52 protein-coding genes (2 of these 52 running past the window's edge) are annotated in these 57,671 nt (G+C 58.0%); 28 read left to right on the top strand and 24 right to left on the bottom strand.

Annotated features, from left to right (window positions below; translation table 11 throughout):
* Positions 1–607, top strand: partial view of a LysR family transcriptional regulator gene (locus tag UB90_RS01090; RefSeq protein WP_065324654.1) — the 3' portion only. It extends 299 nt beyond the left edge of the window; the window shows 607 of its 906 coding nt (coding positions 300–906); its start codon lies beyond the left edge, outside the window; the stop codon is at positions 605–607.
* A 23-nt stretch (positions 608–630) separates the two neighbouring features.
* Here the strand turns inward: UB90_RS01090 and UB90_RS01095 are convergent, their stop codons facing one another.
* The 11 genes from UB90_RS01095 to UB90_RS01150 form a co-directional block, all read right to left on the bottom strand.
* The gene (locus UB90_RS01095) at positions 631–2,052 is read right to left on the bottom strand and encodes a 3'-5' exonuclease (protein WP_065324655.1); all 1,422 of its coding nucleotides are present in this window, start codon (positions 2,050–2,052) and stop codon (positions 631–633) included.
* 5 nt (positions 2,053–2,057) lie between these two features.
* Entirely contained in the window at positions 2,058–2,576 is a 519-nt protein-coding gene (locus UB90_RS01100) for a hypothetical protein (RefSeq protein WP_005637063.1), read from the bottom strand.
* 4 nt (positions 2,577–2,580) lie between these two features.
* Positions 2,581–4,401 carry a DUF294 nucleotidyltransferase-like domain-containing protein gene (locus UB90_RS01105; protein WP_065324656.1) on the bottom strand — a complete coding sequence of 607 codons (1,821 nt, stop codon included), beginning with the start codon at positions 4,399–4,401 and terminating at the stop codon, positions 2,581–2,583.
* 94 nt (positions 4,402–4,495) lie between these two features.
* Complete coding sequence (locus tag UB90_RS01110; protein WP_005637067.1) at positions 4,496–6,280, bottom strand: sodium:solute symporter family protein; 1,785 nt, start codon at positions 6,278–6,280, stop codon at positions 4,496–4,498.
* A gap of 5 nt (positions 6,281–6,285) precedes the next feature.
* Entirely contained in the window at positions 6,286–6,546 is a 261-nt protein-coding gene (locus UB90_RS01115; protein ID WP_005637070.1) for a DUF4212 domain-containing protein, read from the bottom strand.
* A 654-nt stretch (positions 6,547–7,200) separates the two neighbouring features.
* Complete coding sequence (locus UB90_RS01125) at positions 7,201–7,809, bottom strand: acyltransferase (protein ID WP_207517329.1); 609 nt, start codon at positions 7,807–7,809, stop codon at positions 7,201–7,203.
* 120 nt (positions 7,810–7,929) lie between these two features.
* Positions 7,930–9,156 (bottom strand): DegT/DnrJ/EryC1/StrS family aminotransferase, encoded by a 1,227-nt coding sequence (locus UB90_RS01130; protein ID WP_065324658.1) that lies wholly within the window; start codon positions 9,154–9,156, stop codon positions 7,930–7,932.
* Between the two features lie 105 nt (positions 9,157–9,261).
* Positions 9,262–10,323 carry a TDP-N-acetylfucosamine:lipid II N-acetylfucosaminyltransferase family protein gene (locus UB90_RS01135; RefSeq protein WP_009175812.1) on the bottom strand — a complete coding sequence of 354 codons (1,062 nt, stop codon included), beginning with the start codon at positions 10,321–10,323 and terminating at the stop codon, positions 9,262–9,264.
* 122 nt (positions 10,324–10,445) lie between these two features.
* Complete coding sequence (locus UB90_RS01140) at positions 10,446–12,020, bottom strand: tripartite tricarboxylate transporter permease (protein ID WP_065324659.1); 1,575 nt, start codon at positions 12,018–12,020, stop codon at positions 10,446–10,448.
* Complete coding sequence (locus UB90_RS01145) at positions 12,017–12,568, bottom strand: hypothetical protein (protein ID WP_227512041.1); 552 nt, start codon at positions 12,566–12,568, stop codon at positions 12,017–12,019. The genes UB90_RS01140 and UB90_RS01145 overlap by 4 nt, the downstream gene beginning before the upstream one ends.
* Before the next feature lie 22 nt (positions 12,569–12,590).
* The gene (locus tag UB90_RS01150; protein ID WP_065324661.1) at positions 12,591–13,544 is read right to left on the bottom strand and encodes a tripartite tricarboxylate transporter substrate-binding protein; all 954 of its coding nucleotides are present in this window, start codon (positions 13,542–13,544) and stop codon (positions 12,591–12,593) included.
* Positions 13,545–13,652: 108 nt separating this feature from the next.
* Here UB90_RS01150 and UB90_RS01155 point away from each other — a divergent pair, with 108 nt between their 5' ends.
* Positions 13,653–14,147 carry a MarR family winged helix-turn-helix transcriptional regulator gene (locus tag UB90_RS01155; protein WP_065324662.1) on the top strand — a complete coding sequence of 165 codons (495 nt, stop codon included), beginning with the start codon at positions 13,653–13,655 and terminating at the stop codon, positions 14,145–14,147.
* The gene (locus UB90_RS01160; protein WP_065324663.1) at positions 14,144–15,574 is read left to right on the top strand and encodes a sulfatase-like hydrolase/transferase; all 1,431 of its coding nucleotides are present in this window, start codon (positions 14,144–14,146) and stop codon (positions 15,572–15,574) included. Before UB90_RS01155 ends, UB90_RS01160 begins: the two co-directional genes overlap by 4 nt.
* Positions 15,575–15,595: 21 nt before the next feature.
* On the opposite strand, the gene UB90_RS01165 is transcribed toward UB90_RS01160, so the two are convergent.
* Positions 15,596–16,483, bottom strand: coding sequence for a LysR substrate-binding domain-containing protein (locus tag UB90_RS01165; protein ID WP_046002555.1), 888 nt, complete (start codon positions 16,481–16,483; stop codon positions 15,596–15,598).
* 129 nt (positions 16,484–16,612) lie between these two features.
* On the opposite strand from UB90_RS01165, the gene UB90_RS01170 reads away from it, so the two are divergent.
* The 12 genes from UB90_RS01170 to UB90_RS01225 all read left to right on the top strand — a co-directional run bounded on the left by UB90_RS01170 (position 16,613) and on the right by UB90_RS01225 (position 30,348).
* A complete protein-coding gene (locus UB90_RS01170) occupies positions 16,613–17,761 on the top strand; it encodes an ABC transporter ATP-binding protein (protein ID WP_065324664.1) in 1,149 nt (382 codons plus the stop codon).
* Positions 17,758–18,777: a carbohydrate ABC transporter permease gene (locus UB90_RS01175; protein WP_065324665.1), complete on the top strand. Its 1,020-nt coding sequence runs from the start codon at positions 17,758–17,760 to the stop codon at positions 18,775–18,777. Before UB90_RS01170 ends, UB90_RS01175 begins: the two co-directional genes overlap by 4 nt.
* Positions 18,774–19,748, top strand: a complete 975-nt coding sequence (locus UB90_RS01180; RefSeq protein WP_065324666.1) for a carbohydrate ABC transporter permease — start codon at positions 18,774–18,776, stop codon at positions 19,746–19,748. The genes UB90_RS01175 and UB90_RS01180 overlap by 4 nt, the downstream gene beginning before the upstream one ends.
* Positions 19,749–19,880: 132 nt before the next feature.
* Positions 19,881–21,134: an ABC transporter substrate-binding protein gene (locus UB90_RS01185; RefSeq protein WP_065324667.1), complete on the top strand. Its 1,254-nt coding sequence runs from the start codon at positions 19,881–19,883 to the stop codon at positions 21,132–21,134.
* Between the two features lie 82 nt (positions 21,135–21,216).
* Positions 21,217–22,071: a phosphodiesterase gene (locus tag UB90_RS01190; protein WP_065324668.1), complete on the top strand. Its 855-nt coding sequence runs from the start codon at positions 21,217–21,219 to the stop codon at positions 22,069–22,071.
* A complete protein-coding gene (locus UB90_RS01195; protein ID WP_065324669.1) occupies positions 22,068–22,883 on the top strand; it encodes an HAD-IIA family hydrolase in 816 nt (271 codons plus the stop codon). Before UB90_RS01190 ends, UB90_RS01195 begins: the two co-directional genes overlap by 4 nt.
* Before the next feature lie 144 nt (positions 22,884–23,027).
* On the top strand, positions 23,028–24,173 hold the full coding sequence (locus tag UB90_RS01200; protein ID WP_065324670.1) for an efflux RND transporter periplasmic adaptor subunit: 1,146 nt from the start codon (positions 23,028–23,030) through the stop codon (positions 24,171–24,173).
* Positions 24,174–24,184: 11 nt separating this feature from the next.
* Positions 24,185–27,313: an efflux RND transporter permease subunit gene (locus UB90_RS01205; protein WP_074712587.1), complete on the top strand. Its 3,129-nt coding sequence runs from the start codon at positions 24,185–24,187 to the stop codon at positions 27,311–27,313.
* Between the two features lie 176 nt (positions 27,314–27,489).
* Positions 27,490–28,020 (top strand): hypothetical protein, encoded by a 531-nt coding sequence (locus UB90_RS01210; protein ID WP_039982397.1) that lies wholly within the window; start codon positions 27,490–27,492, stop codon positions 28,018–28,020.
* A gap of 78 nt (positions 28,021–28,098) precedes the next feature.
* Positions 28,099–28,839, top strand: a complete 741-nt coding sequence (locus tag UB90_RS01215; protein ID WP_065324672.1) for a methionine ABC transporter ATP-binding protein — start codon at positions 28,099–28,101, stop codon at positions 28,837–28,839.
* Positions 28,832–29,524 (top strand): methionine ABC transporter permease, encoded by a 693-nt coding sequence (locus UB90_RS01220; RefSeq protein ID WP_065324673.1) that lies wholly within the window; start codon positions 28,832–28,834, stop codon positions 29,522–29,524. The genes UB90_RS01215 and UB90_RS01220 overlap by 8 nt, the downstream gene beginning before the upstream one ends.
* Complete coding sequence (locus UB90_RS01225; RefSeq protein WP_065324674.1) at positions 29,521–30,348, top strand: MetQ/NlpA family ABC transporter substrate-binding protein; 828 nt, start codon at positions 29,521–29,523, stop codon at positions 30,346–30,348. Before UB90_RS01220 ends, UB90_RS01225 begins: the two co-directional genes overlap by 4 nt.
* 52 nt (positions 30,349–30,400) lie before the next feature.
* On the opposite strand, the gene UB90_RS01230 is transcribed toward UB90_RS01225, so the two are convergent.
* The 10 genes from UB90_RS01230 to UB90_RS01275 all read right to left on the bottom strand — a co-directional run bounded on the left by UB90_RS01230 (position 30,401) and on the right by UB90_RS01275 (position 40,623).
* On the bottom strand, positions 30,401–31,450 hold the full coding sequence (locus UB90_RS01230) for a lipoyl protein ligase domain-containing protein (RefSeq protein ID WP_065324675.1): 1,050 nt from the start codon (positions 31,448–31,450) through the stop codon (positions 30,401–30,403).
* 127 nt (positions 31,451–31,577) lie between these two features.
* Positions 31,578–32,303, bottom strand: coding sequence for an SDR family oxidoreductase (locus tag UB90_RS01235; RefSeq protein WP_065324676.1), 726 nt, complete (start codon positions 32,301–32,303; stop codon positions 31,578–31,580).
* A 53-nt stretch (positions 32,304–32,356) separates the two neighbouring features.
* Positions 32,357–33,088, bottom strand: coding sequence for an SDR family oxidoreductase (locus UB90_RS01240; RefSeq protein WP_065324677.1), 732 nt, complete (start codon positions 33,086–33,088; stop codon positions 32,357–32,359).
* Between the two features lie 80 nt (positions 33,089–33,168).
* Positions 33,169–34,146, bottom strand: coding sequence for an ABC transporter permease (locus UB90_RS01245; RefSeq protein WP_065324678.1), 978 nt, complete (start codon positions 34,144–34,146; stop codon positions 33,169–33,171).
* A complete protein-coding gene (locus UB90_RS01250) occupies positions 34,136–35,638 on the bottom strand; it encodes a sugar ABC transporter ATP-binding protein (RefSeq protein ID WP_065324679.1) in 1,503 nt (500 codons plus the stop codon). Before UB90_RS01250 ends, UB90_RS01245 begins: the two co-directional genes overlap by 11 nt.
* 68 nt (positions 35,639–35,706) lie before the next feature.
* Positions 35,707–36,618: an ABC transporter substrate-binding protein gene (locus UB90_RS01255; protein ID WP_009176094.1), complete on the bottom strand. Its 912-nt coding sequence runs from the start codon at positions 36,616–36,618 to the stop codon at positions 35,707–35,709.
* A gap of 95 nt (positions 36,619–36,713) precedes the next feature.
* Positions 36,714–37,598: an AraC family transcriptional regulator gene (locus UB90_RS01260; protein WP_005610349.1), complete on the bottom strand. Its 885-nt coding sequence runs from the start codon at positions 37,596–37,598 to the stop codon at positions 36,714–36,716.
* Between the two features lie 340 nt (positions 37,599–37,938).
* The gene (locus tag UB90_RS01265) at positions 37,939–38,976 is read right to left on the bottom strand and encodes an NAD(P)-dependent alcohol dehydrogenase (protein WP_065324680.1); all 1,038 of its coding nucleotides are present in this window, start codon (positions 38,974–38,976) and stop codon (positions 37,939–37,941) included.
* A gap of 335 nt (positions 38,977–39,311) precedes the next feature.
* Positions 39,312–39,551, bottom strand: a complete 240-nt coding sequence (gene nqrM / locus UB90_RS01270) for a (Na+)-NQR maturation NqrM (protein WP_005610347.1) — start codon at positions 39,549–39,551, stop codon at positions 39,312–39,314.
* A 40-nt stretch (positions 39,552–39,591) separates the two neighbouring features.
* On the bottom strand, positions 39,592–40,623 hold the full coding sequence (locus UB90_RS01275) for an FAD:protein FMN transferase (protein ID WP_065324681.1): 1,032 nt from the start codon (positions 40,621–40,623) through the stop codon (positions 39,592–39,594).
* A gap of 168 nt (positions 40,624–40,791) precedes the next feature.
* On the opposite strand from UB90_RS01275, the gene UB90_RS01280 reads away from it, so the two are divergent.
* The 6 genes from UB90_RS01280 to nqrF are packed head-to-tail and all read left to right on the top strand — an operon-like array spanning position 40,792 to position 46,642.
* Positions 40,792–42,135, top strand: coding sequence for a Na(+)-translocating NADH-quinone reductase subunit A (locus tag UB90_RS01280; RefSeq protein WP_065324713.1), 1,344 nt, complete (start codon positions 40,792–40,794; stop codon positions 42,133–42,135).
* A gap of 4 nt (positions 42,136–42,139) precedes the next feature.
* Complete coding sequence (locus UB90_RS01285; RefSeq protein ID WP_065324682.1) at positions 42,140–43,339, top strand: NADH:ubiquinone reductase (Na(+)-transporting) subunit B; 1,200 nt, start codon at positions 42,140–42,142, stop codon at positions 43,337–43,339.
* Positions 43,332–44,144 carry a Na(+)-translocating NADH-quinone reductase subunit C gene (locus UB90_RS01290; RefSeq protein ID WP_065324683.1) on the top strand — a complete coding sequence of 271 codons (813 nt, stop codon included), beginning with the start codon at positions 43,332–43,334 and terminating at the stop codon, positions 44,142–44,144. The genes UB90_RS01285 and UB90_RS01290 overlap by 8 nt, the downstream gene beginning before the upstream one ends.
* Positions 44,144–44,797 carry an NADH:ubiquinone reductase (Na(+)-transporting) subunit D gene (locus tag UB90_RS01295; protein ID WP_005610332.1) on the top strand — a complete coding sequence of 218 codons (654 nt, stop codon included), beginning with the start codon at positions 44,144–44,146 and terminating at the stop codon, positions 44,795–44,797. The genes UB90_RS01290 and UB90_RS01295 overlap by 1 nt, the downstream gene beginning before the upstream one ends.
* Entirely contained in the window at positions 44,797–45,405 is a 609-nt protein-coding gene (nqrE, locus tag UB90_RS01300) for an NADH:ubiquinone reductase (Na(+)-transporting) subunit E (protein WP_005610330.1), read from the top strand. The genes UB90_RS01295 and nqrE overlap by 1 nt, the downstream gene beginning before the upstream one ends.
* A gap of 13 nt (positions 45,406–45,418) precedes the next feature.
* A complete protein-coding gene (gene nqrF, locus UB90_RS01305; protein WP_065324684.1) occupies positions 45,419–46,642 on the top strand; it encodes an NADH:ubiquinone reductase (Na(+)-transporting) subunit F in 1,224 nt (407 codons plus the stop codon).
* Between the two features lie 76 nt (positions 46,643–46,718).
* Here the strand turns inward: nqrF and UB90_RS01310 are convergent, their stop codons facing one another.
* Positions 46,719–47,375, bottom strand: a complete 657-nt coding sequence (locus UB90_RS01310) for a GntR family transcriptional regulator (protein ID WP_065324685.1) — start codon at positions 47,373–47,375, stop codon at positions 46,719–46,721.
* Between the two features lie 135 nt (positions 47,376–47,510).
* On the opposite strand from UB90_RS01310, the gene dctP reads away from it, so the two are divergent.
* The 5 genes from dctP (at position 47,511) to UB90_RS01335 (ending at position 53,220) form a co-directional block, all read left to right on the top strand.
* Positions 47,511–48,497, top strand: a complete 987-nt coding sequence (gene dctP, locus UB90_RS01315) for a TRAP transporter substrate-binding protein DctP (RefSeq protein WP_065324686.1) — start codon at positions 47,511–47,513, stop codon at positions 48,495–48,497.
* Between the two features lie 85 nt (positions 48,498–48,582).
* Positions 48,583–49,131 carry a TRAP transporter small permease gene (locus UB90_RS01320; protein WP_005610322.1) on the top strand — a complete coding sequence of 183 codons (549 nt, stop codon included), beginning with the start codon at positions 48,583–48,585 and terminating at the stop codon, positions 49,129–49,131.
* On the top strand, positions 49,131–50,447 hold the full coding sequence (locus tag UB90_RS01325) for a TRAP transporter large permease (RefSeq protein ID WP_065323328.1): 1,317 nt from the start codon (positions 49,131–49,133) through the stop codon (positions 50,445–50,447). The genes UB90_RS01320 and UB90_RS01325 overlap by 1 nt, the downstream gene beginning before the upstream one ends.
* Positions 50,444–51,691 carry a malonyl-CoA decarboxylase gene (locus tag UB90_RS01330; protein WP_065324687.1) on the top strand — a complete coding sequence of 416 codons (1,248 nt, stop codon included), beginning with the start codon at positions 50,444–50,446 and terminating at the stop codon, positions 51,689–51,691. The genes UB90_RS01325 and UB90_RS01330 overlap by 4 nt, the downstream gene beginning before the upstream one ends.
* A gap of 14 nt (positions 51,692–51,705) precedes the next feature.
* The gene (locus UB90_RS01335; RefSeq protein WP_065324688.1) at positions 51,706–53,220 is read left to right on the top strand and encodes a malonate--CoA ligase; all 1,515 of its coding nucleotides are present in this window, start codon (positions 51,706–51,708) and stop codon (positions 53,218–53,220) included.
* A gap of 66 nt (positions 53,221–53,286) precedes the next feature.
* On the opposite strand, the gene UB90_RS01340 is transcribed toward UB90_RS01335, so the two are convergent.
* Entirely contained in the window at positions 53,287–54,579 is a 1,293-nt protein-coding gene (locus UB90_RS01340; protein WP_009175904.1) for a replication initiation protein, read from the bottom strand.
* 682 nt (positions 54,580–55,261) lie between these two features.
* Here UB90_RS01340 and UB90_RS01345 point away from each other — a divergent pair.
* Both UB90_RS01345 and UB90_RS01350 read left to right on the top strand, forming a co-directional pair.
* Entirely contained in the window at positions 55,262–56,632 is a 1,371-nt protein-coding gene (locus UB90_RS01345; protein ID WP_005610307.1) for an AAA family ATPase, read from the top strand.
* Between the two features lies 1 nt (position 56,633).
* A protein-coding gene (locus UB90_RS01350) for a ParB/RepB/Spo0J family partition protein (protein WP_065324689.1) crosses the window boundary here: on the top strand, positions 56,634–57,671 show its 5' portion. Its footprint extends 54 nt past the window's final position; the window shows 1,038 of its 1,092 coding nt (coding positions 1–1,038); it begins with the start codon at positions 56,634–56,636; the stop codon falls past the right edge of the window.

Raw genomic sequence — 57,671 nt, forward strand, 5'->3', positions numbered from 1 at the left:
GCCGTCGATGCTGTTTCGAAACCTGCCCCATACGCTGCGAAATTTTGAGGAATCTTATCCGTCAACCGGGCTGGACCTGCATGAGATGAACACCACGCGCCAGATCGAGGCCTTGCAGCAGGGCGAGGCCGATGTCGGATTTATCCACGCCGTCCCCCTGCCCCCGGAGCTGGTGTCGCACCGGATCGAGACCGAACGCCTGGTGTGCTGCGTGCCGCGTCGTCACCGGCTGGCCGGACGCAGCCGGATTTCGATTTCGGAAATGGCGGGGGAAAAGGTGCTGGTGTTCGCCCGCGAATTTGCCGCCCATTACCACGACCGCATCGTGGCCCTGTTGCGCGCCGCCGATGTGGAGCCCTACACGCCCTATCGCGTGCAGCACTGGTTTACGGTGGTGGCGTTGATCGCGCAGGGCATGGGCATCTCGCTGGTGCCCTACTCGCTGTCGCGCTCCTCTATGGCGGATGTGACCTATATCGAGATCGAAGAAGCCCACGCCGAACACGAAGTCCATATGATCTGGAACAAGGATCTGAGCAGCGAGCTGACCGGTGTTTTTACCCGTTTTGTGCAATTGCACGGGTTGGAGCGTGTCCCGTCTGCCTGACGGCGGCGCTGAAATGCATCGCGTTAGGTCAGCTGCACCACGCGCTTGGGCTGCTTTGGGTTCATATCCTTCAGCAACCGGCCATGTTTGCGGGTTTCCTGCACCAGCGCGCCGAAGGTCTCAATGCCTTTGCCCTGCAACAGCGGCAGCAGCTTTACCAATGCCTCGGCTGTCGCTTTGGCATCGCCAAGGGCCGTGTGGCGGTGCTGGGCGGGGATCTCAATCGCGAGACGTTGGCACAGGGCATCCAGAGAGTGCTCTTGTGAAATGCCAAACACCACCGCCGACAACAGCACCGTGTCCAGAACCGGATGGTCCCATTTGATCCCCGTTGCCCGCTCTTGCTGGCGCAACAGTCCAATATCAAAGGGCGCGTTATGCGCCACAAGAACCGCGTCTTTGGCAAAGTGATGAAAGGCCGGGATCACCTGTTCAATGGTGGGCGCATCCGCAACATCCGCGTCGCGCACCCCGTGAATTTTGGTGGAGGCTGGCGGAATTGCCCGGCCCGGATTGACGTAGGCGTCGAACACCTCGCCCTCGACCAGACGCCCGTTCATCACCCGCTGGGCCGCAACTTGAACAATGGCGTCGGTTTCCACCGAAAGCCCCGTGGTTTCCGTGTCAAAGACGACGAAACACAGATCAGACAGTTTTGTCTCTTTGGCGTGAGCGGTCATCTCGCGCTCCAGAAGGTCGAAATCAAAGACCAATGGGCGGGTCTCGCCCTCATTCAGGAGCGAGGTGTCATAGTCGATAAAGATAATATCACCTTCCTCGCCCAGCGCTTTTATGCGGGTATTGAAGGTGCGGTGGTGGCCAATGTCAGACAGTTGGAAAGCCCCGTTCAAAGATGTGCCACTGGCGCGCAATTGCGACAGCGCGGTCAGGTCGAAATAATCCGCAAGCGGTGCCCCAAGACGCGGGGGCGCGATGGTGGCCAAAATGGCGGCGGCCTGCGCATCATAAAGCACGATCTCTCTGGCAGCGTTTACGAGGATGGTGCCAATCGGGATTTCGCTCAGCAGGGCGGTCAGGCGCTCTCGTTCCTTGATCAGGCGGCGGGTGTGCTCTGTGCTCTCGGCCGGTGGCTGGCTGGCCTTGGACAGGGCCTGGGCGGCGGGTGCCAGATCACCGAGATATTGCGCCGCCTGCATGCTGAGACCCGCATCAACACCGGAATGCGCGCGCAGGCGCAGATTGGTGGAAAGCGTCTCAATCGGGCGGGCGACATGTTCGTCGAACAAGAGCCAGATCCCGAGGATCAACCCTGTGTTCAGAAAGGAAAAAATGACGCAGGCGGTGATCAGTTGGGAGAGGCTGACCCCCTGATCCGCACGCGCCCAGACAAAGGCCATTGCCGCCACCGCCAACACCACCGCGCCCACTGCCAAGAGACAGAAGAACAAGAAGATGCGCAGGCGTAGGGACAGACGCTTTGCCATCGTTCTTACCCCTTGCAAGCCAGTGCTAGGATCGGATCGTCGGCCCCCATCGCCTGCCAATCCGCGTTCGACACGGTGCCATCAGCGGCAAAATCCGCGCCATCGATCAAAAGCGCCGCGCGCCCGCCTGCACAGTCAAAGAGCATCGGTGCCTGATTGACCGGGGACCAGCGCCCAAAGAAATAAAGATCCGCCAGCTTTTGGTCGGGCAAATCCTGATGCGCGCGCGCGGTGGCAACGTCCAGCGCCACAAACCGCTTGGTATAGGGCCAAAGCTGTGTCCACGGGCGCAGCCAGCCCTGTTCGTCGACGGTCATCGCGACCTCAAGCCCCTCTGGCAGGCGCTCGGCGGTGCGCGCATACCATGTGTACTCGTTGGAAATCGTCATGCCGATCATGCCCAGACCTGCAGCCACGGGCATCATCCATTTTGGCAGGCGGCGGCCAGTCGAGATGTTCAACAGCATCACGAGGCCGGCGCAGGCAATGCCCGCCACGATGGTTGCGATCAATTCTACGAACATGGTGTCATCCTAAAGTTCCTGTGCCCGATCCCACCGCCGATTGCATGGTTTTCACCACCACGAAGGCATTGCGCAGGTGGCTGCGTTCGAAATCGGACAGGTTGGACGGGTCGAGATAGTTTTCCGGCGCGTGTCCGGCCTTGATCTGATTGGTCTGTAACTCCAATCGCGTCGAGGCGATGAGGTCATAGGCGTCCAACAGATCAGCGCCGCCAGAGGCCGACAAAAGCCCGGTTTTTATCGCCGCCTCAAGACGGGCGCGGGTGTTCACCGGGCGCAGGCGCCCTTGCAGCGTATAAATGCGCCCCAGATCGACAACGGGCACAACGCCATTGTGTTTGAGGTCCAGCTGATTGCGGTGATCGCCGGAGCGGATCGTCGCAAGCCCGCGCAAAAGCCCGAGTGGCGGCTGGTGTTTCAGCGAATTTGAAATCATATGCGCCGTAAAGATCGAGTTCTTGGAGGCGGCCTGCAATGTATCGCTCTGCAGGGTTTCAAACAGGCTGCTGTCACCGCCGATGGGGCGCAAATCAAACATCACCGAAGCCAGCATCTGGGCCTCAGGGTCGGGTTTGGCAATCCATGTCTGGAAATATTCACGCCAGACCCGCAGCGGCTGACACCAGCGCGGATTGGTCGCCATCATGTCGCCCGGACAATAACAATACCCACAGGCATTCAGCCCGTCGCAAACAAACTGCGCAAGCTTTGCAAAATAAGGCATCTGCGCCTCTGTGACCGCGTCAGACAGGATCAGGCAGTTGTCCTGATCTGAGACGCCCGTCTGCTCCTGTCGCCCCTGAGAGCCGCAGGCGAGCCACAGATAGGGCACGGGGGGCGGGCCGAACCGGGCCTCTGCCAGCGCCAGCAAACGCCGGGTCGCCGTGTCGGCAATGTCGGTGATCAGGCGGGTGATGACCTCGTGCCGGTTTCCGGCCTCGACAAGTTGCAACAACACCTGCGGGATCTGGGAGGTGGCGCGGGCCATCTCTTCGGCGTCGGCAGCCTGTGCGACGCGACCAACCAGATCGGCAGAGGACATCGCCTGCGCGCGGGTCAGATCGGTCTGGGTGACGATCCCCAACAGCCCTGCCCCATCCACAATCGGGACATGGTGGATGTTGCGCTCCACCATCAGGTGCAACACATCCGTGACCAGCGCCTCTGGTGCCAAGGTCAGCACATCCTGCGTCATGATGGTGGCAATGAGCGCGAGGGGATCGGCGCCGCCAACGACCACCTTGCTGTTCATATCGCGCAAGGTGACGATGCCGTGAAACCCGTTTTGGTCACAGACGCAAATCGACGAGATATGATGGTGATACATCTGCTCAGCGGCGGTGCGAATGGAAGTCTCCGGCGCGCACGTGACCGGATCGCGGCTCATGAGCTGCGCGACCGTTATTGTGGCAAGGCCGGACCCGTTGGGCGGTGGCGGGCGGCGGCGGTCAAAGAAACGGGCGACCGATGCCTGTTGATTGATCAGCTCAAAAAAGGCGGCAGAAGGTAGCGCGATGATCTGGCTTGGGGCGTTTACAGTTGCCGTGCGGCTGGCGGTCTCGCCGCGCAACAGCGCGCGTTCCCCGAAGGAATTGCGCGGCCCAAGGATCGAGAGCTGAACCCCGGTCTCATCGGTGATTTCAACCTCGCCGGTGACGATGATGTAAAGATATGCGACCTCCTCCCCGAGCGAAAAGATCGTTGCACCTGCGTCGACAGTCTGAAGCGCGCACCGCTGCGCGAGCGTCGTTAGCACCGTATCCGGCAGGCTGTCATAGGGGTGCACAGAGGCAAGGAATTGGGTCAGGGCCACCGGGAGGGGCATGTCTCAAGCCTTTGAAAGATGCCCTGCCCACGATGGCGTGGACAGGACATTGTGTAAACATAAGACAACGCCGCGGGGGCGTTGCCTATGGGTCTTAGTGACCGTCGACCGCCTGACCTGCACCGCGCGGCACACGCACGCTCTCAACAAGGTCCTTGATGTGCTGCGGGGTCTCTTTGGTCATATTGGTGACCACATAAGCCACGGCAAAGTTGACCAGAGCGCCAATCGCACCGAAGGAGGTGGACTTGACCGGGCCGAGCAGCGGGTCGGCATCCGTGAACGAATTGGTGTCCGGGATGAAGAACCAGCCCTTATGCAGGAAGATATAGAGCAAGGTCACAACCAGACCTGCCAGCATGCCCGCAACCGCACCGCTGTTGTTGATGCGCGTCGAGAAGATGCCCATCATCAGCGCCGGGAAGATCGAGGCCGCCGCCAGACCAAAGGCCAGCGCCACCGTCTGCGCCGCAAAACCCGGCGGGTTGAGGCCCAGAAGCACCGCCACCACAATTGCTGCTGCCATGGAGATCCGCGCTGCCAGAAGCTCGGATTTTTCCGACATGTTCGGGGTCAGCTGACCTTTGAGGAGGTCGTGGCTCACGGCTGACGAAATCGCCAGCAAGAGACCCGCTGCGGTCGAGAGCGCGGCTGCGAGACCACCTGCCGCAACCAGACCGATGACCCAACCCGGAAGCGATGCAATCTCGGGGTTTGCAAGCACAAGGATGTCGCGGTTGAAGTTGGTCAGCTCGTTGCCTTTCCAACCGTTGGCTTCGGCTTTGGCTTGCAGATCGGCATTGGCGTCATTATAATATTGAATGCGCCCGTCGCCGTTCTTGTCTTCCCAACCCAAAAGGCCGGTTTTCTGCCAAGTGGCCATCCACGCGTATTCCGGATCGGTTTCGATCTGTTCAACGCTGACCGCCTCGGCATTTGTGCCGTTGGGCCACATCAGGTCAGAGATATTGAGACGCGCCATCGCCCCCACAGCCGGAGCTGTCAGATACAAAAGCGCAATGAACACAAGGGTCCAACCCGCCGACCAGCGCGCATCAGACACACGCGGCACCGTAAAGAAGCGCATGATGACGTGCGGCAGACCTGCGGTACCGATCATCAGAGACAAGGTGAAGAGCACCATGTTGATGGTGGAGCCATGCGCAGCGGTATATTCCGCAAAGCCAAGGTCGGTGACGATCTGGTTGAGCTTTGCCAGCAGCGGCTCGCCACTCTCGGTGGAGCCAAACAGACCCAAAGCCGGGATCGGGTTTCCTGTGAGTTGCAGCGAAATAAACACCGCCGGGATCGTGTAGGCGGTAATCAACACGCAGTATTGCGCAACCTGCGTGTAGGTCACGCCCTTCATGCCGCCAAACACCGCATAGGCAAAGACCACACAGGCACCGATCAACAGACCCCAGAAGGCGTCGATTTCAAGGAAACGCCCAAAGGCGATGCCCACACCCTGCATCTGTCCGATCACATAGGTGATTGAGGCCACCAGCAGACAGATCACAGCCACCAGACGCGCGGTCGGGCTGTAGAAACGGTCGCCGATGAATTCAGAGACGGTGAATTTGCCGAACTTGCGCAGGTAAGGCGCAAGCAGCAGCGCCAGCAGCACGTAACCCCCGGTCCAGCCCATCAGGAAGGAAGAGTTGTCATAGCCGGTAAAGGCAATCAGACCCGCCATGGAGATAAAGGAGGCCGCCGACATCCAGTCCGCTGCGGTCGCCATACCGTTGGTGACCGGGTGGACGCCGCGCCCAGCGGCATAGAATTCCGAGGTTGATCCGGCCCGTGCCCAGATCGCGATCCCGATGTAGAGCGCAAAGGACGCGCCCACAAAGAGAAGGTTGAGGGTAAACTGATCCATGCTGATTACTCCTCGTCCACGCCGTGTTCTTTATCGAGTTGGTTCATGCGCCAGGCGTAAAAGAAGATCAGCGCCAGAAAAACGAGGATCGAGCCTTGTTGGGCGAACCAGAACCCAAGATCGGTGCCGCCGACAGAAATGCCGGAGAGCAAGGGGCGCAGGATGATCCCGAACCCAAATGAGACCAGTGCCCAGATAACCAGACTGATCAGAATGAGCCGCACATTGGCGGACCAATATGCGTTACTATCTTCGTTTGCACTCATGGTGCTTCCTCCACTTTTATCTTGTTCAGCAGGTGGTTGGCGGCGGGATGAATGTCTGCGCGCGAGCTTTCGCGCGCTGTGATCCGCCGCGAAACCGACCCAACACCTGCATGCGCCCGCAGACGCTCGCCTCCCTGTGTTGATCCGGTTCCAACCCCATCTCGTTGGCCAGAAAGAGAAACAGCAGTGGCATTGCGGCCTGTGGGCTGAACCACCCACGGCGCAGACACATGTGTTAGCCCTGCGTTTGCCACCTCAACTCCTCCCAGCGTTGCGTGATTCCCTCCGCGTTGCACGCCAGAAGGAATTTTGCTCACACTGTAAACGCGGCGGTCGGTCATTGCGCGCTTTAGGCACGTATCAGCAAAAATTCTGTAAATTACCCATCATGTTTGCGGAACCGTGGAGTAAATTAGTTTTCTCCTCGCGTTTTTCAATCAGATCTCTTGCACCTGCCTAGGCGGATCTGGCCAGTCAGAGCGGTTTCCTGCGCAACCATAAGAAGTGCCCGCAGGAAATGCGGCGCATAACATTTTGCGAAGGTGATGTGTTCAGGGCACCGGGCGGAAGGCGTCAGAAGTTGCGTCCCACCCTCGACCTTGGGGGGGCTATTTTGGTCTTCCGTTTTTTAAATGGCGAAAAGCTCGGCGGTCTCTACAAAACCGGCAGTGCGCGCCCTCTTGTTTCCAGTAGCTCTGCTTCCTGTTGCAGCAAGGCCTTGCTACGTGTTTTCAACCTGCGTGCAGGTGCACCGCAATAAACTCCCCAAGATTCCAAGGGCTTGTTGACCAAAGACAGCGCGCCAACGGATGCGCCGTCGCCGATCGATGCACCGGGCAGCACGACGCTTCCTGAGCCGATGATAACATGTTTGCCGATGTCGACAGCTGCTGTTGTGACATTCAGGAATGCACGTGGAACCGTTGGGTTGGTGAGGCAGTCTCCGGAGTAGTCGTCACTCACAGAATAGATGCGCACGCCCTGAGACAACCCGCTGAAGTCGCCCAACCTGATCCCGCCGGAGCACGTAAGGTGGCAGTATCCTCCGATGTGGATGTAACTGCCGATGATGAGATCGCCGGTTGCGCAAGCCAGAGTGCTCCCCCCATCTATGCGCACGTTGTCGCCAATAGAGATGTTTTCCAAACCAAGGATCGTGCAGTTCTTGGCGATCTGCACATCCTGACCAACATATTTGAACCCCATCCCTTGGAGTTCACTGGAAGAGTAGTATCCGGGGTTAAATGGGTTGGTCTTTGTCACAGCACTTCATCCTGCCAATCTAAACCAGCGCGGCATTTTTAAGGTGTATCGCCACGGTTTTATTATCGAGTGCGGTGCGCTTGGGCCACCCAACCATTGCTTTGGTACCACCGGTTGCGGTTACGAAACGTTCCGCAATCGCAGCTTATTGTCGCTCAAAGCCGTCCCTGCAGCGCGGCGGGACAGCAATTGACAGACATCACCGACCACGTTGATCGCTTCTTCTGGCAGGTTGGGGCCTGTCGGCAGTACGACGATCCGTTCCGCCAGTTCCTCTGTGACCGGGAGTTTCCGGCCTGCGTTGGGCTGCAAGGAGCGGTAAGGTTCCATCCGGTGACATCCGGGCCAGAAGTATTTTCGCGCCAGGATATTCTCAGCCGTCAGTGTCTCCAGAAGCTCATCACGAGAGTACGGAAAGGCCGCATCCACTTCGAGCACGACATATTGGTGGTTGCGTTCCTCCTCGGCCTTTACCGGCATCAAATGAAGGCCAGGAATACCGTCTAATGCTGCTGCGTAGGCAGCGTGACGGGCTTTATTCACGTCCATAACGCTGCTGATCGCGTCCAGATTGGCAAGCCCCATCGCGGCATTGATTTCAGTCATTTTGCCGTTGGTGCCGGGGTGGCTCACGGTATCTGGCCCCGAGAACCCAAAGTTGCGCATCAGTCGCATCTGCTCTGCCAAGGCATCATCATTTGTCGTGACAGCACCACCTTCAATGCTATTGAAGAACTTGGTGGCGTGGAAGCTGAAGACTTCGGCATCGCCAAAGCCCCCGACGCGTTGCCCATTGTGTGAACATCCAAAGGCATGGGCCGCATCAAACACCAGTTTGAGGTTATTCTCCCTTGCGATGTCCCGCAACGCCTCTACGTCGCATGTCCCGCCCCACAGATGCGTGCCAACAATCCCTGTCGTGCGGGGGGTGATGGCCCGGCGCACGGCTTCGGGATCAATACAGTGATCTTGGGCGCTGACATCGACAAAAACGGGACGCAATCCTTGCCATGACACCGCATGCGCGGTCGCGATGAACGTATAAGATGGCACGATCACCTCGCCCGACATACCAACGGCGCGAATGGCGATTTCCAGCGCGATGGTGCCATTACACATAGCAACGCAGTGTTTTACGCCAAGATAATCCGCGATCCGACGCTCCAACTCGCAGACCATCGGCCCGTTATTGGTCAGCCAGTTGCGGTCGAGAATATCGTCAACAAGCCACATGAATTTGTCGCGATCCGCTACATTCGGGCGCCCGACGTGCACGGGGAAATCCAGTGCTGGGGGCGCACCGTTTATGGCAAGGTCAGCATCGGTGCGGATCGGTTTCTGGGTCATCTCGGGGTTCTCACATTCTAGAGGAACTCGGCACGTGCGCAGGTTTTGGCGCGATGGTGCTGTTCCAACTGTGAAGAAGCTTAGTTAAAAATGGCTGAAGGCAGCTCAGGATTGCGCCGCGCGACCGTAGCAAATGTGTTTCACGCGCTGAAACACCGCCGCGCGGTTCTCTGTCGACTGCATGTGCACATCCGTCACTTGGTTTTGCACAAAGGGGCTCAGCTCGACCGCTTGACGGAAGTCTTCGTTCTCCAGGCTGCAGATGTCTTCCACGTCCGGGTAGCCAAAGTTCATCATCTGCAAATAGCCAGGATTGGCCATCGTCTGACCGCTTGGGGTCGTGATCACCCGCCGCATAAAGACACGGGTGTTGTTCAGATAAGCACTGGCCAGAGACCCCAGCGCCTGTTGGCGGTTGTGCGCTGCAAAATATAGCTCTGCACGGGCGATGATGCTGTTGTACTCTTCCAGCGGCAGCATACCTTCTTGTAGCGTCGTCTTTTCCCACACACCTAGGTCACGGGCTTTGTCAATCAGGCGGGCCCGATAGTCCGGTGTCCCATTGTAAGCGAATGGGATGTGGTAGCGGTGGTCTTTGAAGCGGCTTGCAAGCTCAAGCATATAAAGGTGGTCGTTGGACGGATCGCCGGAATTTCCGAGAATGATCAGCTTTTCCTTGTCGAGATCACTGGATTGGGTTGACGCATCCACCTTGTGACAGGAGCCGGGGATCTCTGGCAGGGTAATCTGCGGATAGCGCACCAGTTCACCGCAAAACGAAATTGCACAGGAAAAACCATTCAGGAAGTCAAAGCCCGCTGGCGCCTGAGCGACCATATGAAGATCGCCGCCCCACATGCACCAGACAACATGGGCGCGACGCTGGATCAGCTGCTTTGAAATCTCGAAGGAATGCTGCAGGAACAGGCTGTGAACGATCACGATGTCTTCTGGCGCAAAGGCCAGATTTCCCGTGAAGGTCGCCGTCGAAGGCCAAATGTCCTGCGCCTTCACCACAAAGGATTTCTGATGAGAGTTGGATGGCAGCACTACGATTTCATGAGCGTCATCGCTTTTGATATCGGCTAGGTTTTTTGCCAAGCTGACCAGATGGTTGCTGTCCGGTATCAGGTGGATGAACTTCATTTCCGTATTGCCCTTTCTCATTCAACCGCCTGCTAAGCCGGTGCGGTGACATCACGGAATCTCTAGTCTGCATTCTTTAAAAACACGTTTAGAATTTTCATAAACACCGCGCTTACCTCCCAAGGAGCACAGCTATAGAGGGCCTACCTCTCACGCCCGAGGAACATCAGCGCGGCCAGTGCCAGCAGCAGCAGGATCACCGAGGTCGGGCTGGAAAACAAAAACCAAGGGTCCGCCCCGGATGCGGCAAAGGCCTCTCGGGCGCTGCGCTCAATGGGACCGGCGAGGATAAAGGCAATGACAAACGGTAAAACCGGCACTGCGAGCTTACGCATGGCCCAGCCCAGCACGCCAAAGGCCAATGTGGACCAGATGGCAAACATCGAGGTCTCTTGCACATAAATCGCGGTCAGTGAGACCAGCAGAACAACGGGCAATAGCCGCGTCGCAGGGATCTTTGCCAGCCCGCCCATCGCCCGCATTACTCCACCCCCCACGGTCCAGTTCAGGACGTTGCCCAACGACATCAGGGTAAAGATGCCAAACACCGTGACGAGTTGCGGGTTCAGTGCCCCGTCTGGCATGCTGAAAACACCCGGCCCCGGATTAAAGCCACCAATGCTGTCAGCGGCGAGGATCAAGAAAACCGCGGCCGCATTGCCCGGAATGCCAAGCGACAGAACCGGAATGAGATTGGCACCGGAAACAGCGGAATTCGCAGCTTCGGTCGCGGCGATCCCCTCGGGTGCGCCGGTTCCCAAAGGTTGCGCCTGCGGGTGACGTTTGATGCGCCGCGCCGCCATCGTATAAGAGAGTGTCGCCGCCAAAGTGGAGCCGACCCCCGGTAAAGCGCCAATCAGCGCACCGATGACAGCCCCCCGCCCCACATAGGGTGAAATTCGGCGAATATCCCCCGGCTGCAGCCCGTCCTGTGTCGAGCGCTTCTCCACCGGAATCACGTCAAGCGCATGATTATCAAGCCAAAGCCGCTCTAGCGTTGCAAATATCTCTCCGACGATCAGCACGCCAAGCACGGCCGCGATCAACGGGATACCGCTTTGTAAAACATCAAAGCCCAGCGTCAGGCGCGGCGACAAATCATTGCCCGTGGCGATGTAGGCCACCAGCAGGCCAAGACTGACCGAGAGCAGCCCTTTGCCCACTGACCGCCCCATAACTGCTGCCACGAAGGAGATCGACAGGATCAGCAGCGCGGTCTTTTCCGGCAGGTCAAGATAGGCTTCGACCACCACCGCCAGAAACGGCGCACAGATGAAAAGCACAAGATCGGAAAACGTATCTCCCGCCACCGAGGACAGCTGTGCAATGCGCAGGGCGCGGCGCGGTTGGCCCCGTTGCGCCATCGGAAACCCGTCAAGCGTGGTCATCATCGCATCTGGAGTTCCGGGCAGATTGAACAAGATAGCAGGCACCGCACCGCCCAATGTTGCGCCTTTCATAATACCGATCAAAAATCCAAAAACCGGCAGCAAAGCATCGGGCGTAAACCCAAAGGCCGAGATCAAGAGCGGCAGCGAAATTGCCATGGCCATCGGCCCCGCCAATCCCGGCGTTGCCCCCACGGCAATACCGGTGATCAGCCCTGCCACAAGCATGACGAGCGCAACCGGCAGGCCGACACCAGCAATTTCCAGTATCGCAGGCCCCTGAAAAACCGACAGGATTCCCAGCCAGACGTAATGCAGCATCTCAGTCATTGGTCACCATTTGGCGGCAAGAGGAGATCATCAAAGGCGAGATCAAAGACACCGATCAGCGCGCCAACCCCTGCCACGCCCAACAGCGCGGCCCGCAGCGTCACACGATGTTCAACCAAAGAGATCAGCGCCGCCACGAGGCCCACACCGCCCAGAATGAAACCGAAATATTTCCACGGGGCGGTATCGCGCAGGTTGCGATAGCTGTCGTCCACCCCGAACAAGGCCACCGCAAGCGGCCCGGTCCAGATCATCGCCCCAAACGCCATCAGGCAGATCACCAAAATTACGAGAAGAAACCCGAGACTGCGCCCATTGGGGTGAATATCAGCCTCGCGCTTGCGGGCTTCTAGCAAGATCAGCCCACCAGAGAACGCCATCAGGCCAAGGGACAAGCCCGGTGCCATGGCATCCCCGATCGAGACCCGGCCCCGTTTTGACACCAGATAGCCCGAGACCGTGTCCTGCGGCACCCAAAACACCAGCGCGAGGACCGCCAGCGTGATCACCGCCAGTCCCAAACCATGTGTGAAAGTCAAACGTCGCACAGGCGCGCCCCCGGTTGCCGAGTTACTCGGACACCGCTTTGATCAGCGCCGCGGCGGCGGCATTGGCCTCTGCCATATAGGCATCCAGATCCTCACCCGTCCGGATTGAGGGACCGCCAAAGCCCTTTGTCAGCAGCGCATTTGCCTCGGTTGCGCTGTCTTCGGCGACGGCGCGGATCGCATTGCCCAGCGCCTCACGTGCTACGGGATCAAGACCGCCCGGCGCGATGAACATAAAGTAGCCGTCGAGATAGAAGTCGCTGCCGAGATCGGTGATAGCGGGTGCATCGGGGGTATCCGCCAACGGGGCCTTGATGCCGCGCGCGATATTGGTCATCTCGCCTTGCCGCACCGATTTTGACTGCGCACCTGCGACCCAGCCAATGTCCACATCACCGCCGCGCAGCCCGTCCATGACACCCGCACCGCCGCGCACCTCGACGATATTAAAATCAATGCCGGTCTTTTGGCCTAGATGCCACGCCATATCGGCCTGCCGGTCGGAGGCAGTGGCAAAGCGGATCGGCGTGCCGGCCTCTGCGGTGGCTTTGACCTTGTCCCAGCTATCGAACGCACCACCTGCCATGGCGACGAGGCCGGACTGAAACTCTGCGGTGGTTGCGAGCGCTGTAAATTTATCCAGTTGCAAGGCTGGATCCCCAACGGCCTGCGCCGAGTAGGTCAGCGTCTCGGATACCACCATACCAAAGGCCGTGCCATCTGCGGGCGCCTTGACCAGCTCCGTTGCCAATGTCAGCCCGGAATTGCCCGGCAATTGCTGAGGAATGATGGTCCAGCCATATTTTTCTTCGATTCCTTGCGCGATCAGCCGTGCCTGCGTGTCAGCGCCCCCACCGGCGGCAAAGCCGACATACATGGTGATCGGACCGGGTGGTGCCCAGTCTTCGGCCTGTCCGACACTTGTTGATGAGATCAGCACTGAGGCCGCCAGAAGCGGCTTAAGAAAAATGTTCATGGTATCCTCCCTCTTGCAGTCAGGCTGACTCAAAGTGGTGGACCTGTCAACGATTAGGTTGACAACTCCACCATCATGGGCAAATTTTGAAACAAAGGAGACCATGAGATGCAGGGTGATTTCACCGACAACGAAGATGCGGCCAGCCGGATTGAGACGGCGCTCCCTTTGAGCTTCATGATCCATCAGTTGAGCCTGAAGCTCGCCGCGCAGGCGCGCGCGGTGATTGCGCGGCATGGTGATCTGACCCTGCCCCATTGGCGCATCATCCGGGTGATTGGCATGGAGGCTGCGGATGGCTCTACCGCGATCCGCAAGGTGCTGGGCTTTGACAAAAGCCAGTTCTCCAAAACCGTCAACCAGTTGCAGGCACGCGGTTTGGTCGAGATTTCGGACCACCCCACAGACAAACGCCAGTTCCGCCTGTCTCTGACCCCCGACGGGCAGGTGGCGCTGGATACCCTGCGGCCGGATCTGGACGCCCGTCAGGCCTTTTTGATGCAAGCGCTCTCTTCTGAGGAGCGGGCGATGATCCGCACTGCACTGACCAAGCTCGGCGCGGCCGCCGAGATCACTGACTTTCCGACCGGACACACACCATGACGCGATCAAAAAACCTCCTTGTTATCATGTCGGATGAGCATCAGGCCCGTGCGCTGTCATGCGCCGGTCATCCGCTGGTCAAGACGCCCAATCTGGACCGTTTGGCCGCGCGCGGCATCCGCTTTAGTAACGCCTACACCCCGTCACCGATTTGCGTCCCCGCCCGTGCTGCCTTTGCGTCGGGGCGCTACGTGCATGACATTCGTCTTTGGGACAATGCGATGCCCTACACGGGCAAGCCGCGCGGATGGGGACATGCGTTGCAGGACAAGGGCATCCGCGTCGAGAGCATTGGCAAGCTGCATTATCGCAGCGAAGAAGATCCAGCCGGGTTTGACGTTGAGCACATCCCGATGCAGGTCGCCAACGGCGTGGGGATGGTCTGGGGTTCGATCCGGCGCGAAGACGAACGGGTGCGCAAGGAAGGCCGGATGCTTGGCCCCTATATCGGCCCCGGCGACAGCACTTACACCCGCTACGATCAGGCGGTGATCGCGCGCACCGAAGCGTGGCTCAAGGAGGCCGCCACAGACGAAAATCCATGGTGTCTTTATGTGGGGTTGGTAGCCCCGCATTTCCCACTGATCGTCCCGCAGGAATATCTGGACCTCTATCCGCTGGACAGCCTGCCGCCGTTCAAACTGCACACGATGGACGGGTTCAAAAATCACCCATGGGTCGCAAAGCAAAACTATGCGCTGCTCGGAGATGATGGTTTCACCGATCATGCTGAACGCAAGCTGGCAGCAGCCTGTTACTTTGCGCTCTGTAGCTTTCTTGACGACAACATCGGTCGGCTGATGGCCGCGCTGGAGGCCAACGGCCAGCTGGACGAGACCACAATTCTCTATACCTCGGACCACGGCGACAATGTGGGGGCGCGCGGTTTGTGGGGCAAATCAAACATGTATGAGGAATCCGTGGCGGTGCCGATGATCCTTGCCGGCCCGGACATCCCCGCATCCACCTGCACCACCCCCGTAAGCCTGCTGGATGTGTCGCAAACCATCATCGATCACTTCGGCGCAAGTCTTGAGGGGGAGCGACCGGGGGAGAGCCTTTATGACATTGCCACTCGTGCCGCCGACCCTGAGCGGGTGATTTTCTCCGAATATCATGCGGTCGGTGCCGTTTCCGGCGCTTATATGGTGCGCAAAGGGCGCTGGAAGCTGATCCACTACCATGATTTTGCGCCGGAACTCTTTGATCTGGACAGCGACCCGGAGGAGACAACCAATCGCGCCGCAGATCCCGAATGCGCCGACGTGCTTGCGGATCTTTATGAGGCGCTCAATATGATCTGCGACCCGGCAGCGATGAACGATCTGGCCTTTGCCGATCAAGACGCGATGATCGCAGGGTATGGCGGCCCGGAGCATGCCATGCATATGGGCGCGCCTGCCGCCACGCCGCCGCCGGAAACCTGATCCCTCTGCCCGCTAGCGCGTTCAGGCCTCCGTTGACGTCCCGGCACGACCTGCGGTTTCCAAAAACGCACTGACCGTGGGTGTGTCCATCTTTGTGCGCAGGCAAAAGAGATGCTCGGGAAACGTCTCCGGGATATCAAGGATCGGCACTCTGACAATGCCGCCTTCGCGCAGAGAGGCCGCGTTGAACATAAAACCGATGCCGACGCCCTGCGCTGCGGCCTCGAACACTGCCTCGCGCGATTCCAGCCAGAACAGCGGCGTCAGGCTGAGACCTCGTGCTTTGAGTGCGGCGTTGAGTTCGCGTTGCGTCTGCGAGCGACCGCTGCGAAACAACAATGCCTGCCCAGAGAGATCCGCCAGTCGCAGGCTGGCGCGTTTGGCAAAAGGATGCGCCTGCGGCACCAGCGCCACCAATGACTGATAGAGCAATGGCGTGCGAAACATTTCCGACCCGGAGGGTGCGGCGGTCAGAATGCCAAGGTCGGCGCGGCGCTCGCGAATGGCGGTCACAACCTCCTGCCAATTGCCAAAGGAGATGTCGATCTTGATCCCCGGATAGCGCTGGCGGAACCGGGCGACCTGTTCCATCGCCGGACCCGGCGCGCCTGCGGCAATCGACAGCTCTCCCACCTCTAGCGCGCGCGCTGTCAACAATATTTCGGCGGCGTCGCGTTCCACCTCGCGCTGTGCGGCGGTGCGCTGAAACAGGCGATGGCCCAGTGTGGTCAGCTCAGAACCGCTGGCGGTGCGTTCAAACAACCGGACGGAAAACCCCTCTTCCAGCGCCTTGATCTGTGAGGTGATCGCCGGTTGCGACAGACCCAAAGCCCGCGCCGCAGCAGAGAAACTGCCAGTCGCGGCCACTTCGTTGAAGGCTCTGATCTGCGAAGAGGTGGGGCGTTTCATAAGGGCCTCATAAGGTTTTCGAAGCCATAACCTAGACTAATAATGTGTCACTCAAATCACAAGAATCCCCTCTAGCTCTTGCCTCGACCACAGCCCGATAGACCGGGCATTGGATAAGAGGACAGGACATTGGCGACAGTGACCCTTCGGGGCATCCGGAAGAATTTCAAAGAAACAGAGGTGTTGCGTGGCATCGATCTGGCAATCGCAGATGGCGAGTTCGTGTCGCTGGTCGGCCCCTCCGGTTGCGGCAAGTCGACGTTGTTGCGGATCATCGCCGGGTTGGAAAGCGCCAGCGGTGGCTCCATCGAAATCGGCGGAGCGCCGGTAGACAGGCTGCGCGCCGCAGATCGCAACCTGTCCATGGTGTTTCAATCCTATGCGCTCTACCCGCATCTGACCGTGGCAGAGAATATCGCGGTGCCGTTGCGGATGCGCCAGCTCAATACCGCACAGCGCTTGCCGCTGATCGGGCGCGCTGTACCGGGGGCCCGCGAACGGGGGCGTGAAATCGACGCGCGCGTTCTGGAGGCCGCCAAGACGCTGGAAATCGACCAGCTTCTTGATCGCAAGCCCGGACAATTGTCGGGCGGGCAGCGACAGCGGGTGGCGCTTGGGCGGGCGCTGGTGCGCGCGCCTGCCGCCTTCTTGCTGGATGAGCCGCTGTCGAACCTTGACGCCAAATTGCGGGTTCACACCCGCACCGAGATTGCCGAGCTGCACCGGCGTCTGGCTGCAACCTTTATCTACGTTACTCACGATCAGGTCGAGGCAATGACCATGTCGAGCCGCATTGCAGTGATGATGAGCGGCGAAATCCTGCAATGCGATGCGCCCACGCGCATCTATGAGGATCCCAACGACCTGCGGGTCGCCGAATTTATTGGCTCGCCCCGGATCAACGTGCTGCCCGCCGAGAGCGACAGCAGCGGGCGGATTTCGGTGCTGGGCAAGGGCCTGCCTCTGGCCTTGCACGAAGGGCGGCAAACGCTGCAACTTGCCCTGCGCCCAGAAGCGCTGAGCCTGACCCATCACACCCCGTTGCTGCAGGGCCGTGTCGTTCACGCAGAAAATCTCGGCCATGAGGTGTTTGTTCAGATCAGCCTCGACGGTGCAGAGCAGCGGGTGGTGTTGCGGACTGATCCGGCCATGCAGGCGCAGCTTCATTTGGGGGCCAAGGTGGGGCTGACCTTTGATCCCAACCGGGCGCTGATCTTTGATGCGAAAGGTCAACGCCAGCGCAATCTCCTGCGCGCCTTGCAGGAGATACCGGCATGAGCGTTGCAGATCTTCCGTCCAGCGCGGCCATGCGGCGTGCCACGGCCGATCCCGACCGCCGGCAGGCGAGCGCGGGCTGGCTGATGAGTGCGCCAGCGCTGGCGCTGATGCTGACCATTCTGATTGCCCCGGTGCTGCTGGCGCTGATGCTCAGTTTTACCGATTACTCATTGGGTAATCCCAGTTTCAACTGGGTGGGCTGGGACAATTATGAACGCATCTTCACTCGGTCGACCTATACCAAGATGCTCTCTGCCACATTCACTTATGTGATTACCGTGGTGCCGCTGTCCGTTGGTCTTGGCCTTGGGGCGGCGCTCTTGATCCAATCCTTGACCCGTGGCGCCGCGATCTACAAGGCCGTCTATTTTCTGCCCGTGATGGCGACTCTTCTGGCCATGACGATCGTCTGGCAACTGATGCTGCACCCTTCTATCGGGGTGATTAACCGGGGGCTCGAGGGGCTTTGTGCGATGCCCTTTACCCGTGGTCTTTTGAGCCTGTCGTTCCTTGGCCTCAGCCCGGAGGCGACATGGTTTGGCCGCGTCTGCACCGAGGGCGCGCCGCTGTGGCTGGGGGACCGCGACTATGCGATCTGGGTCGTGTGTTTCATCGGCATCTGGCAGGGCTTCGGCTTTAATATGGTGCTCTATCTTGCCGGGCTGACGGGGGTATCCCGAGAGCTTTATGCCGCAGCAGAAATGGATGGTGCGCGCTCTTATTGGGAACGCTTCCGGCTGGTGACATGGCCTGCCCTGGGGCCGACGACAGTGTTTGTTGTCACTATCACCTGCATCCGCGCCTTTCAGGCCTTTGACACGGTAGAGGCGCTGTTTTCGCCCGGCGGCGGTCCCGGAAAATCCGTCTATGTCATGATGTTTGCCATCTACGAGAAGGGTGTCACGCAGAACCTGATGGGGATCGGCGCGGCCATCACCGTGTTGTTCCTGATCTTCGTCATGATCCTGACCCTGATCCAGCACTGGATCACCGAACGCAAGGTCCATTACACATGACCCGCTTCTCCCCTTCCCTGATAATCCGTCATTTCATCCTGATGATCGGCGCAGCTGTTGTCCTTGCCCCCTTTGTGGTGATGCTGAGTTATTCGCTGAAATCTCCGGCTGAAATCGAACGTGGCACCGGTGGCCTGTTTGGCGCGCAAGAGATGATGGTGGACCCGAAATGCGCGCTTAGAAACGCGCCGCGTCGCGGGGATATCGAGACTGCGCGCACGCGCTTTCCCGACCGCGACGACAGCACCATCCAGACCCTCCTCACCGAAGAGGCGAATGCGGCCTGCGAAGTGCGGCCGGTGGTGTTTAACTACCGCTCAGCGTTTCAGGACGCCCCGCTGTTGCGCTACCTATTGAACGGCGTCATCGTCACCGCGTCGATCTTCCTTTTGCAAGTCCTCATCGCGCTGCCTGCGGCCTACGCCCTGTCCAAACTGAAGTTCTGGGGGCGCGAAGCGGTGTTTGGATTGGTCCTGTTCTGTCTGTTGATCCCGGTACATGCCATCGCACTGCCGCTTTATCTGGGGCTTGCGAAGATCGGCCTGACCAACACTTACGCGGCTCTCGTGGTGCCATGGATCGTCTCGGCCTTTGGGATCTTTCTGATGCGCCAGTTCTTTATGACGGTGCCGGACGATCTGGTGGATGCGGCACGGATGGATGGAATGACCGAGTTTGCCATCGTCTGGCGCGTGATGCTGCCAACGGCTGTCCCGGCTCTGCTCGCCTTTGCGATCTTTTCGGTGGTGGCGCATTGGAACGACTATTTCTGGCCGCGCATCGTCGTCACCGGAGACCGAAGCCTCTTCACCCCGCCGCTCGGCCTGCGTGAATTTCAGGCCGGTGCGGATGGCAACCTTTATGGGCCGATGATGGCGACAGCCACGGTGATCGTCATTCCCCTGATTGTTGCATTCATGCTCGCGCAGCGGCGCTTCATCGAAGGGATCACCCTGTCGGGCATGAAGTGACCCGCCCAGAACCTTCGGCAGCGACATCGACCGCCGCACGCCCCCTTCAATACCCCGCCCCACGGGCCAGCCAACCGGTCCGTGGTCTCTTCCTCCTCGCAAAATCAACCTGAAAACCCAGAGAGTTCTGATATGAAACATACCCTTATTGGCGCGCTATTGCTCACCACCTCGACCCTGCCCGCGCTGGCGCAGGACGACACTATCACCATCGATTTCGTCTACCCGTATTCCTCGCTTTTTGATGTGACCTATGAGGCGATCATGCCCGCATTCAAGGCGGCGCATCCCAACATCAACATCAATATCCGCGCCTCTTACGAAGAGTATGAGGACGCCTCCAACACCATCCTGCGCGAAGCGGTATCCGGCAATTTGCCCGACGTGACCATGCAAGGTCTGAACCGCCAGCAGATCCTTGTTGATCGTGGTATCGCGCAATCTCTTGAACCATTCATCGCCAAAGAGGCTGATTTTCAAAAGGATGGCTACCACGAGGCGATGCTGTCCCTCTCCACCTTTGGGGGTGAGGTTTACGGGCTTCCATTTTCTGTTTCATTGCCCGTCGGATATTACAACATGGACCTGCTGAAATCCGCCGGGGTCGAGACATTGCCGACCACATGGGACGAGGTGGTTCAAACCTGTCAGACGCTGAAGGCATCAGGCAGCGACAATCCGATTTACTGGGACTGGGCGATCACCGGGAACTGGTTCTTTCAGGCGCTGATGTGGACGCAGGGCGTTGCACCGGTAGAGGGCAACCACATCAACATGGACACGCCAGAAGCGCTGAAGACCTTGGAAACCATCAAGAAAATCGTCGACGGCTGCGAGATGAAAAACCTCAGCAGTGATGAAGCAAACTCTGCCTTTGCGGCGGGCGATTTGCCGATGATGTTTACCTCGACCTCGAATGTTGGCCGCATGCTGACCATCAAGGATGATTTCGATTTTGTCACCGGTGCCTACCCCGGTATCGACGGCCAGCCCGCCGGCTTGCCCGCAGGTGGCAATGCCGCTGTGATGACCTCGACCTCGGATGATCCCGCCGTGCGGGATGCCGCCTGGCAGTGGCTCAAGTTCATCACCTCTGGCGAAGGCGCCGCCGAAGTGGCCCGCACCACCGGCTACATGCCGCCAAACCGTGCCGCCAACGACCTCATCCTCGCCGATTTCTATGAGCAGAATCCCCAGAAGGCGACCGCAGTGAAACAACTGCCGCTGTTGCGCGACTGGCAAGCCTACCCCGGCGACAACGGGCTGGCGATCACTCAGGTGATCTACGATGGCCTGGAGCGGATCGTGACCGGCGACGCGCAGGACATGGAAGATCTGCAGCAAGAATTGTCCGAGGAAATCGAAGACCTGATGCCGCACAGCTAACCTGAGAGGCACAGCCTCACACCGGGGCGGCCTTCGGAAGGGCCGCCTCACTTTTCAAATGATCTAAGACGTGTGATCCCTCATGAAGTTTATCCATCTTACCGACACCCATGTCATCGGCGGCGACCGCACGCTTTATGGCGCAAATCCAGCCCGCCGCCTCGCGCTGGCCGTGGACAGTATCAACACCGAACATGGGGATGCGGATTTCACCGTCGTCACCGGCGATCTGACCCATTGGGGCGACGCGGATGCCTATGCCGCCTTTGAAGCCCAAATCCGCCGCCTGACGATGCCATTGGTGCTGATGGTCGGCAACCATGATGATACGGCGGCCTTTGCCCGTTGTTTCCCAGAGGTTGCGCGGGATGAGCACGGCTTTGTGCAATCGCGCCGCGAGACATCGCAGGGCAGCTGCCTGTTTCTCGATACCAAAGCGCCCGGCACCCACGCGGGTGGCTATTGTGCCCAGCGCCTTGCGTGGCTCAAACAACAACTCGACGAGAGTTCCGGCCCGGTGTTCCTGTTCATGCATCACCCGCCGTTTCGCCATGGGATTAACTCAATGGATGCGATCATGATGCTCGATCATGACGCCTTTTGGCGCGTCATCGAGCCTCATCGCGCGCGCATCCGTCACCTGTTCTTTGGTCACGTTCATCGTGCGATCTTTGGCAACTGGCGCGGCATCTCTTATTCATGCATGCGTGGGCTCAATCATCAGGTGACGCTTGACCTTGGCTCGGATGCAGACACCATCGACGGCGATTTTGCCGAGCCCGCCTATGGTGTGGTGCTGGCCGATGAGGATTGCGTCACGGTGCATCTGCATGAGTTTGCCAATCGCACGCCCCGGTTCTCGTTGCATGCGCCTGCGGATCAGGCGGATGAGGACTACGCGCTCTCCATGGTGCATCCGGGCTTTCGCGATCTATGAGCGACCCTTCGCGCCACACCGCCACTCACCCTGACCAACAGCCAAACGCCACGCAATCGCGCGCGCTTGTGGACCGCGCCGAGCGGATTCTCTGTGACCTCGACGGCTGCCTGATTTCAGGCAGCCGCGTTTTGCCGGGCGCTCAAGCCTTTGTCCGCAGATATGCATCGAAACTTGTTCTGGTCAGCAATAACTCCACCGACACTGCCGAAACCCTGTCGCGACGGCTGGCACATATGGGGCTGTCTGTGCCCGAACCCCGGATCATCTTGGCCGGAGAAACTGCGCTCGCGCGGGCGCGTGACACCGTGGCCTCTGGCGACATTCGCCTGCTTGCAGGTGCGACCATGCAAGAGCGGGCCAGAAAGATCGGCTTGCGCCCTGCCTCCGACAGGCCAGAAGCGATCGTCCTGTGCCGGGATGCCACGCGCCCGCAGTTGGAAGCTGCGCTTCCTTTGTTGGAACGCGGCGTGCCGATGATCGTGGCCAACCCCGATCTGACCCATCCGGGGGAACATGGCCCGGTGATCGAAACCGGCGCACTGCTGGCGCTTTTGAAAGCCTGTGTGCCACGCCCCAACATCACATTGGTCGGGAAGCCATCAGCCTATCTGTTCCATGCGGCGCTGGGATCTGTTCCCCCCGGAGGTGCCGTGATGATCGGTGACAACATGGAGACAGATATCGCGGGCGCTCGCGCCCTCGGCATCCGGGCCATTCATGTCTCACCCGGCGGGCTATGCGCGATGCTACCGGACCTTGGGCAAGAGGCAGACAACGCCAGCACAGAGCCGCTCATTGCGGGTGTTTAATGCAAAAGCCCACCGCCCCGCAGGCTGGCAAGTCGCCCGGAGCCAATCGCAACGATCTTCTTGGCAGGTGGCACCAAGTGTAGTCTAATGATCATAAGTTATACTGTAGAAGCGTAGTTAGGCATAATGATTAGGGAGGTCGGCATGGCTTCAGCTGGTACCACAACGAAATCCCGCGGCCCTATTGGATGCGCCATCAAGTCTTTGTTGTTAGTAACATTTACTTCGCTCTCACTTCCTGCACATGCACAAAGTGAGAGCGCCGCACCACCCGCCCCCGCCGTTACGGTCGCCCTCATCAAAGAGCGGAGTTTTCAAGAGTCCGAAACCTTCTCTGGTCGGATCGAAGCCATCGAATCTGTAAATTTGATTGCGCGCGTTCAAGGGTATCTTGAGGCACGGCATTTCGAGGAAGGGTCCTTTGTCGAAAAAGGCGATCTGCTCTACGAGCTTGACCAAGACATCTACCGCAACACGCTGACCCAAGCGCAGGCGGCCCTGCAAGTTGCACAAGCCAATGAGACTCTGGCTCAGCAAAAATTCAATCGTCAGGAAGAGCTGACAAAACGCGATGTGCAGTCCCGCGCCCTTTTGGAAGAATCGCAGGCCAATCTTGCGGTGAGCCAAGCAAATGTCGCCGCCGCCCAGTCAAAGGTCGAAGCGGCTGAAATCAACCTCGCCTACACAAAGATCACGGCACCGATCACCGGGTTGATCGGGCGATCTGTTGTCTCTACCGGGGATCTGATCAGCCCGCAGTCGGGTCCGATGGCCACCATCGTGCAATCCGATCCGATCTACGCCAGCTTTCCTGTGCCGCAGCGCAGCATGATCGACTTTCGAAAACGCGGTGCGCGCAATGAGGACGTGTTTGTCTCGCTCACCCTGGCCGATGGGTCGACCTATGAGCATCACGGCAAGATCTCTTTTACTGATGTCAGTGCAGCGGCATCAAGCGACGCCATCATCGTGCGTGCCACCGTGCCCAATCCCGACAACATGTTGATAAATAATGGCCTTGTAGATGTGAACATCGTCGCGAATGAGGACACCAGCAAGCTCGCACTGCCGCTTCAGGCGCTGTTGCTGGATCAACAGGGTGCTTATGTTCTGGTCGTGGATGAGGACAACATCGTAAAGGCCGCGCGGATCGAAGTTGGAGAACAACGCGGCGGATATCTGGTTGTGCAATCCGGGCTGGACGCAGGGGCCAAAGTCATTGTTGAGGGCATTCAGAAAGCCCGCCCCGGCAGCAAGGTCGCGCCGTCCATCCTGAACGAAGCCAACTAGGGGGCGGTGCTGTGATTTCAGAGGTCTTTATTCGCAGACCGCGATTGGCGATGGTCATCTCTATCGTGATCACGATTGCCGGTCTGATTGCCATGTCTGCCATCCCGGTGGCGCAGTATCCCGAAATTGCCCCACCCACAGTTCAGGTCAGCGCAAGCTACAGTGGCGCGGACACTGAAACGGTTGAAGAAGCCGTCGCAGTGCCGATTGAAAGCCAAGTCAACGGCGTGTCTGGCATGCGCTACATGCGGTCCAATTCCAACAACGCGGGTGAATATAGTCTGACCGTCAGTTTTGAGTTGGGCGAAGACCCTGACATCGCCACGGTGAACGTGCAAAACCGTGTAAAACTGGCGGAGCCGCGTCTGCCGCAGGCGGTCAGGGATCAGGGCCTCAAGATCAAGAAAGCCTCGACCGACATTCTGCAGGTCTTTACCTTTCATTCCGAAAACCCAGACCATGATCAGATGTTTTTGGCCAATTTCGTCGCCATCAACATCATTGACGAGCTCAAACGCATCGATGGTGTGGGCGATGTGTTCAACTACGGCGTCCGTGACTACGCGATGCGCATTTGGCTCGACCCGCAGAAAATGTCGGATCTTCAGATGACCGTCGATGACGTTGTGGGGGCCATTCGCAGCCAACACCTGCAAGCCTCTGCCGGGCGGATTGGTGCCGCACCCTTGGTCGAAGACGGGGCTGGCCTGCAGATGACGATTGTCACCAAAGGCAAGCTGCGCAATGCCGATGAATTCAAGGAGATTATCCTCAGAAGCGACGCGGATGGCTCCTTTGTTCGGGTAAAGGATGTGGCGCGCGTGGAGCTTGGTGCCGCAACCTACGATGTTGAAACCCGGTTCGAGGGCAACCCGAACGCACCGATTGCCGTATTCCTGTCGCCCGGCGCGAACGCAGTCGCGGTGGCAGAAAATGTGCGCCACAAGCTGGAAGAGTTGCAGCAACGCTTTCCCGAGGGGGTCTCTTACAGCTTTATCTACGATACTGCCGAATTCGTGGAGGCGATGATCGAGAAGGTAGAGCACACGCTGATCGAAGCCTTCATTCTTGTTGGGATCGTGGTGTTTGTCTTCCTTGGCCGTCTGAGACCGACCATTATTCCGCTCATTGCTGTGCCTGTGTCCATTGTCGGGACGTTTGCGGTGCTTCTGGCGCTGGGGTATTCGGCAAATACGATCTCGCTCCTCGCGATGATCCTTGCGATTGGTATCGTGGTGGATGACGCGATCGTCGTGGTCGAGAATGTTGAGAAGGTCATGCACGAAGAGCCTGACCTGTCGCCGGCGGATGCGACGCGCAAGGCGATGAAGGAAATCACTGGCCCGATCATTGCGATCACCTTGGTGCTGCTGTCGGTCTTTGTGCCGGTTGCATTCCTGCCCGGATCAAGTGGCGTGCTGTTTCGCCAGTTTGCTGTGACCATTTCGGCTGCGATGGTGATTTCTGCGATCAACGCGCTGACCTTGTCGCCTGCCCTATGCGCGGTGCTGATGAAACCGGGACAGCCGGTGAGCTTTATGCGCAAAGTCTCCGATGGGATCGACGCCTTCAGCCGAGGCTACGGCAACGTCATTCGCAGGCTGGCGCGGCTCGCGGTTCTGAGCTTGGTTTTGACCGCACTCTTTGGGTTTGCCACCTATAGGATCGGCAGTATCACGCCCTCGGGCTTTTTGCCGGCCGAGGACAAAGGGTTCATTCTTGCGGTTGCAACCTTGCCGCCGGGGGCATCCCTTGATCGTACCTTTGAGGTTCTGGAACAAGGGGACGCCCTCATCCGCGAAGAAGAGGGCGTAGACAGTATCGTCACTGTCGCGGGCTTCAGCCTGATTGATGGTGGTCTTGCTTCGAACGCGGGTGTTGTCTTTATCCGTCTTGCGGATTTTTCCGAACGCGAAGACCCCTCCATGCACTCGACCGAAATCGTGCGCCGGATCACTGGACGATTGCAGCAGATTGGCGGGGCGAATTTCCTCGCGCTGAACCCACCTGCCCTGCCCGGCGTTGGGACAACCGGCGGCTTTGAGATGATGCTGGAAGCGTTGCAAGGGCAGGACGCCACAGAGATGGCCGCGATCATGAATGGGATCGTGGTCTCGGCCAATCAGGACGAGCGCCTCGCTGCTGTCTACTCCACCTTTGATGCCGCAACGCCGCAAGTGCGCCTCGATATCGACCGGGATCGGCTCTACACGCTTGGTCTGACCTTGCCGCAGGTGTTCTCTTCGCTGCAGGGGACCTTAGGCGGTGTCTACGTCAACGACATCACGCTGTTTGGCAAAGGGTTCACGGTCTGGGTCAATGGGGATGCCGAGTACAGAGACAATATCGGCGCGATTAACAATATCCGCATCCGCAACGCGGCGGGCGAAATGGTGCCGGTGTCGTCCTTTGCGACCGCGCGGCTGGAATCCGGCCCCAGATCGCTGGTGAGATACAACAACTACCGTGCCGTCGCGATCAATGGAGGCCCCGCTGCCGGGATCGGTGATGGCGAGGCCATCGCCGCGATGGAAGAAATCGGCGCGGCCTCGATGCCAAATGGCTTTGCCTATGAGTGGACCGGTATGGCCTCTGAGGTCAAAAGCTCTGCCGGACAGGCGGGCATCGTGTTGGGCTTTGCGCTGCTGTTTGCCTATCTGTTTCTCGTCGCACTTTATGAGAGCTGGAACGTGCCTGTGGGCGTCATGCTCTCTGTTGTTGCTGCCGTTATGGTCGCCATATTCGGCGTCTGGGTCGCGGGATCGTCGGTGGACGTCTATGTGCAGATCGGGATCGTGGTCCTTATTGCGCTGGCCGCCAAGAACGCCATCCTGATTGTGGAGTTCGCGCTGCTGCGTCTGGGCGAGGGTAAATCTATCGAGGAAGCTGCCGTGTTGGGGGCGCAAGAGCGTTTCCGCCCAGTGATGATGACATCCTTTGCCTTCATCGCTGGGCTGGTGCCGCTCGTGACGGCGTCGGGACCGGGAGCGGACAGCATGTTTGCCGTTGGGGTTCCGGTGTTTGCTGGCATGATCGGCTCGGCAGTGATCGGCGTGATTTTGATCCCGCTGTTGTTCATTGTCTTTGAGCACATGCGCAGCTGGACGCGCCGCAGCAAAACAGACCCAAAATCCCAGTAAGGCCAACCTGAGACGGGGCGCACGACCCGCGCCCCGTCTTAATGGTCATCATTCCCCCCTTGGCACCGGGCCGGTGGCATCATAAAAAATGGATCAAGACGCCCCCCGCCGGATCGCGATACCCTCCGAATTGATCCAAGCTAGGCTATATTGAACTCGGATGATGGGAGGCAGGGATGACAGGTGTAAACAGGGACGCATCCTCGTGGGATGACCTTGGGGAGCAAGCGCTGATCCCGCTGTCACAGATTGGGTGCGACGCCTTTGAATGTGCGCTGCTGCCGATAATCCGCGATCTGACATTGACGTGCCGCTGTCCCGAAGGGAAATCTTGGATACCCATTTATGGCGATGCGGAGAAACGCTGGGGGGCGCGAACGGGGCTGCCCTTGGTGCATAGGTTGTCTCAGATCGTCGTTACGCTCGTGCGTATCAAGGGGAACGCGCTGGATGTGCTCGACCCGGCAGATCAAAGCATGCGCGCCCTTGTCACCCGAGACGAGCAATTGTTGCTGCTGATGATCCACCACATGCGCCGCAAACATCTCCATGCCGGTTGTGATTTCCTGCTGGATCTGGTTGACGGAGATATGGATGCGGAACTGATGGAAGAAGCGCTGAGGTTTGCCGAGCGGCACTCCTGCGGTGCGCCGCAAACCCGAAAACACGATGGCGTCCTCGGTGGTCGCCTGCGGGTGGTGCGGTAAAGCCGACACCCCCACATTCTATTTCAGCCTTTGTGTGCTTGGCTTTCTTGGCCGGTCACCGGAACATTAGATTTGAACATGATTACCGTCGAAAACCTCAGCATGGATTTTACCGGCAAGGCGGGCAGCGCAAAGGCGCTGAGTGATGTGTCGTTTGCGATCTCTGCGGGTGAAATCCTCGGTATTGTGGGTAAGAGTGGTGCCGGGAAAACCACGCTGCTGCGTCTGTTGAGTTTCCAGATGCGCCCGAACAGCGGGCGCATTCTGATTGATGGGGAACCGGTCGACCACACCACCAGTGCACGCGCGTTGCGCAGGATTGTACAGCAAAGCGCAACCGTGTTTCAGGGCTTTAGCCTGCTCTACAATCGCAACGTCGTGGAAAACGTCGCGCTGCCACTGAAACTGCGAGGAATGTCCCGCAGCCAGCGTGAGGAAAAAGCGCGCGATCTTTTGAATTTTGTCGGCCTCGCCCATCGTGCGCGGGCCTATCCGATCACCCTGTCTGGCGGCGAGGCGCAAAGGGTTGCGATTGCCCGTGCCTTGGTCACGGACCCCAAGATCCTGTTTCTGGATGAGCCCACCTCGGCGCTGGACAGCCAGACCTCCAAAGACATCCTCGATCTGGTGAAACGGACCCATCAAACCTATGGGGTGACCATCGTGCTGGTATCGCACCAGATCGAGGTCGTTCGCTACATGTGCGACCGGGTTCTGCATCTGGAGCAGGGGCGCATCAAACGCCTCGGCCCCATCCAAAAAGCGCCGCAGTTCCATGTGGAGACGATGGAACAGATTTGGGGGATGCCAGATGTTTGATTGGGCCTTTGGCACTTGGGCACGTTTTGGCGACCAGATCATCGTCGGATTTGTCGAGACATTTTACATGGTGGCGGTGGCGTTTTCGATCGCGCTCGTGCTGGGGACGGGGATCGGAATGGCGCTCTCGCTTTGCAGCCGGGGTGGGCCTATGGCAAGCCCGCTGCTTGCAAGCCCTTTGGCCGTGGTGGTTAATATCATCCGCTCCGTACCCTTTATTTTGCTCCTCATCATCATGGCGCCGGTCGCCCGTGCCCTGATCGGCACCGCTTACGGGATCTATGCGTCAATGATTTCGCTATCGGTGGTTGGCGTGGCGATTGTCGCGCGCCTTGTTGAACAGGCGATCAGCGATATCAATCCGCAGGTGTTTCACACCGCGCGCTCCATGGGGGTGAGCCGGTTTCAATTGGTAACGGAGTTTATTTTGGTCGAGGCTCGGTCTCCTTTGATCCTTGGCTTCACCTCGGCAATCATCAGCCTGATTGCCTATTCAACAGTGGTGGGGGTTATCGCCGGTGGCGGCATTGGATACCTCGCCCTGCAGGAAGGTTTCTATATGTGGAACCAACCGCTTATGTGGGTCATCATCCTCTTGATGGTGCTCGCCGTACAGGTCATTCAGCTATTGGGTTCTGCCCTCGCCAGGATGGTGGACAAAAAGGGAAAATCGAGAAAATCATGACGAAGCTCAGAACTCTCGCAGCCGTTGCTGCGACCGCTTACGCGCTCACGTTTGGGACTGCTTTTGCCAATGAGACCATCAAACTCGGGGTGTCATTCTATCCGTTCTATTCCGCAGATAGCACCAAGCCCGACCTGCTGGATGCCATTTCACCCGCGCTGGCGAAGCGCGGCTACGAGATCGAAAAGGTCGCATTTTTGAACTATGCCGAGGCCAACCCCGCGCTCGCCAATGGTGAAATTGACGGCAACCTCATTCAGCACGAACTTTATATGGATATTTTCAATACGCGCGCGGGTGCGGATCTGGTGATTGCACAGCCCGTTTATCACGCCACTTTCGCGCTGTATTCCGCAGAATATTCGACTCTGGACCAGATCCCGGCGGGCGAGACGGTGTTCATCCCCAATGATGGGGTCAATACGGCGCGCGCGCTTTTGCTGCTGCAAAGCGCTGGCTTGATTGAGCTGTCCGACGAGGTGAGCTTTGACGCGTCGGTGTCGGATATCATCGCCAACGACAAAGAGCTGCAATTCGTACAGACCCCGCTCACCACCACGGCGGGTGCGTATAATGAGGCAGGACGCAAGCTGGCGGTAATGTATCCGACTTTTGCGCGCTCGCTTGATCTGACCGGTGATGCAGAACGGCTCTATCTAGAGGAGCGCAATGAACTGACGGACGCATATGCCGTAAGCTACGCAGTCAACGCGCAGGATCTGGAAGACCCCAAAACGCAAGCGGTTATTGAGGCCCTGCAATCTGATGCGGTTGCCCAATATCTGACGGAAAACTACGCGTGGGCGTCCACGCCAGCAAACTAACGTCTCGGCGACAACACCCATTCACTGCGGGTGTTGTCGCCCCACTGCCCTATCAGGGCAGCTTATTCAGCCATGCCTCAGTGCCATATTTCGTGGCAACCAGTTCTTCGGCGGCACGATATTCGTCATCGGTGATGTCCCCCACCGTTGCGCCATTTAGATCGGTGAACGTGGCCTTCATCGACTCGATCACATCGCTGCGCTCCATACCGGTCTGGCTGCGCACCGGGTCGACCCGCTTGGCAGCGCTAGCCGTGCCTTTATCGGAAAGTTTTTCGCGTCCAATCCGCAGCACCTGCATCATTTTCTCGGCGTCCATGTCGTAGGCCATGGTCACGTGATGGAGGACGGTTTTATTTGCGAACCGGCGTTGTGCGGCGCCGCCGATTTTGCCCTTGGGGCTGGTGATGTCGTTGAGCGGTTTATAATAGGCTTCAATGCCGAGCGTGTTCAGAGCCTTGAGGACCCAATTGTCCAAAAACGCATAAGAATCCGCAAAATCCATATCCGCGACCAGCTCAACCGGGGCATAGAGCGAGTAGGTAATGGCGGTGCCTTTTTCGACGAACATCGCACCGCCACCGGTCGAGCGACGCACGACCTCAACCCCGAGTTTCCCGGCGGCGTCCATGTCCACCTCATTCTTCACCGACTGGAATGAGCCAAGGATGACCGCCGCGCGGTCCCATTCCCAAAAGCGCAGGGTTGGCGCGCGCCGGCCTTTTGCAACCTCATGTGCCAGAACCTCGTCCAGCGCCACATGCATCAGGGGCGTGACAGGTTTGGAATGCACAATCTGCCACTCAAAATCTTGCCACGTCTTGGCCACCCCGAGGGCGCGGCGTACCGCAATCGCGACGGCCTCGGGCGAAAACCCAAAGAGCAGCACATCTTCGGGCAAGGCGGTCTTGATGGCCTTTGACAACTCCTGCACCGATGCGCTGGTGCTTTGACCGCTTAGCGCGTCGCAAAGGGGCCCAAGTGCCTCTTCGGGTTCCAAAAAGAAATCACCCGAGATCTGAACATCTGTGATCGTACCCTCGGCAACGTTGACATCCGCAACAACGAGTTTGCCGCCCGGCACCTTATATTCGCCATGCATATCGCATCCCTCTCTTTTATCCGCATAGGTGTGGCTGAAGACCCGAGGGCCATGGCTACCGACGGTTGTATATTAGAGGGGCATGAGGGGATGCAATCGCGTCGCGATCTGCGGGCGGCGCGCAAGGTCAGACGGAGAGAAACCCGCCATCCACCGGCAGAACCGCGCCGGTGATCATGGCAGATCCCTCTGACAGCAACAAAGCGACGCTGGCTGCGACCTCCTCCACTTCGGCAAAGCGACCGACAGGATGGCGGACCATCATGGGCTGGGATTTTTCCGGCGCGGACCATGCCTCCAACGCAAGTTCCGTGAGGGTAATGGTCGGCGCGATGCAATTGACGCGAATGCCGTGAGGGCCAAATTCCTTGGCCATCACCCGGCTGGCACCTTCCAGCCCGGCCTTTGACGCCGCATAACACAGGTGTTCGGCAAACCCCCGATGCCCCGCGATCGAGGTGATATTGACGATCGCACCGCCGCCACCGGCGGCCACACGCGCGCGCGCAAACGCCTGACAGGTGATCAGGGCTGCCCGCAGGTTGATGCCCAGCACCGCCTCATAGCCCGCATCGGTCATGTCGAAACTGCTCTCCAGCACGTTGATGCCCGCGCTGTTGATCAGGAAATCTGCGGGCCCTGCCTCTGCCATTGCATCACGTGCAGCCTGCGGGTCAGACAGGTCAGCCTGCACCGTTCGGCAGTCGATTTCGGCGGCGAGGCTCTGAAGGTCGGCCCGCGTGCGGCTGATCGCGATAACGCGCGCGCCCTGCCCCGCCAGATAGAGGGCGCAGGCCCGGCCGATGCCCTTGCCCGCGCCGGTAATGATGACGCTTTTACCGTCAAAACTCATGACTCTTCCTCCGCTTGATTGAGGTCACCTGTCCGCATTGTCCGAAGGTGGCGCTACATGCGCTCAAACGCGGTCGGCATCACGATCACATCGCGCACCGTGACCTGCCGTTTGCGTGTCAGCATGAATTCCAATGCATCGGCCACCTCTGCGGGGTCCATCAGCGCTCCGGCCTCTTTGGCCTTGCGCAGGTTTTCCTCGGGCCAATCGGCCAGCAGCGCCGAGACCACAGGGCCGGGCGACACCTGCGCGACCTTCACGCCATATGGGATCATCTGGCGGCGAATGCCCTGCATAAAGCTGGTGATCGCCCATTTAGAGCCTGAATAGACCGGCTCCCAATAGGCCGGGTAATGTCCGGCAATCGAGTTTGTCACCACGATGTCGCCGCTCTTGCGCTGCATCATATGGGGCAACACCGCCTGAATGTTCTTCATCACCGCATTGACGTTGAGGTTCAGCATCCGGTCGATGGCTGCCGGATCGCTTTGCCACAGGTCGCCGCCGATATACGCACCGGCGTTGCAATACAGGATGTCGATCTGGCCCACCTTGGCGAGGATCTCGGGCACCATCGCATTGCAGCTGTCCACGTCCAGCAGGTCGGTCACCTGCGCCACGGCGTGATCGCCATATTTTGCAACCAGATCCGCCAGCGCGGCAGCATTCCGGTCAACCATCACGACCTTGCAGTCATTCCTGAGAAGCATCTCGACGGCGGCCAGACCGATACCGGAGGCCGCACCGGTCACTACAGCGACCTTGCCCTTGAGCGATTGAGACATTCGCGAATTCTCCTGATTTTTGTTTTGGGGGAGATTTTGTGCAGAGGGAGCGGGCGACCACGCGGGGCCGCCCGAAGGAGCTACCATTCGCGCCCGATGTAGATGGCGAGCAGGATGATAAGGCCCTTGATGACGTCCTGAAGGTAGGGGTTGATGCCCATCAGGTTGAGGCCGTTGTTGAGAATGCCCAGAAGCACCGCACCGATCAGCGTACCGAGGATCAGCCCGCGTCCACCGGCAATTGCGGTTCCGCCCAGCACCACAGCCGCAATCGCGTCCAGTTCAAAGCCAACGCCTGCGTTTGGCTGACCGGACATCAACCGCCCGGTGAGGATGAGCGCCGCAAACGCCGAGGTCAGCCCGGAAATTCCGTAGACCGTGAGCTTGATGAACTGGGTTTTCACGCCCGAGAGCTTGGCCGCGAGCTCATTGCCACCAATGGCATAGACGTGACGTCCAAAGGCCGTGCGCTGCAACAATACCCAAGCCAAGGCATAGATCACCACCATGGCGATCACCGGAACTGGTACGATCCCGATGCGACCAATGCCAAACCAGGAAATCCACGACGGGATACCAGAGATGGGATAGCCGCCCGAATAGAGCAGGCCCAACCCGCGGGCGATGCCCATGGTTGCAAGCGTCACGATAATCGCAGGCATGCGCCCCCATGCAACCATGGCACCGTTGAACAGACCAAGGCTGACACCAACGCCCAGCCCCGCCAGAAGCCCGACCCAGCCGGGCATCGCCATATTGACCATCAGCCCGGCTGCCAATGTGCCCGACAGCGCCATGACCGCGCCGACGGAGAGGTCGATCCCGCCGGTCAGAATGACAAACGTCATACCAACCGCGAGGATGCCGACAATCGACACCTGCCTGAGCACATTCATGATGTTTGAAACCGAAAAGAAGTTCTCGGAGGCAAATCCCATCAGTATGGACACCACGATCAGCCCGATCAGGGGCAATGCCAGCGGTGAGTGCAAAATCCGGCGCAGATTGAAGGCGCGGCCCGCGCGACCTGCCTCGGCCGTAGTGGTGTTATGCGACATGTCGAACCCTCCCCGTGGTGGCATGTGTCATGATGTCTTCTGAGGTAATGGCCGTGCCCTCGACGGTGGCGACGATGCCGCCCTGCCGGAACACGCAGACCCGGTCGGACATGCCGATCACCTCGGGTAGCTCCGAAGAGATCATGATGATGGCATAGCCCTGCGCCGTGAACGCCCGCATGAGCTGGTAAATTTCGGCCTTGGCACCGACGTCGATGCCCCGTGTGGGTTCATCAAAGATCAGCACTTTCATCTGGTGATTGAGCCAGCGCGCAATGACCACCTTTTGCTGGTTGCCGCCCGACAGGGTGTCGACACGGTCCATGGGGCCTTGTGCTTTGACACGCACCTGCTGCATCGCCGTTTCAGTGTCGGCGCGCTCTTTTTGCAGATCGAGGAACCAGTGCCCGCGGCGGTATTTGCCGTAGTTATTGATGGAGATGTTTTGCAGGATCGAGAAGCTGGTAATCAGCCCCTGTTCCTTGCGGCTTTCGGGTAAAAGCCCGATCCCCCGTGCCAGCGCGTCTGCCGGTTCGCGAAACCTTATGTCTTCGCCTTCGACCTGAAGCGCGCATTTCGCGGCCGGATAGGCCCCCAGCAATGCCAGCGCGGTTTCCGTGCGTCCCGACCCAACCAGCCCGGCAAAGCCGAGGATTTCACCTTCACGCAATACAAAATCCGACACCGGACCACCGCGTCGCAACTGCACCGCCTGGCAGTTCAACAGGACCGGCGCATCCTGCGGGATACTGGGTTTTTCCGGAAAGCTATTTTCGATCCGGCGGCCCACCATCATCTCGACCAGACGATCATTGTCGGTTTCAGAGACGAGGCAATCGCCCACATATTCCCCATCGCGCAACACGGTGATGCGGTCGCAGATTTCAAAGATCTCTTCGAGGTGATGCGAGATGAAAATGATCGCAACACCCTGCCGGCGCAGCTCGCGCATCACCTTGAACAGATGCTCCACCTCGGAGGGGGTCAGGGTTGCGGTGGGTTCATCCAACACGAGAATACGGGCGTTGAGCGAGAGCGCCTTGGCGATTTCGACAAATTGCTGCTCGGCCACCGACAGTTTCCGGATCGGCACATCGAGCGGCACATCGACCTCAAGCCGGGCCAGAATGTCCTCGGCGCGTTTGCGCATGGCTTTGCGGTCCAGCAGGCCAAACCGCGTGCGCAATTCGCGGGCGAGGAACATGTTTTCAACCGCATCCAGATAGGGGATAAGGCTGAATTCCTGAAAGACGATGCCGATCCCTGCGGCGATGGCCTCGTCGTAATTGGCGAACTGGCGCTCCTGACCCTCAATGAGGATGGACCCTGCACTGGGCTGCAAAATGCCTGTGAGGATCTTCATCAGGGTGGATTTCCCGGCCCCGTTTTCCCCAAGCAGCGCGTGAACTTCGCCAGCGTTGACCTCGAGATCGACACCGTGCAGCACCTGAATGGTGCCAAATCTCTTTTTGATTCCGCTCAGTTGCAGCATGACGCACCTGTTGTTTGCCATTGCAGGACAAACCACCCCCGACATCGTGCCGGGGGTGGCGGGTGGTTTTACCAGCTGAAGTCAGCGGCGTTCTTTGCGTCGACGACGCGCACATCGATCGGCACTTCGCTGGGCACAACACGCGCGCCCCACTTTTGCGCCAGCGCCATGGCAAGGCCGACGCGCACCTGATCGCGTGGGAACTGGGCCGTGGTCTCGATGAAGGGTCCGCCTGCGGCAATCGCGGCCACCGCCTCGGGAGCGCCATCAACTGAGGTCAGTTTGATGTCACGGCCCGACCCCTGAATTGCAGCCAATGCGCCCATTGCGCCGCCGTCATTCACCGAAAAGATCCCGGCAAGGTTCTGATGCGACTGGATCATGTTCTCGACCACGCCGAGGGCGACGGACCGGTCCTGACGGCCATTTTGGGTATCGACCAGCGTGATCCCGTCATATTCCGCAAGCGCGGCCTTGCAGCCTTCGACCCGTTGGAGGATCGGCACCACCGGGATACCGTCGAGGATTGCCACTTCGCCAGACCCGCCAAGTGCATCTGCCAGATACTTGCAGGATTGATACCCCGCATCGCGGTTCTTGGAGCCAACAAAGGTATCCACCGGACCATTGGCGTTTGCATCAACGGCGACGACGATCACGTCCTGCGCTTTTGCCATATGCACCGCGCTCTCAATCCCGGCGCTATCGGTTGGATTGAGCAGCAGAATGTCGATGCCCTGGGTCAGCATGTCCTCCACATCCGAGATCTGCTTGGCCACGTCATGACCGGCGTCGGTCACGACCACCTCGGCCCCGAGATCTTTGGCCGCTTCTGTCAGCGCTTCCTGCATGGAGACAAAATAAGGATTATTCATCTCCTGAAAGGTCATGCCGATCTTCAGACCGTCTTCGGCCACCGCTGGCAAAGCCATAGAGACCGCGAGTGCAGCCGCGGACACGGCTCCAAACATATGTTTCATTGATAGTTCCTCCCAAGGTTCCAACAGGCACAGCCTGTCCCTTTCCGAATGGCCCCTCGCCATTCGAATTCACAAAGTCCGAATTTCCGTCTGGTTCAGCCCGTTTCTGAGAACACCCCGTTCGCAGCAAAGGTTGCGCGGAACTGGGAGGGCGACATGCCCTTCAGTCGCGCAAAGTGACGGTTGAAGTTGGAGAGGTTGGAGAAGCCGACATCATAGCAGATCTCGGCCACTTTGGCCTCTGGTCGGGTCAGGAGCATCTGGCAGGCCAGATCCACCCTGAGTTGGTTTTTATATCGCACCAGCGTCGAGCCGGTGTGGCGCTTAAAAGACCGCGAGAAGGCGCTGGGGCTTTGATTGACCATCTGCGCGAGGTCTTTTTCATCGATATTCTCGGTCAGGTTCTCACGCAGATAGGCAATCGCCTTGTTGACGCCGTTCTCCTGCAAGGATTCCAAGTCCAACTCGTAGCTGAGACTGGCCAGCACCTCAGGGTCCGGCGCGCAGGCCAATAGATCGAGGATGGACCAAAACAATGCAAGGCGGCGCAAGCCACGTGCCTCAAACAGCTCCATCATCAGCGGCTTGATCCGCTCGGCGGTGGCCTCGTCAAACAACAGCCCGCGATGACTGCGGTCCAAAAGCGGGCGGATGGCTTCCATCTCCGGCATGGAGGCGCAGGCGTCCTCGATAAATGCAGCAGGAAACTGGATCACAAAGGAGCGTTCCGGCACGATTTGGCCGGGCTCGATTTCGGAGATCCAGTTCTGTGGCAGGTTGGGGCCTGTCATGATCAACTGGCCGGGTCCAAATTCGCCGATGTGATCGCCGATGTAGAAGGTGCCGTGCGTGTTCACGACCAGATGAATTTCGTACTCGGGGTGATAGTGCCACCGCACCGTCCGGAACGGGTAGCCATGCATCCATGCCGCAAAGCTCTCGCCCTTGCGAATATGCACGAGTTCCAGATCAGGTAACATCGTCTCTCCTCCGTCGCGTCCGTCCTTCCCGTCTCCACTCAGGAAGAACCGCGTTGTTTGACGGTAGCTGCTGGAAAACGGCGGCTCTACCTCAGATCGAAGTTTTGACAGATACTTTTTTGACCGATTGGCGCACAAAAGAGACCAAATCAGCGCATACCGGGCCACCCTCTTAAAAACAAATCGCGCCGCAGTGCGGCGCGATCAGTCAGGTATAGTTGGATAGATGCCCTGTTTTTAAAGATTTTGGAGCTTTGCGGCCCGATTCTCCGCCCGAAATGCGCACACGCACCCCTTGTACTTTTTTCGCACTCAAAAAGTGCTCAACCGCGAATTGGAATCACTGCGGCATCACGATCTGAAGCTTCACATCGCTGTCACGCGCCTCCACCGCACGATCAAATCCGGCGATGCTGTCTTCAAAGGGTAGGCTCGCTGAAATGAGCGGTTTTAAGTCCACTTTGCCCGAGGCGATCAATGCAATCGCGCGGTCATAGACATTGGCGTAACGAAATACTGTCTCAAGCCGCAATTCGCGCGCCTGCAGACCAACGATATCAACAGGAACCGGATCGACCGGCATGCCAACCAGAACAATCGCGCCACCGGGACGGGCAAATTCATGCATTCCCAATATGGCAGGCGCTGCGCCAGAACACTCAAACACCAGATCCGCGCCCCAGCCATCCGTTGCTGCGGCCACTGCATCGGTCAGGGATTCGTCGCGAATATTTACCGTTTCGATGCCATCGTAGGCTCCGATGATATCCAGTTTGGGCTGTGCAAGATCTGCTACGATTACGCGCGCGCACCCCCCTGCAAGAGCTGCGAGGGCGACCATCATCCCGATGGGGCCAGCCCCGGTTACAACCGCAATGTCACCGGGCTGGATTTTTGCCCGCAAGGCCGCCTGCATGCCAATCGCAAAGGGTTCAACCATCGCGCCTTCGGCAAAGCTCACATTATCGGGCAGCTTATAGGTAAAAGCAGCAGGATGGATGACCTCTGGCGTCAGGCAACCATGCACCGGCGGGGTGGCCCAAAATCGCACGGCCGGGTCGACGTTGTATATCCCCAACTTGCTGGCGCGTGAATCCGGGTCTGGAATGCCCGGCTCCATACATACGCGATCGCCGGGTTTAAGATCCGTCACCGCATCGCCGCAGGCCACCACTGTTCCTGACGCCTCATGCCCCAAAACCATCGGTTCGTTTACCACAAAATGGCCGATCTTGCCGTGGGTATAGTAGTGAACGTCAGAGCCGCAAATCCCGACAGTATGCGTTTTAATACGGACATCGCGCGGACCAAGCGTCGCGGGGAGCTCAAACTCGCGCAGTGCCAGCTTACCCTTTTCTTCTAGTACCAATGCTTTCATCTTACGCTCCTCCGCACTTCGGTCCTGGCAGGAAGGTTTGCCCTCCCCTCCCCTTGTGCTCTCCTGATGCGCTGCCTGTTGTAAACCAAAACCCGCTGCCCACGCTGTAATTTCAGGTGCCGAGGAAAATTCGTATCACAGGCGCGCATGGAACCGCGCAGGTCTCGCCGTACGCATGACCATCGCACAGCAGATGATTGCTGCTAGAGAAGCGTGATTCGCCTGCGCAAGGCCCCGTGTAATGGGCACAAAGGAAAAAACCGAAAGAGGGTGACGTGCCCTCTCCCGGTGGAGAAACTGATATTCGGTGATACCGACTGAGGCGTGACGCGCGGCTAGCTTTGCTCGCGCTCCATATCCTCGATCATCTTGCGCGCGCGCGGACAGGCGAGACGTTCACGAAGAGGGCTATCGGGGTCGATATCCTTCTTGCAAACAAGACATTTGTCCGCGTCCGCAATCGCGTTGAGGCCGCCACAGCTGCCTTTGATGGTGCGACCGCTGAACATGACCCCAAAGGCCATTCCTACCATCACGATCAGGAACAATCCGAAGGTCAGCAGAAAGGTCGACATCACAGGCTCCTTGAAATCAAGTAGCGCCAGAGCGCGACGGTTAGGCCGTCAGCGCCTCAAAGCGTTTGGATGCAATGGATTTAAACCCGTTCTCACCATTTGCAACCGCACGATCCAAGAACAGTACCGCCATATCACGCTGATTTGCGATCTCGAGACCACGCTCACGGCCCAGCACCAGCATCGCTGTTGCCCATGCATCCGCCAGCATCGCGTTGTCGGTCAGCACAGTGACAGAGGCTGTATCATGCTCGACCGGGCGACCGGTGGTTGCGTCGATGATATGCGAATAGCGCTTGCCTTCGTAATCAAAGAAGTTGCGGTAATCACCAGAGGTCGCCATGCCCATGTCTGAAAGACCGACAACCTGTGTCACGCCGCGATCATAGGCCTGCGGTGTCTCAATGCCGATCTGCCAAGGCTGACCGTCGGGATTGCGGCCCGCAGTGTAGAGGTCGCCGCCGATCTCAACCATGTAGTCGGTGATACCGTAGCCCTTGAGGACGCGCGCCACCTGATCAACACCGAAGCCTTTGCCGATGGAAGAGAGGTACACCTCGGCCCCGTCGTTGAGCTTCTTGAGGCCACCGGCCTCCAGTTCGACCGACTGTGCCTGACCGCAGCACCCCATGGCGGCGGCGATCTCTGCCTCAGACGGCATATCGCTGCGAGTCTGACCCGCGCCAAAGCCCCAAAGGTCAATCAGCGCGCCGACGGTGACGTCAAAGGCACCGTCGCTTGCAACATGCACATCCTGCGCCGCCTGCATGACGTGGTGCAACTCGCCGGAGACAGAGAGGCTCTCGCCCGCTGCGACTGCGTTAAACCGCGACACTTCAGAAGAGGCGTCCCAGTTCGACATCTGCACATTGACCTGTGCCAATGCGATATCGACGGCGGTTTGCAGTTCGGCTTTCTCGACAGATTTGCTGTGATCGATCGCAACAATGGAGTAGCTTGTGCCCATCGTCAGCCCGCTGAGCTCCAGCAATGACCATCCTTTCTTGCAAGCCATGAGTGCAAGTGGCATGACCATAAAACTACGGCGAGAAAGGAGAAGAGGGTTCGACACAGGCCTACTCCGCTAATGATGCTGGGTGTTCAACGCTTGGTTCCGTGCGCTTCTGGGACAGAAACAGGACGGGTTCAACAGGAAATTATAAAATTTCCTCCTAAAGAACTTTCAAACCGCGTCGCAGTGAAGCATAAGGCAGCCGGAAAATGGACAGGACATGAAGACGTGCAGCAACATACGTTGAAAAAAGGTCTCGATGTTCCGGTGCTGGGGGCACCTGACACCAAGATCGAAGACGCAGCAAAAGTCCGGACAGTCGCCATCCTCGGCCAAGACTACATCGGACTAAAGCCCCGACTCTCGGTTCAGGAAGGTGATGTCATTGCAGCAGGCGCTCCGGTGCTTGCGCATAAGGACACGCCAGAGGTTCAGGTAACCGCACCGGTTTCGGGACGTATCAAAGCGATCAACCGTGGCGCGCGCCGCGTTTTGGTCAGCGTCGAGATCGAAGTGGATGAGAGCGCCGCAGAGCCGGTGGATTTCTCCTCTGTTGGGGATGACAGCACGGCTGACGGTCTGCGAAAACGCTTGTGTGCCGCGGGTTTGTGGACATCTTTCCGCACCCGCCCCTACTCCAAGATCCCTGCACCAGATGCTGCGCCAGCCGCGATATATGTGACGGCGATGGATAGCGAGCCGCTGTCTGGCGATGCAGCCACCATCATCAACGATCAAGGCGAAGCCTTTGCCCGTGGCCTTGCGGCGATCACCGTCCTGACCGAAGGCAAAACCTACCTGTGCCAAGACAGCGGAGCCACAATCCCCGGCGCCGATCTGGCCAGCGTTACTGCGGTTGGGTTCTCTGGTCCCCACCCTGCTGGCCTTGCTGGCACGCATATGCATTTTCTGGAGCCGCCTTCCGCTGAGAAGACAGTCTGGAGCATCGGCTATCACGATGTCATCGCCATTGGTCACCTGCTGCTAACAGGGCGCATCAATAGCGCGCGCGTCGTGGCACTCTCTGGCCCCAAATGCAGCCGCCCGCGTCTGGTCCGTACCCTTTCCGGCGCGTCGATGACCGATCTTTGTGCCGAGGACCTCGGCACGGATGATCCGATTCGCATCATTTCTGGCTCGATCCTGTCCGGTCGCGCAGGCGAAGGCGTCACCGCCTATCTGGGCCGCTACGCCCGTCAGATCACGCTGATCAAGGAAGACCACGATCAGATCCCGCTGGGCTGGATTCGCCCGATGGCCTCGAAATACGCCGTGCAGCCTGTTCTGGGATCGGCCTTTTCCAAAAAGCTCTATGCGCTGACGTCGAACCTCAATGGAGGGCGCCGCGCCATGGTGCCGATTGGCACGTTCGAGCAACTGATGCCGCAGGATTTCCTGCCGACACAGCTCTTGCGAGCGCTGCTGGTGATGGACACCGATCAGGCTCAGGCGCTGGGTGCGCTTGAACTGGACGAAGAAGACCTCGGGCTCTGCGGTTTTGCCTGCCCGGCCAAATATGAATATGGCCTCGCCCTGCGCGACAGCCTCAGCAAGATCGAAAGAGAGGGATAAGACTTTGGGTCTTCGCAATTTCTTTGATCGCATCGAGCCGCAATTCCTAAAAGGTGGCCGGTACGAAAAATTCTTCCCCGTCTATGAGATGGTGGAGAGTTTCATCTACACGCCCAAGACGGTCACGACCGCCGCACCGCATGCCCGCTCTTACATCGATATGAAGCGGATCATGACCTATGTGGTGATCGCGACCATCCCTTGCATTCTGTTCGGGATGTATAACACGGGTCTGCAGACCAATATGGCGATTGCCGAATACGGTGCATCGGGCTGGCGCGCAGCCATCATCGAGACGCTGGGCATCGGCTTTGATCCCAACAACCCGTTTGCCAATATCATGCATGGGCTGTTGTATTTCCTGCCGATCTACATCGTGACGCTGGTTGCCGGTGGTATCTTCGAGGTGATCTTTGCCGTGGTGCGCGGTCACGAGGTCAACGAGGGCTTCCTCGTCACCTCCATGCTTTATACGCTGATTGTGCCTGCAACGACGCCACTTTGGCAGGTCGCGCTTGGCATTATCTTTGGTGTGGTGATCGGCAAGGAAGTCTTTGGCGGCACAGGCAAGAACTTCCTCAACCCTGCACTTGTGGGCCGAGCGTTCCTCTACTTTGCTTACCCCGCCTATATGTCGGGTGAATCTGTCTGGACCCCGGTCGATGGCTTCTCTGGTGCAACGGCGCTGGCGATCAGCGCATCCGACGGCCACGCCACCCTGCCTGAGCGCGGTATCGAGTGGATGGACGCCTTTATCGGAACCATTCAAGGCTCGTTCGGCGAGACTTCGACGCTGGCGGCGATGATCGGTCTGGCGTTCCTGTTGATCGTGAAAATCGCCAACTGGCGACTGATTGTAGGCTGTATGGCTGGCATGATTGCCTTCTCATCGCTGCTGAACTGGATCGGATCTGACAGCAACCCGATGTTTGCAATGCCGTGGTACTGGCACTTTGTGCTGGGTGGCTACGCCTTTGGTCTGGCGTTCATGGTGACGGAACCGGTGTCCGCTTCGCATACCAATATGGGCCGCTATATTTACGGCGCACTCATCGGTTTCATGGTGGTGATGATCCGCGTCATCAACCCGGCCTTCCCCGAAGGCATGATGCTCGCGATCCTCTTCGGCAACGTCTTCGCCCCGCTGATCGACTACTTTGTCGTGCAGGCGAACATCAAACGGAGGGCAAAGCGCAATGTCTGATGCAAACGAGAAAAAGGGCCTGATCCGTCGGTTTATCGACGCTCCGCCCGACTCCGTCGGCAAGACCATCTTTGTGGCTGTTTCGCTCTGCCTTGTGGCGTCAATGGTGGTTTCGGCTGCCGCTGTGGCCCTGCGCCCGGTGCAAGAAGAGAACAAGCTGCGCGACAAACGCATCAACGTGTTGCAGGTCGCAGGTGTCTACGACGATAACGTGCCGGTGGCTGAAGCATTTGCCGCGTTTGAGCCGCATGTTCTGGATCTGTCGACCGGCGAATACACCGACCAGTTCGAAATCGAGACTTTCGATGCGCTGGCGGCCTCGGATGACCCGGCCATCGTGCGTGCGCTGGACGAAGATCCCGCGGGTCTGGGCGGCACCATGCAGGCTTACCGCATGATCTATCTGCTGCGCGATGATGCAGGCGAGGTCGACAAGGTGGTCCTGCCGATTGAAGGCTATGGCCTGTGGTCCACGCTCTATGGGTTCATCGCGCTCGAAGAAAACGGCAACGACATCTTCGGCTTGCAGTTCTACCAGCACGGCGAAACACCCGGTCTTGGTGCCGAAGTGGACAACCCGCGCTGGAAAGCGCTGTGGAACGGCAAGAAACTCTTCACTGAGGATGGTCAGTTGGCGATCACCGTGGCCAAAGCTGCACCGCCCGCCGGTCAGGAGTACCACGTGGATGCGCTGGCCGGTGCAACGCTGACATCTGTTGGCGTCGACAGCCTCGTAAAGTTCTGGATGGGCGAGGCAGGCTATGGTGCCTTCCTTGAGCGGCTCAAAGCAGGAGAGATCGACTGATGGCACAAACCTATCGTTCGCAACTGGTCGATCCACTGGTCGACAACAACCCGATCACACTGCAGGTTCTGGGCATCTGTTCCGCACTGGCGGTCACCTCCTCGATGCAGGTGGCCTTTGTGATGGCGCTGGCGGTGACCATGGTGACGGGTTTCTCGTCCTTGTTCATCTCAATGCTGCGCAACCAGATCCCCTCCTCGATCCGGATCATCGTTCAGATGGTGATTATCGCGTCCTTGGTGATCCTCGTGGATCAGCTCCTCAAGGCCTATGCCTATGAAATTTCCAAGACGCTCTCGGTCTTTGTGGGTCTTATCATCACCAACTGTATCGTGATGGGCCGCGCCGAAGCCTTTGCGATGAAGAACCCGCCTGTGGCGAGCTTTATCGACGGGGTTGGCAACGGTCTGGGATATGGGCTTTTGCTGCTGGTCGTTGGTTTCTTCCGCGAACTCTTTGGCGCAGGCTCCCTGTTTGGAGTCACCATTCTGGAGACCGTGAACAATGGCGGCTGGTATGTGCCAAACGGCATGCTGCTGCTTCCGCCCTCGGCCTTCTTCGTGATCGGCCTTCTGATCTGGGGCATCCGCACTTGGAAGCCGGCACAGGTCGAAGAGCGTGAATATAAAATTCAGACGGTGGAGGCACACTGATGGAAGGATTGCTTTCCCTCGCGGTCAAGGCCGTATTCGTTGAGAACCTCGCCCTGTCGTTCTTCCTCGGCATGTGTACCTTCTTGGCGGTGTCGAAAAAGATCTCGACCGCGATTGGTCTTGGTATCTCAGTAATGGTGGTGCAAGGCATCACCGTGCCTGCCAACAACCTGATCCTGACCTATCTGCTGGCGCCGGGCGCGCTGGCATGGGCCGGTTTCCCGGATGTGGATCTGACCTTCCTTGGTCTCATTTCCTATATCGGCGTGATCGCGGCCATGGTGCAGATCCTCGAGATGCTGCTCGATAAGTACTTCCCGCCGCTCTACAACGCGCTTGGAGTCTTTTTGCCGCTCATCACCGTGAACTGCGCCATCCTTGGTGGCTCGCTCTTCATGGTGGAGCGCAGCTATGACTTTGCCGAGGCGACCACTTATGGTCTGTCCTCCGGGTTCGGCTGGGCCCTGGCAATCACGGCAATGGCAGGTGTGCGCGAAAAGCTGAAATACTCCGATATTCCCGACGGGCTTCAAGGTCTCGGTATCACCTTCATCACCGCAGGTCTGATGGCGATGGCCTTCATGTCCTTCAGCGGCGTGAAACTCTGATAGGAGCGCAGACGTGACTACATTCGGACTAGGCGTTCTCCTGTTCACATTGATCGTTGTCGCACTGGTGACGATCATTCTGGCGGCGCGTTCCAAGCTCGTCAGCTCGGGCAACGTCAACATCACCATCAACGGTGAGAAAACCATCTCTGTTCCGGCGGGCGGCAAGCTGCTGCAAACGCTGGCGGCGGAGAAAATGTTCGTCCCCTCCGCCTGTGGCGGGGGTGGCACCTGTGCGCAATGCCGCGTGCGTGTGCATTCCGGTGGCGGCTCGATCCTGCCCACCGAGGAAAGCCACATCACCAAGCGCGAAGCCTCTTGTGGCGACCGCCTGTCCTGTCAGGTCGCGGTCAAGCAGGACATGAACATCGAAGTGCCCGAAGAGGTGTTCGGCGTGAAAAAATGGGAGTGCACCGTGCGCTCCAATGAAAACGTCGCAACCTTCATCAAAAACTTGGTGCTGGAACTGCCCGAGGGTGAGGATGTGAACTTCCGCGCCGGTGGCTATATCCAGATCGAGGCCCCGGCGCATAAGCTGTCCTACAAGGACTTTAACATCGAGGAAGAGTACCGCCCCGATTGGGACAAGTTCAATCTGTGGCAGTATGAATCGACCGTCGATGAACCGATCGAGCGGGCCTATTCGATGGCCAACTACCCGGACGAAAAGGGCCTTATCATGCTCAACGTCCGTGTTGCCTCGCCGCCGCCGGGCTCCACCGGCATTCCGCCCGGCCAGATGTCTTCGTATATCTTCAATCTGAAGCCCGGTGACAAGGTCACCATCTCCGGCCCGTTTGGCGAATTCTTCGCCCGCGACACCCAAAAAGAGATGGTCTTTATCGGCGGTGGTGCGGGTATGGCGCCGATGCGGTCGCACATCTTTGACCAGCTCAAGCGTCTGGAAAACCGTGATCGCAAGATCACCTTCTGGTACGGGGCACGCTCCAAACGGGAGATGTTCTTTGTCGAGGATTTCGACCAACTGGCCGAAGAATTTGACAACTTCGAGTGGCATGTGGCGCTCTCGGACGCGCTGCCAGAGGACGACTGGAAAGGCTACACCGGCTTCATCCACAACGTGCTCTACGAGGAATACCTCAAGAACCACCCGGCGCCCGAGGACTGCGAGTTCTACATGTGTGGTCCGCCGATCATGAACCAATCGGTGATCAACATGCTCTTGGAACTGGGCGTGGATCGCGAAGACATCATGCTCGACGATTTCGGCGGCTAAGCCAGAGCGTTCAGAAGGGGGCCAAACGGCCCCCTTTTTCATACCCGCCTACCCTCTTGAGTCGCGAAATTCGCCACTACTCCGCAGCGTTTTTGAGGGTTGCCATCAACTGATGGAACTTCTCGCCCTGCACCGCGACGTGATTGCGCAACGCATCGGTTGCGGCCTCCGCATCTCCTGCCTCCAGCGCACGTACAATCTGTTCATGTTCGGACATGGACTGCCCCATGCGCCCCCTGAACCGCAGTTGCTGACGGCGATACGGTTGCAGACGCTTGTGCAGTTTCGCGGCCTCCTGCGCGAGAAAGCTATTACCGGATTGCTGGTAGATGATTCTGTGAAAGCGCTCGTTTTCAGAATAATAGGCATCCACATCGCGCGCAGCGACAGCCTGCTGGCAATGCTCGTTTGCATCACGCAGCTCTGCCAGCGCGGCATCGGAAATCCGCAGCGCCGCAAGCCGCCCACAGACGGCCTCCAGCTCTGCCATGACCTCAAACATTTCCAACAACTCGACAGGGCCAGGCTGGCGGACAAATGCACCACGTCGCGGGATGAGTTCCAGCAGGCCCGATAGTGCAAGGCGTTGAAATGCCTCACGAAGCGGCGTGCGCGAGACACCGAATTGTTCCGCAAGCCGAACCTCATCCAAACGATCCCCATCGGCATAGGTGCCATCGAAGATCAGCTCTTCGAGTTGTTCGGCAATCGTATCGGCACGGCGTTTTTCCATATCTCAGATCATTATCACGCGCGCTGTAAAATTCAAGCGAGCTATTATTGTATACAAACCTGTTGACTTAAAAAACATCGCGCGATTACCCTTGCGACACCTTCGGCATGATCGGGGGAACCAAGGGAGGAAAACATGAACACATTTCTGAAGGCCGCTGTCGCGGGCCTCGCGCTTGTTGCAACCGGCAGTATGGCCAGTGCAACCGAGCTACGCCTGTCGCACCAATGGTCCAACAACGACATTCGCCATAAGGTCGCGCAAATGGTTGCGGATGAGGTGGCCGCCGCTGATGTCGACCTGAACATTAAGATCTTCGGCTCCAAATCGCTGTTCAAACCGCGCGAGCAGTATAAACCGCTGAGCCGAGGCCAGCTCGACATGACTGTCCTGCCGCTGTCTTACGCGGGTGGCCAGCAACCGGCCTATAACCTGACCTTGATGCCTGGTCTGGTGAAAAACCATGATCACGCAGCTCGCTTGTCGGCGTCGCCCTTTATGGAAGCGCTCGAAGAGAAAATGGCCGAAGATGACGTGATGGTTCTGGTTCACGGATATCTAGCGGGCGGTTTTGCCGGCAAAGACAAATGCATCACCGCCCCCGAGGACGTTCAGGGCCTGCAGACGCGGGCAGCGGGCAAATCTTTTGAACAGATGCTGGCTGGCGCGGGGGCCTCTATCGCCTCCATGGCCTCGTCCGAGATCTATAACGCGATGCAAACCGGCGTTTTGCAGGCAGCAAATACGTCGTCTTCGTCCTTCGTATCCTACCGGATCTACGAGCAGGTCAGTTGCTACACCCCTGCAGGCGATGTGGCGCTTTGGTTCATGTATCAACCGCTTTTGATCAACAAGACCACCTTTGAAGGTCTGAGCGCAGAACAACAAGCCGCCCTGCGCACCGCCTCCGAGAAAGCGCAGGCCTATTACCTAGAGGAAGCCAAAAAAGAAGATGCCGCCTCCGCCAAGGTGTTTGCCGATGCCGGTGTCGAAATTGCGCAGATGACAGCCGAGGATTTCGATGCATGGCGCGAGTTGGCGAAAGAAACATCCTATAAGCAGTTCGTTGCAGAGGTGCCGGACGGGCAACAGTTGCTCGATCTCGCGCTGTCAGTCGAGTGATCGGCACCGCGTGACACCACACATCCCGGAGCGGCCGCGCGCCGCTCCTATTTTGTGACCCTCTCACTTGATACTGGAGGCGATAATGGCGGGCCATACTTCGGCAGCTGCAGCCCGAACGGGCAATAATCCCTTTCTCCGCTTTGTAGCGGCCCTTTCGACACTGGCGGGCTGGTGTTCGGCGGCGATGATCGTCGCATCCGTTGCGATCACGTGCCAGATGATTGTCATCCGCTTTGTGCTCAATGGCTCTACCATCTGGCAAACCGAGGCCGTGATCTATTTGATGATTGCGGCCACCCTCGTGGGGCTGCCTTACGTTCAACGCCTTAGGGGCCATGTGAACGTTGATCTTGTGCCACTGTCCCTGCCCCGCCGTGCGCGTTTTATTCTCGCGGTTATCACCTCGCTTCTGTCGATCACCATCATCGCGATCATGCTCTGGTATGGCTTTGAATACTGGCATTTCGCAATGGAGCGAGGCTGGCGGTCTGACACCGTTTGGGGCGTCAGACTCTGGATTCCTTACCTCTCTATCCCCGTTGGATTTGGCCTGCTGCTGCTGCAACTGGTTGCGGATTTCATCGCGCTGATGATTGGCGCGGACCGCCCCTTTGGATTGGAGGACGCTTGATGGATCCCTTACTGCTGGGCGGTATTGTCGCCGTTCTGACCATTCTTGTGCTATTTTCCGGCGTGTCGGTGGCGATTGGTCTGCTGATCGTCTCTGCCGGGTTCCTGATCGTTTTTGATGGTCCGCGCTCGCTGGAGCTGATGCCAGAGATCCTGTTTGGCAAGCTCGACAATTTTGCGCTGCTGTCGATCCCGATGTTCATCATCATGGGCGCGTCGATTGCCTCTACCCGTGCAGGCGCCGACCTATATGAGGCGCTTGAGCGCTGGCTCACCCGTATTCCAGGCGGTTTGGTGGTTTCAAACCTCGGCGCTTGCGCGTTGTTTGCGGCGATGTCGGGATCTTCGCCAGCCACCTGTGCGGCGATTGGTAAAATGGGCATCCCCGAGATGCGCAAACGCGGCTATCCCGATGGTGTGGCCGCAGGCTCCATCGCTGCGGGGGGCACCCTTGGTATTCTCATTCCACCATCCGTGACAATGATCGTTTACGGGATCGCCACTGAGACTTCGATTGGGCGTCTGTTCCTTGCTGGTGTTATTCCCGGCCTGCTGCTTGTCGGTCTCTTTATGGGGTGGTCGCTTTACTCCACATGGCGCTCTGGTGATGCAGCGCGTCTGGGTTCAGGCAGCTATACTTGGGCTGAGCGGTTTGAAATCCTGCCCCGCGTGCTGCCGTTCCTCGCGATCATTATCGGTGTGCTCTATGCGATGTATGGCGGAATCGCGACCCCCTCAGAAACGGCCGCTGTTGGCGCGCTCCTGTGTCTGGTGATCGCGGTTGTGATCTACAAGCTGTGGAATCCCCGCGATCTCTGGGTGGTTCTGCGCGACAGCACCAAAGAAAGCGTGATGATCCTTTTCATCATCGCGGCGGCGGGTGTGTTTTCCTACATGCTGTCATCGCTCTTTATCACGCAGTCGATCGCCGAATGGATTGGCACGCTGGAAGTCAATCGTTGGGTGCTGATGGGGGCGGTCAACGTGTTCCTGCTGATCGCTGGGTTTTTCCTGCCGCCCGTCGCCGTGATCCTGATGGCGGCACCGATCCTGCTCCCGATCATCACCACCGCCGGGTTTGATCCGATTTGGTTCGCCGTGGTGCTGACGATCAATATGGAAATCGGCCTGATCTCTCCACCGGTCGGTCTGAACCTCTATGTAATCAACGGCATAGCGCCGGATATTTCGCTCAGAACAATCCTGCTAGGCTCCCTGCCCTTCGTGGCTTGCATGATTTTGGCCATCGTTCTGCTGTGTCTGTTTCCGGGACTGGCCACATGGCTACCCAATCTGGTGATGGGAGGTGCGATATGAGCATCCTTGCGGAACTGCTCTCAACGGTTTTTGAACGCCGACAACAGACGGGGCAATCTGCCCCATCCGATGGGCGCCCGCTGCAGGAATTGGCGGATGCATTGGTTGGATCTGCTGGTGAAACCTCTGGCCTGGCGCTGGCCGAGGAAATTCTGACGCGGTTTGAAACCGAAGATGATGATGGAAAGGTTGCGTTTTTCCGCCATCTTGCAACCGCGATGAACATCACACCGGAAGACGTCCGGGCAACGCTGTCTAATTATGAAAAAGACCCATCCAAAACCTCTTATCGCGCCTTCATGGCGGCGGCAGAACCCAAACGACAAGAGTTGATCCGCCGTCTTAATCGCCTGCCCAATGCAACCGGAATGTTGGTTCGGATGCGTGCAGACCTGTTGCGGCTGGGACGTGGAGAACCCAAACTCGAAGCGCTCGATATGGATTTTCGCCACTTGTTCCTCAGCTGGTTCAATCGTGGATTTCTGGTGCTCCGCCCGATCAATTGGGAAAGCCCTGCGCATATCCTTGAAAAAATTATCGCCTATGAGGCCGTTCACGCCATCGACAGTTGGGATGACTTGCGCCGCAGGCTGGAGCCTTCCGACCGACGATGTTTTGCGTTCTTTCACCCCTCAATGCCGGACGAACCGCTGATTTTTGTCGAGGTCGCCCTGACCAATGGCGTGCCGGGGTCTGTGCAGATGTTGCTCAGCGAGGGGCGTTCTGCCATTCCTATCAGCGACGCTGACACCGCGACATTCTATTCAATCTCAAACTGTCAGGCTGGCCTCGCAAGCATCTCGTTTGGAAACTCCCTGATCAAGCAGGTTGCCTCTGATCTAGCGACCGAAGTCCCGTCGCTTGCCACGTTTGTGACCCTCTCCCCTATTCCCGGTCTGACCGGTTGGCTCAAGTCCGAAGGGATCGCGTGGGAAGAGACCGATGCCGAGAAATTGCGCGGATATGCTGCTGATTACCTGATCAATGCCAAAAGAAGTGGCGGACAACCTCTTGACCCTGTTGCAAGATTCCACCTCGGTAATGGTGCTATCGTGCACCGGGTACATGCAGATGCGGACACCTCCGACAAGGGCCGCGCGCAATCGGCAGGCACCATGGTCAATTACCTTTACGATCTTGGAAAAATTGCTCAAAACCATGAACGTTTCGCGACCACGCAAGAGGTCGTCGCTTCCGCCGAGGTCAAATCCCTCGCGGCGACCGCGCGCAGCGTTCCAGCATAAGAAAGGCTCCGCCCATGGCTAACCCGTTGTATGATCGTCTTTTTGGCGCTCACTCCGGCAAGACGACACCCTTCCTGCATCTGCCTGACGGCCGGGTTCTGACGCATCAGGATTTTCTCGAGCGGATCGCACAGATCGCGCATGTGCTGACCCAAACAGGCCTGACACCCGGTGATCGTGTGGCAGTACAAGTCGAAAAATCCCCTGAAGCGCTCGCACTTTATGGCGCATGTGTTCAGGCTGGCCTTATCTTTTTACCTCTCAACACCGCCTATACCGCCGATGAATTGTCGTATTTCATCGAAAACAGCGGAGCATCCCTTGTCGTGTGCGACAGCAAGAGCAAAACCATGCTCGCGCCTATCGCCTCGCAACTCAACGCAAGCCTGGAAACACTGAACGCGAACGGCACCGGGACACTGACAGATCAGGCGGATTCAAAGCCTGCGCATTTTGAAACGGTTGATCGCTCCGGCGATGATCTGGCGGCGTTTCTCTATACCTCTGGCACAACCGGACGTTCGAAGGGGGCGATGCTCACACAGAACAATCTGTTGTCGAACTCTGAAACTTTGGTTCAGGAATGGCGATTTACTGCGCGCGACGTGCTGCTACATGCGCTGCCGATTTTTCACACCCACGGGCTATTTGTCGCCAGTAACGTGACGCTACTGGCAGGCGGCGCGATGATCTTCCTGCCAAAGTTCGATCTGGACGTGGTTATTGAAACCTTGCCAAACGCAACCACCATGATGGGTGTACCGACTTTCTATACCCGCCTGCTGGGGGATGAACGTTTTACTGGCGACCTCACCCGGCATATGCGTCTGTTTATTTCCGGCTCCGCGCCGCTGCTGGCAGAAACACATGTTCAGTTTGAGAGCCGCACCGGGCACCGCATCCTTGAACGCTACGGCATGACCGAAACCAATATGAACACCTCAAATCCTTATGACGGCGAACGCCGCGCAGGCACCGTCGGCTTTCCACTGCCCGGTGTGGAACTGAAAATCACCGATCCTGCCAGTGGCAACACCCTGCCCCACGGCGATGTCGGCCAAATTGAGGTACGCGGTGCAAACGTCTTTAAAGGCTACTGGCAGATGCCGGAAAAGACGGCGGCTGAGTTGCGTGAGGACGGTTTTTTCATCACCGGCGATCTGGGTAAGATCGACGAGGATGGCTACGTCCACATTGTAGGCCGCAACAAAGACCTGATTATCTCGGGTGGCTACAACATCTATCCTAAGGAAATCGAACTGCTGCTGGATGATCAACCCGGCGTTTTGGAAAGCGCCGTTATCGGCGTGGCACACCCAGACTTTGGCGAAACCGTCCTTGGCGTGATTGTCCCCGCACCCAGTGAAACCCCTGACATCGATGCCATAATGCTGGCCGTACAAACTCAGCTCGCGCGCTTCAAACATCCGCGCAAGTTGATTTTGATCGATGAGTTGCCACGCAACACGATGGGCAAAGTTCAAAAGAACATTTTGCGCGACTCCTACAAGGACATGTTCACCGGCTAAGGCTGCGTCTTCACTCTCCCCTACTGCGCAGGTGGCACCAACTCGGGTCACCTGCTTTTTTCGTCCCTACCCAACCTCTTCGACAAAGGCATCGGGCTCCAGTTCCTGCCAGAACGAAATGATTGCGGCTGCATTCAAGGCCGAACGCCAACTGTGCTGGCGAAAATGCTCGCGATCCAAATCGCTTTCGAGACGTGATAGGAACAATCGCTTGTCCGCATCGCGTTGTGTGGGGTTTCGCCGCGAAACCAGCGTTTCAACAATATCGAGATGTTTCGCGCGTTCGCGCCGCTCAGCCGCACGCGCTTTAAATGCTGCATCCTCGGCCGCTTTTTCAGCCTCTTGTATGCTGCGCTGCGCATCTAGTTTGGCCTGTGTTTCCGGGTCGACCGGTTTGCGTGGCGAAGCTTTGCTTCCTTCTGCAGCGCTATAATCCCCCATGATGGCCGCGCGGAGGTAACCGACACTGGATTTCACCTCCCCCTGCCCTGCGACATAGTCCAGCTTTTCTTGAACATAGTCTTGCCCGTGTTCCGTAATCCACTGCCGTGCGAGACGGTCAGACACGCCCTGCCCGCGCAGCGCTTTATAAACCGACAGATTGCGCAACCCGTCACTGTCATCGATCTGGAACATCGCCATCTGCGGGTTCTCTTTAATGAGAAAGCGGATATCGCTCACCGCGCGGCCCTTTTTGCGCGTTTGAGGCTCAATTATAATGTCAGAGCTTTTGTTCACTTCAGCCACTGCCGGTTTGATGATCTTCGCGTTCAGATGTTTGAAACTCTCATAATAGGCGGAGCCATCAACGCCCATCAGCTTGCGGAAAATATCGAGGCTCCACCATCCAGTGGAGCCTGTCCGCACAAAACGATAGCAGTTTTCATAGAGCGCTAGCCCGTGGCCAGACGTAAAGTTGCGTTGGATCTTTACGTTGATCAGCGCGTAGATCTTAGGATCATGCAGTTTCTGCGCCAAAGCAGGAGAATAGGCGTATTCGCACACTCCGTTTTTTAACTTGGCGAAACTCAGCAGTGCAGACACGCCCCACTCCTGATGACCCTGCTCATCTAGCATGTCCCACTCTGCAACCGTTTCCGCGAGCGCGCGGAGACTGGCGCGAAGACTGTCCACATCATTGGAGTTGTATCCCACCATCATCGCAAGGGTGCGCGCATCAATCGTGTGACTGCGGGCTGAGGTCAGCGTGTCATAGGCATTCAGCAGCAACACGTTTGAAAGCTTGCGTTGCAACAGAGTGAGTTTGCCGCTGATATGAATCGCGGCAACATTCTTCTTCACTGTTTCCCGCGTCAGAGCACCAGTCAGCCGGTCCTCATCAAAGCCATGCTCTACCATGGAATCATCTGCCTCTTTTTTTGTAGTAGACTGCCACAAAAGGAACCCGTACGGCAATCTCTCATGGGTTCCTTAGAGGTGACATGCTGAATCGGTCTTGTCGGCATCGGCCACATCTGAAAGGTACCCATCAACGGGACCAGATTCGCTCAAGCGCGCTGAGAATCGAATCGCCCGCTCTTCCCCAATAGTCGTCAGCCTCACAGAGAGCGCCGCTCATAGCAGGCTCTAATCCGCACCTTAGGGTCTAATTTCGCCCTGATAGAGCCTCACAAAGCTGCTTAAACGGTCTACAGATCGTTCCTGCAACGAGATCTGCTATCCTGAGAATCGGAACCTTTAAACCTGCGTTCTGGACCCTTTCCTCCTGTAGCTGGGTACCTTTGGACCTGTAGTTGGATACCTTTAGTCCCGCACTCGGGTCCCCAAGAGCATTTAGTCCTTTGTTTTAGTTACATAATATGGGCGTAAAGATTCTAAATTCCTTAAACATCTAAACGCTTTGTCGTTCTCGATTTTCTGGATTTTCGAGCTAATTACAGCGGTTTCGTCACGAAACCGGCAAAGGTACCCAGGAAAATGGAACAAAAGAGCCCTGACGGGCTATGCATCGCCAAAGATGTTCTCTATTCTCCCAGATATAACAACAATCCACATACATTCATCGAGATCGAGCAAACTCATGAGCACCCCTCCACTGCCTCCATATTTCAATCTGGACCCTGAGAAGGCCGCAGGGAAGCTGCCCAATCCAATCCAAACAACACGCTTTGCAAAAGCTGCCGCGTTGTGTGGCAAGGGGCGTGAAGATCTGGCACGGCGTGGCTACGCTCCTGATGGAGAGAAGCGACTGCGTAAGTTCTCCATATGGGAAATTACCCGCTACCTGATCCCCGTTGCGCCTCAGCATCTTCGCCGCGTCCTCAAAGCAAACCCGGATCTTCCGCAAGGCGAAGGCGATGGCGGTTCCAAGTGGTTCACACTTGAGGAGGTGCTTGCGCTTCGCCAGCATTTCGCAAGCGAAGGTATCTCAACAAAGGAATACCTGCCCTACCGTCCCAAAGGTCTGCCAGCAAAGGTCACTGCTGTTGCCAATTTCAAAGGCGGGGTTGGAAAGACATCTACAGCGGCTCACCTTGCAATGTCTGCGGCCCTTGATGGTTACAAAGTGCTGGTTATTGATCTAGACAGCCAAGGCTCGATGACTTCGATCCTTGGCGGTCAGATTGAAGACGAGTGGTCTACCGTTTTCCCTCTCATCGCAAAAGACTACGCCAAAGCGATGGTTGAGGAAAATGCGGTTCGCGCGGCTGCGGGGGAACCTGAATTGCCGCTTGATGAGACCTTGAATGAAGCGCTTACGGTTTCGCCGCGAAACGTCATCCAGAAAACCCATTGGCCCAATATCGACCTGATTGGCGCACAGTTGAACCTCTACTGGGCTGAATTTCAGATCCCGGTTTGGCGAATGGGTCTCAGAAGTTGGCCTTTGTGGGATGCGTTGAACAATTTCCTACAGGACGAAGGCATTCTGGACGACTATGACATCGTCTTCCTCGATACGCCTCCCGCACTTGGGTACCTCACGATTAATGCGCTCGCTGCAGCCGATATTCTGTTGGTTCCTCTTGGTGCATCGTTTCTTGAGTTTGACTCAACCGGGCGTTTCTTTGACATGCTCTATTCCACCTTTGCCTCCATTGAAGAAGGCGAGAATGTCGCACAAAGGGCGGCAGGGTTGCCGGAGATCAAATTTGAATGGGACGTGGTGCGCGCGCTGATCACACGGTTCGATGCTAGCCAGCAGACAGATATGGCCAACGTGATCCAAGCCTATTTCGGCGATTTCATGAATGCGTATCGCCAGGATGTCACGGCTCTTGTGGGGCAGGCAGGTGAGCAGGTGAACGGCATTTATGAGGCGGACTACCGCGACTTTAACCGCGACACCTATGTGCGTGGTCGCGAAACATTTGACCGAACGTATGCCGAGTTCAAGGAGCTGCTCATCGGTAGCTGGTGGCGAGACACCCAGATGGAAGGAGCAGAGTAAAATGGCGAAACGTAGACGACTAACTGCACCTGATGTCGCTGAAATCGAAGCCTTGGATGAGGGTTTCGCGGCGAAACCGAGTGTGAATCCGTTCGAAACTGGCCAAAAAAGCGCGCCTCCGATCGCGAAAGTCTCAGCTGAAACTGCAAAATTACGTGGTATGGCGGCGGTCACGGACCGCGTGGAACTTGCTCGCGACAAAGCAGACGCGGGCAGATGGCGCGATGCCGAAGAAGCGGGGCAGGCGGTGCGCTATATCCCGCTGTCCGAGATCGACCGCGACTATCTGCGCCGCGATCGAATGCAGGTCGATGAGGGGGAGTTGCAAGAGCTTATCACCTCCATCAAGACAAACGGCCTGCGCAGCCCGGTTGAAGTGGTCGCTCTGGATGAAGGCGGTTACGGACTTGTTTCTGGTTTTCGCCGACTTGAGGCTTTTGCGAGGCTGAACCTCAATCGTGATGGTTTTGCTGAAATTCCAGCATTCTTGCGGCAGGGCACAGATAGCGCTGCGGCCTATGTCTCGATGATCGAAGAGAACGAGCTGCGTGCCAATCTCACACCGTATGAGCGTGGTCGGATTGCGGTTCTGGTCGCGGGGCAGGGCGTTTTTGCCTCCGTAGAAGATGCGGTTGATACGCTTTTTGCGGCGGCGTCCAAAGCGAAACGATCAAAAGTTCGCAGTTTCGCTGCGGTTCATGAGGGACTTGGTGATCTCCTCCGCTACCCCAATGCGATGTCCGAAAAAGCGGGTTTGAAAATCGCCGCGGCACTTCGATCCGGTGGTCAGGCGACTTTGCGCAAAGCGCTTGGTTCAGCGCAGCCCGATAGCGAGCGGGACGAATGGCGCGTGGTTGAAACGGCGCTTGCTGAATTTGAGGCGACGCCCAAAGATACCTCACGCGGAGGGCGACCGCGCCAGGTCACCCGCATTAAGTCACGACCTCTGACATCCGGGGGGGATCTGTCGGCAGAGGTCTCGCCCAAGGGCGTTCGGATCGATCTGAAGGGCGCAAATTTGGCTGAACAGGATGTCGAA

Origin of the sequence: Tritonibacter mobilis, assembly GCF_001681715.1 — a bacterium.
GTDB lineage: Bacteria > Pseudomonadota > Alphaproteobacteria > Rhodobacterales > Rhodobacteraceae > Epibacterium > Epibacterium mobile.

Coding starts and splice junctions, on each gene's coding strand:
- UB90_RS01255 (WP_009176094.1), bottom strand. CDS start 36,618: ATGAAACATATGTTTGGAGCCGTGTCCGCGGCTGCACTCGCGGTCTCT.
- UB90_RS01195 (WP_065324669.1), top strand. CDS start 22,068: ATGAGCGACCCTTCGCGCCACACCGCCACTCACCCTGACCAACAGCCA.
- UB90_RS01265 (WP_065324680.1), bottom strand. CDS start 38,976: ATGAAAGCATTGGTACTAGAAGAAAAGGGTAAGCTGGCACTGCGCGAG.
- UB90_RS01210 (WP_039982397.1), top strand. CDS start 27,490: ATGACAGGTGTAAACAGGGACGCATCCTCGTGGGATGACCTTGGGGAG.
- UB90_RS01135 (WP_009175812.1), bottom strand. CDS start 10,323: ATGAGAAAGGGCAATACGGAAATGAAGTTCATCCACCTGATACCGGAC.
- dctP (WP_065324686.1), top strand. CDS start 47,511: ATGAACACATTTCTGAAGGCCGCTGTCGCGGGCCTCGCGCTTGTTGCA.
- UB90_RS01330 (WP_065324687.1), top strand. CDS start 50,444: ATGAGCATCCTTGCGGAACTGCTCTCAACGGTTTTTGAACGCCGACAA.
- UB90_RS01310 (WP_065324685.1), bottom strand. CDS start 47,375: ATGGAAAAACGCCGTGCCGATACGATTGCCGAACAACTCGAAGAGCTG.
- UB90_RS01155 (WP_065324662.1), top strand. CDS start 13,653: ATGCAGGGTGATTTCACCGACAACGAAGATGCGGCCAGCCGGATTGAG.
- UB90_RS01250 (WP_065324679.1), bottom strand. CDS start 35,638: ATGCTGCAACTGAGCGGAATCAAAAAGAGATTTGGCACCATTCAGGTG.
- UB90_RS01235 (WP_065324676.1), bottom strand. CDS start 32,303: ATGAGTTTTGACGGTAAAAGCGTCATCATTACCGGCGCGGGCAAGGGC.
- UB90_RS01160 (WP_065324663.1), top strand. CDS start 14,144: ATGACGCGATCAAAAAACCTCCTTGTTATCATGTCGGATGAGCATCAG.
- UB90_RS01295 (WP_005610332.1), top strand. CDS start 44,144: ATGGCACAAACCTATCGTTCGCAACTGGTCGATCCACTGGTCGACAAC.
- UB90_RS01340 (WP_009175904.1), bottom strand. CDS start 54,579: ATGGTAGAGCATGGCTTTGATGAGGACCGGCTGACTGGTGCTCTGACG.
- UB90_RS01345 (WP_005610307.1), top strand. CDS start 55,262: ATGAGCACCCCTCCACTGCCTCCATATTTCAATCTGGACCCTGAGAAG.
- UB90_RS01150 (WP_065324661.1), bottom strand. CDS start 13,544: ATGAACATTTTTCTTAAGCCGCTTCTGGCGGCCTCAGTGCTGATCTCA.
- UB90_RS01105 (WP_065324656.1), bottom strand. CDS start 4,401: ATGCCCCTCCCGGTGGCCCTGACCCAATTCCTTGCCTCTGTGCACCCC.
- UB90_RS01115 (WP_005637070.1), bottom strand. CDS start 6,546: ATGAGTGCAAACGAAGATAGTAACGCATATTGGTCCGCCAATGTGCGG.
- UB90_RS01225 (WP_065324674.1), top strand. CDS start 29,521: ATGACGAAGCTCAGAACTCTCGCAGCCGTTGCTGCGACCGCTTACGCG.
- UB90_RS01140 (WP_065324659.1), bottom strand. CDS start 12,020: ATGACTGAGATGCTGCATTACGTCTGGCTGGGAATCCTGTCGGTTTTT.
- UB90_RS01335 (WP_065324688.1), top strand. CDS start 51,706: ATGGCTAACCCGTTGTATGATCGTCTTTTTGGCGCTCACTCCGGCAAG.
- UB90_RS01100 (WP_005637063.1), bottom strand. CDS start 2,576: ATGTTCGTAGAATTGATCGCAACCATCGTGGCGGGCATTGCCTGCGCC.
- UB90_RS01245 (WP_065324678.1), bottom strand. CDS start 34,146: ATGTCGCATAACACCACTACGGCCGAGGCAGGTCGCGCGGGCCGCGCC.
- UB90_RS01180 (WP_065324666.1), top strand. CDS start 18,774: ATGACCCGCTTCTCCCCTTCCCTGATAATCCGTCATTTCATCCTGATG.
- UB90_RS01175 (WP_065324665.1), top strand. CDS start 17,758: ATGAGCGTTGCAGATCTTCCGTCCAGCGCGGCCATGCGGCGTGCCACG.
- UB90_RS01200 (WP_065324670.1), top strand. CDS start 23,028: ATGGCTTCAGCTGGTACCACAACGAAATCCCGCGGCCCTATTGGATGC.
- UB90_RS01240 (WP_065324677.1), bottom strand. CDS start 33,088: ATGTCTCAATCGCTCAAGGGCAAGGTCGCTGTAGTGACCGGTGCGGCC.
- UB90_RS01260 (WP_005610349.1), bottom strand. CDS start 37,598: ATGTTACCTGATCTGGAACTCGTGCATATTCGCAAGGGCGAGAGCTTT.
- UB90_RS01130 (WP_065324658.1), bottom strand. CDS start 9,156: ATGACCCAGAAACCGATCCGCACCGATGCTGACCTTGCCATAAACGGT.
- UB90_RS01325 (WP_065323328.1), top strand. CDS start 49,131: ATGGATCCCTTACTGCTGGGCGGTATTGTCGCCGTTCTGACCATTCTT.
- UB90_RS01320 (WP_005610322.1), top strand. CDS start 48,583: ATGGCGGGCCATACTTCGGCAGCTGCAGCCCGAACGGGCAATAATCCC.
- nqrE (WP_005610330.1), top strand. CDS start 44,797: ATGGAAGGATTGCTTTCCCTCGCGGTCAAGGCCGTATTCGTTGAGAAC.
- UB90_RS01190 (WP_065324668.1), top strand. CDS start 21,217: ATGAAGTTTATCCATCTTACCGACACCCATGTCATCGGCGGCGACCGC.
- nqrM (WP_005610347.1), bottom strand. CDS start 39,551: ATGTCGACCTTTCTGCTGACCTTCGGATTGTTCCTGATCGTGATGGTA.
- UB90_RS01215 (WP_065324672.1), top strand. CDS start 28,099: ATGATTACCGTCGAAAACCTCAGCATGGATTTTACCGGCAAGGCGGGC.
- UB90_RS01165 (WP_046002555.1), bottom strand. CDS start 16,483: ATGAAACGCCCCACCTCTTCGCAGATCAGAGCCTTCAACGAAGTGGCC.
- UB90_RS01185 (WP_065324667.1), top strand. CDS start 19,881: ATGAAACATACCCTTATTGGCGCGCTATTGCTCACCACCTCGACCCTG.
- UB90_RS01290 (WP_065324683.1), top strand. CDS start 43,332: ATGTCTGATGCAAACGAGAAAAAGGGCCTGATCCGTCGGTTTATCGAC.
- UB90_RS01110 (WP_005637067.1), bottom strand. CDS start 6,280: ATGGATCAGTTTACCCTCAACCTTCTCTTTGTGGGCGCGTCCTTTGCG.
- UB90_RS01230 (WP_065324675.1), bottom strand. CDS start 31,450: ATGCATGGCGAATATAAGGTGCCGGGCGGCAAACTCGTTGTTGCGGAT.
- UB90_RS01095 (WP_065324655.1), bottom strand. CDS start 2,052: ATGGCAAAGCGTCTGTCCCTACGCCTGCGCATCTTCTTGTTCTTCTGT.
- UB90_RS01220 (WP_065324673.1), top strand. CDS start 28,832: ATGTTTGATTGGGCCTTTGGCACTTGGGCACGTTTTGGCGACCAGATC.